The organism is Paenibacillus sp. FSL R10-2788, from assembly GCF_038003885.1.
Taxonomy (GTDB): Bacteria; Bacillota; Bacilli; order Paenibacillales; family Paenibacillaceae; genus Paenibacillus_AQ; species Paenibacillus_AQ odorifer.
The window spans coordinates 1,383,550-1,441,220 of record NZ_JBBOQA010000001.1 but is presented as its reverse complement, the minus strand read 5'-3'; the positions used below and the strand labels follow the sequence as shown (position 1 = coordinate 1,441,220).

Sequence of the window (57,671 nt, the reverse complement as noted above, 5' to 3'; positions counted from 1 at the left end):
GTAGCTCTGCATTACTTGTTTTTTCTTGGAACGGCTCAGTCGAACATTAGACAGTAGATGGGAAAATGTGCAGCCCACAAGAGAGTGACGGGTAAGTTCAAGCATCCCGTACATTTGCTTATTTACAAAACTTATAACTCCCTCTTCATCAAAAAGCATGATTCCGCTGTCAATATTCTCTAGAACATCCTCGTATGTAGTATCCACAGGTCCAGTTTGATAGGTTCTTCCCGGTAATAGAAGACTTTCTTGATATTGGCTAATCACGATACGAAGTTCCCCCTTTTACTGCATTTGACGAAGACGCTTAAGCGACATCAAATTACTATGTATTTGAGTGTATGACGAAGCCGCCAGAACATTCGGTAATCGTTGCACTTTTTCCAACCGGTTCAATTATATTCCAATCATATCCAAGAGAACTAGACAACGCAATCGGAGAAACTGTCGAATGGTAAAAAAATTCATAAAATGATTCCAAAGACATATGAAACATCACATCAAATTATATTTATCGCTATTTATTCGCCTAAATGATTTAAAAAAATCTAAAAAGGATCACGAAAAACTAAAAAGGATTATAAAAAGCTAAAAAGCCCCCGCGATTGCGGAGGCTTACATGGAAAAATGGGGCATGCCCAAAAAATTAGTAATAAACTTATGCCTTTTGTTGCAGGCGTAGACGGCGCTGACTCATCACAGCTAACCTTTTTTTCAATTCCCGTTCCCACTTGGTATCCTCAATCTGTTTGGCTACAGCTAGCAGATCAAGCGCCATATCGATTTGATTGCGTACAACGGCTAGAGGATCTTCACTCTCGACGTTAATGACGTTCTCGAAAATTGCAGTTTCGTCTTCCATGACATAGTCCTGAAAGTCCACGTCGGTAACACCATCTCCATGTGCATATTCCGCTAAGATCTCATATTCATTCTCGACCTTGTAGTGAACCTCCACACGATGACATACCGGACAAAAAAGCAGGGGAACATTATGGACTTGCGTGCGATAATGTTTTAGGGTCCCCTTTGTTCCTACCATACTCGCTCCACAGCAAAAGCTCATATTTGTTCGCCCTCCTTAGAGATAACCCTTTGATTGTTTATTATTGTATTACATTACCCCAATGGAGATTCCTCCACTCGAGGACATAATATAACTTTTCGCGCCTATTTTCAAATCTATTTAGATATACAAGATCTTTTGGTGCAAAAAACCCCCTTACAGAAAATTTTCTGCAAGGAGGTAGAAATCAGAATATCAAAGATCACTATGATAACGGTCTAAAATTTACAGATTCTTATCGCCCGGCTTCCAGTTCATTGGGCATAAACCACCAGATTGCAAGGCTTGCAGAACACGAAGAGTTTCTTCCACACTGCGGCCTACATCATTGTGGTTAACGACTTGATATTTCAATTCGCCTTCAGGATCGATAATGAACAAGCCACGCAATGCGATACCTTCTTCTTCAATCAAAATGCCATAGTCTTTAGAGACTTGTTTCGTAATATCAGCTGCAAGCGGGAAATTCAAACGACCAAGGCCGTTGGAATCCTTAGGGGTATTAATCCAAGCTTTGTGGCTGTGGATCGAATCGATGCTTGCGCCGAGAATCGCTGTATCAAGTGCTTCAAACTGTGCTGCTGCGTCACTGAGAGCTGTGATTTCAGTTGGACATACAAATGTGAAATCAAGCGGATAGAAGAAGAATACAAGCCATTTGCCACGATAATCAGACAAGCTTACTTTACCAAAATCCTTACCATCACCTGATACGGTTTCCATAGTAAAATCGGGAGCCGGTCTACCTACTAAACGTTCCGCCATTGCTAGAATCCTCCCTCTGATTATGTAAGAAAAAATACCATTTGTATCTCTCAATATACTGAAAAATGCTGAAATAGATAATATCTTGTCTACTTAACAAATGGTATCATCGCACAAAATCAAAGTCAAGATTAGATCAATTATTTATTTATAATTATTATAAATAGAAGATTAGGCTTTGCGGATTGCTGCAACAATCAGGTCGCCCATTTCAGTTGTACTGATCGCTTTGCTCTTATCCACGGCGATATCACTTGTACGGTGTCCTGCATCCAATACTGCAGCAACTGCCGCTTCGATTGCAGCAGCAGCATCCTCATAACCAAAGGTTAAGCGGAACATCAGGGCCAGCGACAAGATTGTTGCGATCGGGTTCGCAAGCCCTTGTCCGGCAATATCAGGAGCAGAGCCGTGAACGGGCTCGTAGAGACCATAGTTGCCGTCACCCATCGAAGCTGAAGCAAGCATACCGATAGAACCTGTCAGCATAGCAGCCTCGTCGCTCAAGATATCACCAAACATGTTCTCAGTAACGATAACGTCAAAGCTAGATGGACGGCGCAGCAGCTGCATTGCGCAGTTATCAACCAGTACATGCTCTACCTCTACCTCCGGATATTCTGGAGCGATCTTATTCACAACCTCACGCCACAAACGTGAAGTTTCAAGTACATTCGCTTTATCAACACTCGCCAGTTTATTACGGCGCTTGCCGGCAATCTCAAAAGCTTGGCGGACAATTCGTTCTACTTCCATTACGTTATACACACAGGTGTCCACAGCTTCTTCACCATGTTCTCCTTGACGGCGCAATTTATCTCCGAAGTAAATCCCGCCAGTCAGTTCGCGAACTACCATAAGATCTGTGCCTTCCAGGACTTCAGGCTTCAAAGTCGAAGCATCCTTAAGACAGTCAAATACGACAGCTGGACGCAGGTTGGAGAACAACCCCAGTGCTTTGCGAATTCCAAGTAGTCCGGTTTCGGGACGAAGCTCCTTTGGATTATTATCCCATTTTGGTCCACCAACAGCACCCAATAACACAGCATCTGCGCTACGACAGATTTCAAGGGTATCTTCCGGCAGCGGAGTGCCCTTCTCGTCTATAGCAATACCGCCAAATAATGCATGCTCTGTTTCAAAAGCATAACCGAATACTTCTTCTGTTACTTTCAATACTTTTTCCGCTTCTGCTACAACTTCTGGTCCAATACCGTCCCCTGCGATTACGGCGATTTTTTTAACTTCACTCATCTCAGTCACTCCTCAAGTTTTCTGCTCTAACAGACATAGTTCTTCTTTATATTGTTGTATCATACCCAGTCGTAAAGGACAAAGATATAGATTCTATTGAGCTGATAGGTATAGCCTATAAATAGAGAGGATCAGACCACTACCGTCAATGCTGAGCATATTTGCTCTTAGTTCTGAAGATGTTTACAATTAATATGAAGTCATCTATCAAAGGAGTGAATGCGAAGTGCAATATGCAAAGCTTGGCAAATCCGGCATGAAGGTCAGTCGCCTATGTCTAGGAACGATGAATTTTGGCCCGCAGACGGATGAAAAAGAAGCCTTCCGCATCATGGACGCTGCACTGGATGCAGGTGTTAATTTTTTTGATACCGCTAACATTTACGGCTGGGGCGAAAATTCTGGCCTGACTGAAACCATTATCGGACGCTGGTTTAAACAAGGCGGCGGGCGGCGGGAAAAGGTTGTACTAGCCACCAAAGTTTATGGAGCCATGAATGATAACCTTGATGGTCCTAATGATGAAGAAGGATTATCCTCATATATCATTCGCCGCCATCTTGAAGGGTCCCTGCAGCGTCTTCAGACCGATCATATTGAATTGTACCAGATGCATCATATAGACCGCAGTACGTCCTGGGAAGAGCTCTGGGGGGCTTTCGAGCTGGCTGTGAGTCAAGGCAAGATTGGTTATGTCGGTTCCAGTAACTTTGCAGGCTGGGATATCGCCATAGCTCAACAAGAAGCAAAGGCTCGTGGTTTTCTTGGACTAGTCTCAGAGCAGCATAAATACAGCCTGACCTGTCGGCTTCCTGAACTTGAAGTTTTGCCAGCCGCTCGCCATCTGGGGCTAGGTATTATTCCTTGGAGCCCACTCGATGGAGGTCTGCTCGGAAGAAATGCACTCAAAAAAATAGAGGGCAGCCGGAGTGGCGGAAATGCAGATCGTGTAGAGCAGCACAAGAGCCAGCTTGAGGCTTTTGCCAGCTTATGTATGGAGCTGGGAGAACCACAGGATAATGTCGCTCTTGCTTGGTTACTGGCTAATCCTGCTGTAACTGCTCCAATTATCGGCCCTCGCACCCTGGAGCAATTTGAGAGTGCGCTGCGCAGTCTTGAGATTGTGCTAGATGAAGCTGTGCTTAAACGACTAGATGAAATATTCCCTGGACCCGGCGGTGAAGCCCCTAAAGCGTATGCTTGGTAGGTAAGTTCTATCACAAAGGAGCTGAGGCCTCAGCAGAATCAATACGCTGAAGCCCAGCTCCCTTTTATTCATTCTTATTCAGCTGTGTCCACGGTCACACTTCCATTACTCGTGCTTAAGTCCACAGTATAAGTGGCTTTACCAAGCACAGCGGTACCATAGCTATCGCCGTCCCGATCCCAGGGTACATTCCCCTTCAGCGAGCCATTGCTTGTATCTGCAATAATCTTCGCATCCGACACGGCCGGCAAGCCCACTATAATCTTCCCGTTACTGGATGTACATTTCCAGTTTCCGGTCACTGCTGAGTTTATAGTAATTTTGCCGTTGCTGCTCTTGGCTGACAACGCCCCATCAATGTTATCCAATACTATGGCTCCATTAGAGCTCACGAGTTCAACTTCACCTTGGATATTCTGTACGGATAGTGACCCATTGCTGGTATGCGCATCCACTTCGCCGACAATATCATGAATATTTAATGCACCATTACTTGTCTCAACCTCTATACCTGACTTTAGATTCCAGGCTTCTATAGAGCCATCACTTGTCTCAACCTCAACAGCAAGGTTATTGGGTGCACTTACATTTAGATAAGGACTTTTGGTATTGAATCCAAACTGAATGTTAGAGAACCAATTATGATCGGTATCAAGCTCCATAATCAGTGTATCTCCTTCAGTACTAACCTTCCATTTCTTTTCTAGTGCACTTTCAGCATCACTTTGCGATTTTCCAGGCAGCAGTAAACTTCCCTCATAATCCAAAGAGCTTCCAGCTACACCCTCAACCTTTACTTTTCCACTTGGAAGTACAATTTTGAGCGTCGTAATATTCTCTTTCACTTCCACATTCCCACTAAGCGGAGTTAGATGTGTATTACCGATCAGATTGCTGAGTGAACCTCCGGCCATTACTGTCTGAGCACCACTTGCTCCGATCAGCACAATAATTAACAGGATGGCCCAGCCGCTTACACGGCTTTTGACATCGGATTTGATAAAAAGTCTAATCAACATCTCAAGTCCGAATAAGACCAACAACGCCGGCCATAAAAAACCAAGCACCTCATAGCTGATCATATCATACTGAGCCATCACGATAATGACACCAAGGGCAATGCAGCCCAAGGCTGCTGTGAAACTTCCTATTTTCCATCTCCCCATAGTTAAATCCCCGTTTCTTATGCTCTCGTATTGTTCCTTAACATCTTCAGTCCGTACGCAATCAGACCCACTGATAATAAGATCGTGCCGATGTTGATCTCAGTCAGCATATCCCAAAGGGTAGGGAAAGCTGTGATTACCAACATGAGGAATCCAGCAACAACACAGCCGATTCCCACCCAAGCTGGATTGATCTCTTCATGCGGATATCCAGGCATAGAGGACATCCCCATGGTCCAAGGGGCTCCGAAGCTGTCTGGATGAAACATCATTCGTTCGTGTTCAGCAGCAGTTATTTTCATCCAAGCCGCCTTCTGCAGGGCATCAAACAATTGATAAAACCACAGCGCCGCCAGGGCAAACGGGAAGATCAAGGGCTCGGACGGAATAAACATTATACATAAGGACGCCCCGATCATAAACTGTAAACCCTGCTTTTTAAAGCCTAAGTACAAATGACCTACTCCAGGTACCATAGCCAGCATAAAAGTGAGCCAACGTCTCTTCTTAATCATAATACATCCTCCTAAAATTTGGGTAGCAAAACTTTAGCCAATTTAAACATCTATTAATGATCAATTATTTTATTTCTATCTCCCAAAGCCACCAAACCACTGGGTTACTGAATTCGACATATGGCCGTTTATTTCGGTAATGCCATAGGCCAAATTCTCAAATACCCCAAACTGCAACAATAACAAACTGAGGCAAGCAGCCACTCCATAATGAATCCATGAGGTTTTTGGGGCAGAACGACGTCTTACATTTGTCGCCTTAGTCGCTCGTGATCTGCGCCCTGTTTCGAGCTGCTCAATATGTGTCATAACATCTGCTGCGAGATCCGGGAAGTCCATCTGCGCCTGCAGCTGTTCTCTGTCAGCATCCATTTCCGACCACAGCTCCGACATTGCTTTGGCTTCCTCCAGCCACTCTGCGCAATCAGGACATGACTCTATGTGCAATCGGATACTCAGCTCCATCTCTGGAGACAGTAGGCCGTCTATATAATGTGGCATCCATTCCTTCACTATTGCACAATTCATCGCCATTCCTCCCTTTGTTTACGCATCATCTGTCTGGCTCGATAAAGCTGCGATTCGATTGTTTTCACGGAAACTCCCTTTTGCTCTGCAATCTCTTGGTAGGAATTCCGCTGAAAATAGTACAGCTGGACGACCGACCGGTACGGTTCCGCCAGACTGTTCACATTCTCTCCTAATTCAGCTGATGTTTCCTGCTCAAGTACCTCATGCTCCGGAGTTTGAGACGTTACCCAATCATTTTCTGTGTAATCAGCTGCACTTCGGTACTTCCACTCCCTATCGTTGGCCCGTTTCCAGTCCAGACAGGTGCGGTAGGCAATCCGATACAGCCATGTCGAGAAGGAGGACTGTCCTCTGAAAGAGGGGAGCGCTTTATATGCTTTTATAAAAACCTCCTGGGCCATATCTTTGGCCGATTCGGCTTCCCCTGTGATTTTGACGCATACTCTGTATACCATGCCTTGGTAACGTGTCACCAAATGCCCAAAGGCTTGATGTTGACCGTTCAGCACAGCAGCAATCCATTCTGCCTCTTCCAGCTTTCTCCCCTCCTTCACCTTCATAACGTTAGACGCCAGACAATCCTTCCCCCCTGCAACCTATGCATAAATTTTTTTGAATTTTTTGAAATAGGCCGAAGAGAGGAATATATAGTTTGTTGTCGAATAATGTTTAACTATTATGACTAAAAGAAAACTCTTCTTAATTATCGCATTGTTTCTTATTATACTCACTGGATTTCGTATCCTATGGGTAATGATTTCTCCACACACCACACAACCAACATTGATCAATGGGGTGTTGGATTTACGGGATCAAAATATGAATCCGGACAAACTTCTTATTTTAGATGGGCAGTGGGAGTTCTACCCGGGTATGCTGCTTCCTTCATTCAACGAACAATCTCTAACCTCTGCTCCTACAAAATATATACAAGTCCCGGGGAACTGGAAAGATGCACTTAGCGATAGCGATAGTGATAAATCTGCTTATGGCTACGGCTCCTATCGACTACGTGTGCTTACAGATAATAATAAGAAGCAATCTTATAGTCTTCTCATTTCCGGAGCTCGCTCTTCTTCAGAAGTGTATATCAATGGTGAACGGCTGGGCAGCTCTGGCACTCCTGCTGAGAATAAAGAGCACTATATCCCATACATACTGCCTTATTCAGTATCCTTTACAACCGATAAAAGTGAGATTGAAATTGTGATCCATGTAGCCAACTATTCCTTCTCCCAAACGGGGGGAATTTCTAAAACGATTGTATTTGGCAGCGAAAAAGCTTTAACACAGGAAAGACTGCTATCTATTAGCCTACAGTTGCTATTATGTGTTGTTCTACTGCTGCACGCTGTATATGCTGTTATTTTATATATAATTGGGCTGCGGCAAAAGATGTTGATCTATTTTTTTCTGCTGGTAATATCCGCTATAACTACCGTACTCATAGATGATGACAGGCTTTTATTGCACGTACTTCCCTTGAACTATCAATGGAATTTCAAACTATTTTTTATCTCTTATATTGCTGTATTTATTTTTATCCTGCAGACAAGCAAACATCTTTTGTTCGCGGATTTAAAAATAAAAAGTATTCGTATCCTAACCATCCTGTCCATAGTAGACATCCTGTTCATATTATTTGGACCCGTTGTTCACTATTATGAATTTCACACACTGATTTTCGGCATAAATTTATTAGTTTTAGCATTAGGTGTCGTAATTCTTTTTCTGAGATCTATTGTTAAAAATTACGAAGGCTCTATTTTCCTGTTGTTATCCATGCTTGCCATCGTTAACAGCACACTTTGGGGAATGTTCAAGAATTATAACTGGGTCAACGTTACCTATTATCCTTTTGATCTAATTATCGCCTTTTTGTGCTTTGCGACTTTTGGATTTAAGCGATATCACTGGAATACTAAGGAGACAGAAAAACTGGCGCACAGCCTGCAGAGAAGTGTTACGCAAAAGGATGTTTTTTTGGCTAACACCTCACATGAATTAAAAAATCCGCTGTACAGTATCATTAACATTGCCGAAACTGTTCTGGACAGCGAGCGTGACACTGTAACGCATCAAAATGCTGAGAATTTAAAACTGCTCATTACCGTTGGAAGACGTATGTCCCTTCTGGTAGACGATCTGCTGGATCAATCCCAGCTCCGTGAAAGCAATATACAATTGCAGCTCAGAGAACTTAAGATTCAATCCTTCGCAGTGGGTGTGCTTGATATGTTCAAATTCTTAATTGAAGGGAAATCTTTAACCTTAATCTCAGAAATACCAGATTCATTCCCTTCTATTGTGGCTGATGAAAAAAGACTCATTCAGATCTTGTTCAATCTGCTTCAAAATGCTGTTAAATATACGACTGTAGGCACGATAAGAATCCATGCAGATATTCATAAAAAATCGGCGCAGATTCATATTACGGATACTGGTCTTGGCATGAACGAGGAGACGTTGCTCAGAGCTTTCCAGCCCTATGAACAGGGCGACTCCAGCATGAACGAAGTTAGCGGTGGCATCGGGCTTGGATTAAGCACCAGCAAGCAGTTAGTTGAACTTCACGGCGGGAAAATAAGTGTAGTCTCTACACTTGGAGAAGGTACTACCTTCACATTCACAATGCCGTTATACGATTCAACCAGCCGGGTATTGAATTCAGAACTGCCCTCTATGACTGAATTCTCGGACACGCCATCTATGATCACTTTATCCAAATTAACCGCGCCGGGTATCGTTTCATCAGCCCATGGAAGGAGACCCAAGCTTCTGGCTGTAGATGATGATCCGGTTAATCTAAAAATACTTACCAACGTACTTTCCATCAAGGACTATGAAATCGTTACGGTGACCAGCGGAAACGATGCTTTACTATTGCTGGATACCGCTCAGTGGGATTTAATTATTACAGATGTAATGATGCCACAAATGTCCGGGTATGAACTGGCGCATAGAATTCGTGAACGTTACACCATTGCTGAGCTTCCCATTTTGCTTCTGACGGCACGAAACCAACCAGAAGATATTTATACCGGATTCATTTCAGGTGCAAATGACTATGTAATGAAGCCTATGAATGCAATAGAGCTGAAGGCCCGTGTACGCTCCTTAACAGATCTAAAACAGTCCGTAAACGAACGGCTTCGTGTGGAAGCTGCCTATCTTCAAGCGCAAATACAACCACATTTCTTGTTCAACACATTAAATTCAATATCCGCGTTGGCCTCTTTTGATATTAATAGAATGAGTCACCTTGTGGATGCCTTCAGCTCTTATTTGCGTTTAAGCTTCAATTTCCTGAATGCTGAGCCTATGATACCGATTGAACGAGAGCTTGAGCTTGTTCATGCCTACCTCTACATAGAGAAGGAGCGCTTTGAAGATAGGATGACCATTCATTGGGATTATGAGGAAAGCTTGCATTTTCAGCTGCCGCCTCTGACTATACAGCCACTGGTTGAAAATGCTGTCCGGCACGGTATTTTGAGTCGCTCCCAAGGAGGAACGGTGTCCATAACCATTAAGGAACAAGCTGGCGATATTGAAATCACGATATCAGACAATGGCCAAGGCATGAAAAACGAACAACTCCAGCAGTTGCTCAGCAATCCGTCTAATGATGTACGAGGAATCGGATTTTTAAATACACATAAACGGCTGTTGCGGGTCTACGGAAAAGGGCTGCAGATTAAAAGCTCCGAAGGGAAAGGAACTTCTGTGAGTTTTATTATTCCTTCTGACAAAAAAAATCCGATTCGAAAACTTTCTGATTAACAGACAAACTATTGTGAACCCAAATATCAAGTAAGGATTCGACGTATTTTTGGCTAAAATACTATATCTGAGTGGTGATTAATAATGATTCAGGCAATATTAGTTGACGATGAACGGCTTGCCCTTGTGAAATTAGAGTTTATGTTAAAAAAAATACCATCCATACATATAGCCGCTTCCTATACGGACCCCTCGCAGGCCATTCAAGAGGCTCCGTCTTATCATCCTGACGTTATTTTTATTGATATTGAAATGCCTGAAATTAATGGTCTTCAAGCTGCGGAGATGCTCCAAGAGACCTGTCCAAACGCAAATATTATCTTTGTTACCGCGTATAACCATTATGCTGTGGAAGCCTTTGAGATCAATGCGCTCGATTATATTTTGAAGCCTGTGCGAAATGACCGACTACTGAAGGCCGTCCAACGGTTAGAAGAAAGATTGTCACTTGCCCCAAAACTCATCATTGCAACAGAAGAGGTAACCATTCGTTGTCTTCAATCGCTTCGTTTTGAACGAGGTGGACAATCTCTGAATAATCTGCGTTGGAGAACCTCTAAGGCCCAAGAGTTATTTGCTTTTTTGCTCCATAATCGCAACCGCTTTGTAAGTAAAGACATGCTGATTGAACTGCTGTGGCCTGACTTTAATCTGAAAAAGGCTTCTACCCATCTCTATACAACAATTTATCAAGTCCGGCAATGCTTAAAGCAGAATGAAGTCGACCTGCATATCAGCAACCTTAGCGGGGGGGAAGGCTATACCCTTGAAACCGGATCAATGTTGATCGATGTAGATAAGTGGGAACAGGGGATTCTGGCTCTGGAAACCATTAGTGAAGTTAATTGTGCGGAGCATCAAGTTTTATTCGAGCTTTATTCTGGAGATTACTTTGACGATTATGATTATTTATGGGCCGAAAGTGAGCGGCAACGCCTTCGTACCATTTGGCTGCACCATGCAATGGGCATTGCCCAATTTTATATAGAAAGCAACAGAATTGCCGAGGCCGTTACTGTCTATCAACGAGTAGTGCAGCTGCAGCCTTATTTTGAACAAGGGCATTTAGGATTAATGAAGGTCTACGACAGTATTGGAGAACGTTCCGCTGTGGAAGAGCAGTACAAGCTGCTCAAGGATTTGTTCCAAAAGGAACTTAACCTTGGCCTTCCAGCCAGCGTTGAGCACTGGTACGAGCAATGGGAACAGTTTAACCATAGAGTGCGATGAGCTAAATACCCTATCAAGACATAATAAAGACACCCGGATAAAACCGGGTGTCTTTATTATTACCTTCCTAGTTATTACGTTTGAATCGTCTTGTTAATACAAACCCTAGTAGTACCAGACTTCCACCTACCAAGTAGATCGGAAATGCGCTGTCTTCTCCCGTTTTCGGAAGCTGAGTCGGTTTATTGCTGTTATTTCCTGGCTTAGTAACTGTACCCTTTGGTACTTCCTCCACATCAATTTCTATGAGGATTTCTTCTTCATTTCCATTCTCATCTGTAACAATAATGGTGAACTTATCTTTACCAATATAGCCCGGATCAGGTGTGTAGACCCATTTGCCATCCTTAGTAATAATTACTTTACCATGTCCCGGCTCATCTCCCAGGCTTGGCACTCCCCCAAGTGGAATTTCACCTTCAATAGGAACATCTTCATTGGTAATCTCTTTCTGCACAGGTGGAGTTACCTGCGGAACAACAGGCGTACTAGTTGCCACAGGCTGGCTTGGAGTAGCTGTTGGCGTTGCTGTCGACACTGGCGTTACCATCGGTGTTGGTGAAGGTGTTGCCACCACAACTGGTGTTGGTGTTGGCGTAGAAGTAACGACTACTTCCGGAGTCGGTGATGGTGTCCAGATAGGACCTGTCGGTTCCTCTGGCGTCGACGTTGGTGTTGCTGTTGGTGTCGACGTTGGTGTTGCTGTCGGCGTCGACGTTGGTGTTGCTGTTGGCGTCGACGTTGGTGTTGCTGTCGGCGTCGACGTTGGTGTTGCTGTCGGCGTCGACGTTGGTGTTGCTGTCGGCGTCGACGTTGGTGTTGCTGTTGGTGTCGACGTTGGTGTTGCTGTCGGCGTCGACGTTGGTGTTGCTGTCGGCGTTGGTGTTACTGTTGGCGCTGGCGTTGGTGTTACTGTTGGCGCTGGCGTTGGTGTTACCGTTGGTGCTGGCGTTACGGTCGGTATAGGCGTTGCTGTTGGTGTCGGAACTTTGTTTTTAACCTGAAGGCTTATCCCTGTCGTCGAAGAAATAGTCACTTCATGTGGTGTTTGATCAAGAACATAACCAGCAGGTGCTGTTTTCTCAATTAATACATATTTCCCACCTGTCAGTTTGGTAAATTCAAGTATCCCGTTTGTATCCGTCGTGCCTTCCTTAATCCAGATCTTATCGGCATCAACTACGCGATACAGATCAAAAACGGCCCCACTTAACACCTTGCTGGTATTCCCGTCTTCTACTTTGGTAATCGTCAACGGTCCTCTTACGCCGCTTCCTGTACCGGAGCCGCTAGAGAGCTTAACGATAATTTCCTCGGTGCTTACACCTGGAACTACCTTGATGTTTTTACCATCAAAACTAACCTGATTGGTTACCTTATCATTGTTTTGTGCTGTGATCAGGGAATCATATTTTAAAATATAAGCTTCGGAAATATCCTTCAGGAAACTAAGCTTAAAGCTTTCTTTTCCGTCATTATCCGTTGTGATTTCCAGCTTATAATCTGTACCACTCACCAATTCTTGGTTGGTGGATGTTACATCCCCATTGCTTGCAACTTTCGTTTTGTAGACATGGAATGTATTGGACAGCAGGATTTGATTGTCGCTTGGAATATCCGTAATTACCGCTTCTTTTACAAAAGATTGGTTACGGTTGATGTAAACCGTCCAATGTATTTTATTGCCATCCTGCGCACCTTCTTTGTTAACATATTCCCCGCCCTGAGGGATATTAACAGAAGCTTGCAGTTTAGCGGACTCTACTTTCGTACCATCATATAACGTAGCTGTATTTTTAATTTCATTTGAATCAATCGCTTGATCCGCGAACGTTGTTTTGAAAGTGACGTAGAACGCATAATTAATCGTTTTATTAAATGTCACCTTCAGCTCACTGCCATCCAGCTCCACTTTATAGTCCGCGGAATTCACACTAGCTTGAGGAGAAGGATTTCCATCCTTTCCATACTCCCATTTATTCACTTTCACAGAATCCATATTTACAACTTGGCCAGCTGAAATGGTATCAACCAGTTGAGCTTGGTTTAACGTTTTCTGATTATAATTAGCCCCAATGTTCCAAGTGATTTCCTTAGTTACAGCATTGTAGGAACCACTCTTCTTCCCATTGTTTTTAACCTCATCTCTTGGATTAAAGGTTACGGTCGCTTCTTTATGCTTAGACTCCTGCACCCCATTAACCGTTTCTTTCCAATCGAGTGCACCTGTATTAGTGAATTGAGTTTTGCCCGGAGCCAGCCAATCATAGTTAAAGCTTGTTGTATAAGTAATTGTGTAAGGCTCATTTATCGGCGCATTAAAAGTAATCACAAATCCATCGTTTACTGCAGCCGGATCATGCGCATTGTAAACAACACTATGGACGGTAGCAGTTCCGCCTTTAGTTGGTTGAACCTTTAATGTACCCGGAACAAGCTTTAATCCGGCATTGCCAAAAGTGTCCGTCACCACTAAATTTTCCATAGTCTTGCTGTCGTCGTTAATTTGGATAGTCCAATCAAGGGTCTTAGTCGCATAATTAACGTTGCTATAATATTTATGGAGAATTTGCTGCTTGATATCACTGTAACCCGTTTCTGTTTTTCCATCATAAGTAACTTTGTTCGTAATCTTGCCATCATCAAATACTCTGCCATTTGCCTTTGTCTGATATTCAATACGGTAGGCAGAATTTATATCATTGTTAAATTTCAGATCAAAACCATTTAATCCCGTTGCAGTTGTTGGAGTTATTGTATATTCGCTTGAAGCGATTTCCGCGCTTTTAACCCCGTTGCCATTACTGTCGATCGTTACAGGATAAACTTTAACCGAGCTGAGAATTAGATCTTGGGTGTTATTGAATGTATCCTTCAAAATAGCATTTGCCGCTAAAATTGTTTTTTCATTGTAATTGAAATTAACAGCCCAGGAAATCACCTGATTCGCTGCATCGTAATTGATGGACTCTTTCGATAGTGGTTTGCCACGTCCTACTGTAACTGTAGTGCTAGCCTTTTTAGAAAATCCGTTATCTCCTGTTAAGACTGCCTCATTCAAAAAGGTTTTCGCATCTACACCAGTACCAGTAATATCCGTAGAGAAGCCAATCCGGTAAGCCTTAGTAAGCGGGTTATCCGCAAATTTCAGCTTTAACTCTCCCAAAGTGGATCCTGTCACATCATACTTGCTGCTGTCCACTAGATTGCCAAGACTCACAGTCCCATCGACCTTCACATCAAGTTCATAAACAGCAATAGATACCGTATTCAGTGATAATCCCGCAGGAAGTGTGTCGGTGACAACTGCATTTTTTACGCTTTCCAGTGCCTTATTCACATCAACCGTCCAAGCGATGCTTGTTGGGTTATAATACTGCGGCTTAGGCGAACCGTCTTTTTCTATAGTAGAGCTAACCTTCGGCTTAAAATTAAGCTCAATAGTCTGAGTACCGCCTTGTATCGGGAAAATCAGGGTTTGCTTCGTGGAGCCTGTAATTTTCTTGGAGCTCAAAAGCGACCTTACGGAGAAAGTCCCTCCCACTTTATCGTGAGTTTCGATATAAGCATTAAATGTAAATACAACGCGGTTAGTATTTTTGTCGACGGTATAAGTCCCTACAGGCTCATCGTCAAAAATAAGATCACCATTCAGATCGTTATAAAGTTCAAACTGTGTTGGAAGATCAAAGGTATAGGTGGACCCATCCTTATATCCATGCCCATCTGGAAGTGACCATGTATAGTTCAATTCCGAATAGGAATCAAGTTCATATACGCTTTCTGTAACCGTATTTGTGTATTTATCATCAGTGTATACAGCAAGCGTAACACTAGTAATGAGGTCATCTCCAATTACAGTACCGTTGCCACTCGCATATGCCTGCGAATTGACTCCAAAGCCAAAGCTGTAAGCCCATTGCGTCACAAGCAAGAATACTACGAGCAATGCGCTAATTTTCTTTTTTGATAACATTATTAAAAATGCCTCCTTTATCACTCCGTTTATCGTGCTTTTCCTAAGCTTTATCCTTTGAATCCCGTACTCTACTCCCCCGCATTAACCTCCTTGACTCTTTTTCATGATATAAATTTGCAACCTAACAACTATTGTAAATAGTCCATCTATACATAATCTGAACAGCGTCCTATTGCAGTCTTGGAGATCTTTTTATTGCAAAAAAAAACAGGGATATGCGCAATAACTCGCATATCCCTGTCGTATTTACTACTTAGTGGAAAATAAAAATAACATTGTACATCTTATAGACTAGCGTGATCACGTTTGGTGTAAGTCTTACGCTTCTCCAGAAGCTTGTTCAGCGCATCAATATAAGCGCGGGCACTTGCTTCTAGAATATCGGTGCTAAGTCCACGGCCTTGTGCAGCTACTTCTCCCTGCGAAAGCACCACATGAACCTCACCCTGCGCATCTTTACCACGGGAGACCGATTTAATCGAATAATCTCCAAGGGTAACTTCCTCATTCGTAGCTTTATCAATAGCATTGTAGATGGCATCTACTGAACCATTACCTTCGGCCTCAGCTACAATCGGCTGGTCTTCCGGACCCGCAATGATAACCTTGGCGGTTGGAACAGCTTCATTACCATAAGTAACGAACATCGTTTGCAGCTTAAAGACTTCTGGCGTATCAATTAATTTCTCTTCAATCAAAGCCAAAATGTCTTCATCTGATACTTCTTTTTTCTTATCTGCCAAATCCTTAAATCTAGAAAAAGCGGTGTTCAGCTCTTCTTCGGACAAATCATACCCAAGATCACTCAACTTATCGCGGAAAGCGTGCCGTCCAGAGTGTTTGCCGAGTACCAGCTTGCTCTCTTTAAGTCCAATAGTCTCCGGTGTCATGATCTCGTAGGTAGTTTTCTCTTTTAGCATCCCGTCCTGGTGAATACCCGATTCATGAGCAAATGCGTTAGCTCCTACAATCGCTTTATTCCCTGGAACCACCATACCTGTCAGCTTGCTGACCAGACGGCTTGTGCGAGAGATCTCAGATAACGTAAGCGATGTTTTTGCACCAAAAAATTCAGCCCGTGTCTCAAGCGCTAGCGCAACTTCTTCAATCGCTGTGTTCCCGGCACGTTCACCGATACCGTTGATCGTTCCTTCGATCTGATCTGCACCATTCTGAATCGCAGCCAACGTATTTGCTGTAGCCATACCAAGATCGTTATGACAATGGGCACTAAGCTGTACGCGTTCAATATCAGGCACATTCTCTTTTAGATATTTAAAGATAGCTCCGTACTCCGAAGGATTCAAATAACCTACAGTATCCGGGATATTAACAACATTAGCGCCTTCCCGGATAGCCATGCCGACCATTTCAGCCATGAAATCATACTCCGTACGGCCCGCGTCTTCTAATGAAAACTCGAGCTTAGGGAAATATTTTTTAGCGTATCGGATAGCAGACTGTGCAGTTTCCAGCACCTGAGCCTTATCCATCCGTAGCTTATGCTGGCGGTGAATAGGAGATGTAGCCAGAAAAATATGAATACAAGGGTCCTGCGCTCCCTGTAGTGCTTCTTTTACAGCATCAATATCTGTCTCTCTAGAACGAGAAAGGCCGATTACCGTGACGTTCTTCACAGCTCTTGCCACCGCATTAACAGAAGCTAGATCACCTGGAGAAGCTGCAGGAAAACCCGCTTCCATGCGATCAATTCCCAGCTTCTCTAACTGGTAAGCGATCTCCACTTTCTCACGCGTGTTGAGGTTCACACCTGGTGACTGCTCTCCATCTCGCAGTGTCGTATCGAACACATAAATTTTCCGCATGCTAAGCACCTCCCAAAAATTGTGCTGAAACTCTCAAATGCGGCTCGCAAAGTCACGGCCGCATTTGAAGGTAATACTATTTAATCATAAGTATGATTATGATTATTTCTTAATCCAGTGCATCATTTCACGCAATTGGCTACCTACAACTTCTACTGGGTGAGCAGCTTCGTTGCGGCGAGTAGCGGTAAGGAAAGCACGTCCGGATTGGTTCTCAAGGATAAAGTCACGAGCGAATTTACCTTCTTGAATATCTGTCAGAACAGCTTTCATAGCTTTTTTAGTATCTTCAGTTACAATACGTGGTCCAGTTACATAGTCACCGTACTCAGCAGTGTTACTGATAGAATCGCGCATGCTGGACAATCCGCCTTCGTATACCATGTCAACGATCAGCTTCAATTCGTGCAGACATTCGAAGTAAGCCATCTCAGGAGCATATCCTGCTTCTGTCAATGTTTCGAAGCCAGCTTTGATCAGTGCGGATACACCACCGCAAAGTACAGCTTGTTCACCGAACAAGTCAGTTTCGGTTTCTTCACGGAAGGAAGTTTCGATAACCCCTGCGCGTGTACAGCCGATACCTTTTGCATAAGCAAGACCGATTTCTTTAGCTTTTCCAGTTGCATCTTGTTCGATAGCAATCAAGCCAGGAACGCCAAAGCCTTCAACATAAGTACGACGAACCATGTGACCTGGAGATTTTGGTGCTACAAGCAGCACGTCTGCATCTTTAGGAGCAACGATTTGTCCAAAGTGTACGTTAAAGCCGTGGGAGAACATCAAAGCTGCGCCTTTTTTAAGGTTTGGTTCTACTTCATTTTTATATACCGAAGCCTGTGTTTCATCTGGCATTAGGATTTGCACAACATCTGCACGGGATACTGCTTCAGCTACTGGCAATACTTCAAAACCGTCATTTTTCGCAGTTTCAAAAGATTTACCTTCACGAAGACCGATGACAACTTGAAGACCACTGTCACGCAGGTTTTGTGCTTGGGCATGTCCTTGGCTACCGTACCCGATTACCGCAATTGTCTTTCCTTTTAATACACTAAGTTCTGCATCCTGTTCATAGTACGTTGTAACTGCCATTGTCAATATCCTCCTTTAATTTGAGACCCATCATAAAGAGCGGGTGCTTCAAGAGAACTGGATTCATAGAAGATCTAGCTGCTCCTCAAGCTCCCGCTCTTTAGCGGGAAGTTCATTCATATCATATCAGATTAATGCAATCAAGCAGTAATCCGTTAAAGTCGCAAAATAAAATATTTAAGAGTTACCGCGTACCATAGCCGTAATACCCGTGCGAGACAGCTCTCTGATTCCATAAGGTTTCAAAAGCTCGATCATCGCATCAATCTTCACTGTATCTCCAACTACCTGTACTAACAATGTAGTGCTGCCAATATCAACAACTGAAGCCCGGAAGGTTTCTACAACGCCCATAATTTCCGGACGCTCACTTGGATCAGCATTCACTTTAATCAGAGCCAGCTCACGAGCAACCATTGGCTTAGATCCAAGATCAACGACTTTAATTACATCAATTAACTTGTAGAGCTGCTTCTCGATTTGTTCAAGCGTATGCTGGTCTCCAAGAGTAACGATAACCATCCGGGACAATCCAACCTCTTCAGACTGGCCAACCGTAATACTCTCAATATTAAATCCGCGGCGACCGAACAAACCCGACACCCGTTGAAGCACACCCGGCTGGTCATTTACGAGTACAGAAATCGTATGTCTTGTCACTGTTATTCATCCCCCATCAGCATATGATCGATGGTTGAACCTTGAGTTACCATCGGGTAGACATTCTCGTCTTTTGGAACAACGAATTCTACCAATACTGGACCCGGTGTTTCCAGTGCCTTCTGCCATGCATCACGTGCTTCTTCCTTATTCGTCGCCCGTAGACCTTTTACGCCATAGGCCTCAGCCAGCTTAACGAAGTCCGGACTGCCTGCGAGATCTGTAAAGCTGTAACGTTTATCATAGATAAGATTCTGCCATTGGCGAACCATGCCAAGCACCTGATTGTTAATTACTACAATTTTGACTGGTATATTGTTAATCGCACATATTGCTAGCTCTTGGGAACACATTTGCATGCCGCCATCACCATTAATCGATACTACCAACCGTTCAGGATGTGCCATCTGTGCACCGATAGCTGACGGGAATCCGAAGCCCATCGTTCCAAGACCGCCTGAAGTAATCCATGAACGCGGATGATTAAACTTATAGTATTGTGCAGCCCACATTTGATGCTGACCAACATCCGTTGTGACAATCGCTTCACCTTTAGTGGTGTCATTGATCATTTCAATCACCCATTGTGGTTTAAGCTCTGTTTCTGAATCCTTATACCGAAGCGGCTGATCTAGCTTCCACTGAGCAATCTGTGTTCTCCAAGCATCAGCATTAGATGCGCGTCCAACCTCAGGATTCAGCATTTCCAATACAGTTTTCACATCGCCTACAATCGGAATATCAGGCGATACATTTTTCCCGATTTCTGCAGGGTCTATATCGATATGCACGATTTTGGCTTTTGGCGCGAAGCCGTCCAGTCTGCCAGTAACACGATCATCAAAACGTGCACCGATATTAATGAGCAAATCGCACTGTTGAATCGCATTATTCGCGGTATACGTACCATGCATACCCGGCATTCCCATCCAAAGTTCTTCTGCACTAGGGAAAGCTCCGAGACCCAGCAAGGTTGTAGTAATTGGAATCTCTGTCCGTTTCACGAATTCGAACATAGCTTCATGTGCTCCGGAGTAAATAACTCCACCACCTGCAATGATAATCGGACGTTCAGCAACCGCAATCGCACGAACCAATTTATCAAGCTGCAGTTTGTTTGGAACTGTACAAGGATTGTAGCCCCGAAGATTCACTGTTTTCACTGGTGTGAACAACGTCTTCGCTGCTGACACGTCTTTCGGAATATCGATCAACACTGGACCTTTACGACCGGTATTCGCCACATGGAAAGCTTCATGTATAACACGCGGGAGATCCTCAACATCTCTTACAAAGTAGCTATGCTTAGTGATTGGCATCGTTATCCCGGTAATGTCTGCTTCCTGGAAAGCATCTGTACCGATCAGGCTGGAGAATACGTTACCTGTGATTACAACCAATGGAGTGGAGTCCATATATGCTGTAGCAATACCTGTTACAAGATTCGTTGCTCCGGGACCCGAGGTAGCAATACATACCCCTGGTTTGCCACTTGCTCTAGCGTAACCGTCAGCTGCATGAATAGCACCTTGCTCATGACGTGTTAACACGTGATTGAAATCCGTAAAACCGTACAATGCATCATAGATGTACAATACAGCTCCACCCGGATATCCGAATACAGTGTCTACACCTTCTAATACAAGGCTGCGGAGTAATATCTCGGAACCGGAAATGACCTCCGGCTCCATCCATTTTTCTTTTAACTGCTCAGTAGACCGTAATTCCGGTATTTGCGCGCTCATCAGTATTCCTCCTCCGATATTTAACATTCATTATGCAAATGACGGACCGTCCTTTATACATCAGCAAATGGTTCCTTATAAAACAAAAAAACCTTTCGCCTCCCACGCACAGTATTAGCGCGTGAGGGACGAAAGGTTGATCTTCCGTGGTACCACCCATGTTTGCATTACATCTCGCGATGCAACGCCTTATCAGGTATACAAAAATCCATCGATGTAGGCAAGGGCCCTAATCTCTGTAACCTGAAGTCCCTAACGCGGACTAAACGATTTCCCCTAATAATTCCACCACTCTAGCCAGTGGACCTTTCAGGAAAACAGCTCCGAGGTGAGCTCGTATATAAGGGATTTCGGTGGAGGTTGCAGCAGATCCTCACACTCTCTGAGCAAAAGAGCCCTTAAAACTTCGTCCTCATCATTGCCGATACATGTATGTTCGATAAAATGTTTAGACACATTATATGATTCCTAACATGGATAAGTCAATACCCTTATTTTTAATATTGTCACAACTCCTACTTCTACGTGCTGGGAACCCCCACCCCGCTCCCGACATATGATGTACGACAATGCGTAGAAAGGGGGCGCTCTATGATCCGTTATCGTCGACCCAAGCAGGATGACGTCATTATCCTTGATTTAATCGAGCGACAGCTTGTACCATTATCTCATTTGCCAAAGACTGAAATTGCCAAAATCAAAAAAGATATCCCCCGTCGTCTGGGACACGGTATCACCTTAGTCGCCTGTCCCGACTATGAGAGTGATCCAATGGGGTTTGTCCATTTCCTGCTGCATGGTGATTTACTTTATATCGATATGTTAGCCATAGCACCCGCAGCACGGCGCAAACACTTGGGGAATATGCTCATGGATCGAGCAGAACGATTTGCACTATCACGCGGATGTCATCGGGCTAAGGTATCCGTCGATTTAGGAAATACAGCAGCTCTTGCCTTTTATCAAAAATTGGGCTACAGCGTAGCCCGTTATCAATCCCTAAGCTTCTGTTACGAACTGGAAAAAAGGTTCATCTAATTAAATCAAAACTCAACTGAACTTAAAAGAATCCGAAAGGTGGATAGGGTGTGCCTCCGTACCCATAGCCTCCATAAGGATTGCCATAGCCAGGACCTCCACCATAAGGTACTCCACCGCCATAGCCACTACCAAAAGCATAAGGTGCTGTACCAATGGCAAGCAAATCAAACAACACTAAAGGAATGATTGCTTTGGTTTGTACTTTTTTACCACTTACGCGTTGTAATATCAGACGATTTCCGGATACACGCAGCAGTTTACCTGTCACCTGAGTACCGTCTTTTTTTACTGCAATGATCTGCTTACCTACGAGTCTCATAACTTGCTTCTTCGTAACTGGCTTAGTCATATGATCCCCTCCTAAATGTTTTGTACGCCTCTCATTCGCATCATCTACAAAACAGTCTATTCGTTGGAAAGGACCTTCGCCTGTACACTTGCCCTCCTACCTCAATGTTTATCCTTGCTGATCCTAATAAAAAAGCCGTATTTCCGGGAAAAGACCGGAAATACGGCTTTGAAAAGTTACATTTCTATCGCTTACCAGGATCGTATGGCTGTCCTAATGCCTTAGGAGCAGAGGAACGGCCTACAGCCCCTACCAGTACGATGATAGTCAGTACATAAGGGATCATAAAGATAAACTCTTGAGGAATATTTTGTGACCACTCATACAATTGAACATAGTTGCGAATCGCTTGGGAGAATCCGAAGAATACCGCTGCACCAAAGGCGCCAAGTGGATTCCATTTCCCAAAGATCATCGCTGCAATGGCGATAAAACCTTGACCAGAGATTGTATTATGTCCAAAGGTTCCGGTCGTTGTTAAAGTGATTGTAGCCCCACCAATACCCGCCATCAATCCACTCAACATTACACCGATATATCTCATCCGATTAACTTTTACACCTAGTGTATCTGCAGCACTTGGATGCTCACCTACAGCACGCAAACGCAATCCAAATGGCGTCTTAAACAGAACCAAATAAATAACGATGACCAGTATTATGGCCAAATAAGTTGTAGGATAGGAATTAAAAATCCCTTCACCAATCACTGGGATTTTGGAGAGCCCAGGAATTGCAACCTTGCTGAATCCGTCAATGATCGGAGTTTCAGCAGATCCATCAAACAGGAGCTTAACCATGTAGAGCGTGCTGCCTGCAGCTAAAAAGTTAATAACCGTACCACTAATCGTCTGATCAGATTTAAAGGTTATAGATGCAACCGCATGAATTAGTGAGCCTAGCACACCAACAGCTATAGCACAGAGTACACCAACCCAAGGAGCCCATTCGCCCATTCCAGCGTCCTGAGCATAATAACCGCCTACTGCTGCCGCAAAGGCACCAAACATCATCAAACCTTCAAGTCCAATGTTTACGACACCGGAACGTTCAGAGAAGATGCCGCCAAGTGAGGCAAAAATGAGCGCTGTGGAAAAAACAAGCGTTGTATTAAGCAGTTGACCTAACGTCTGCAGATCCATCTATAACACCTTCTCTTTCTTGCGCTTGAAGTAAAAGGGCTTAAGCACCCAGCGCACAATCCCTTGTGCCGCAATAAAGAATATGATTGAACCAATAACGATACGAATAAGCTCCGGTGGAACATCTGCAGCAAAACTCATACCCGCAGAACCATAAGTCAGCGTACCGTAGAGAATCGCAGCCAGAATAACACCAAGTGGATGTGTTAAACCAAGAAGAGCAACGGCGATACCATCAAATCCATATCCTGGCGATGCCGCGAAAATAGCTTGATAATGGAATACACCAAGCACCTCTCCTGCTCCGGCCAGACCGGCGAATACACCACTTATGAACATTGCCTTCATAACGTTACGTCCAACATTCATCCCTGCATATTCGGCAGCATGTGGATTGTAACCAACTGCACGCATTTCGTAGCCCTGCTTGGTCTTCCATAAGTACACATAGAAGAATACCGCTGCAGCAAGAGCAATAGCTGTACCCCAGTGTAGACGTGCATTATCAAATATCGAATTCAAAAAGGTCATGGAAAGTGAAGCCGGAATATCCTCGGAACGATTTTGTCCTGGAAGCAACAAAAAGTTTCTAACGATATAATTCGACAGGTAAAGAGCGATCCAGTTTAACATGATTGTGGTAATAACTTCATTAATCCCACGTTTTGCTTTCAAATAACCGGCAATCCCTGCCCATAAACCACCGCAGAGACCCGCAATAATTACAGCAAGCGGGACAAGCAGGAAGGACGGCAGACCTGCCATCTTAATACCCACCACTGTTGCCGCTGTCATACCAATCATTACTTGGCCATCTGCCCCGATATTAAACATCCCTGAACGGAATGCGAAAGCTACGGCTAGCCCTGTAAGCATTAATGGTGTCATTTCGCGCACAGCTTCACCAAAGTTATACAAATTACCAAACACCCGTTTGAACAGTGCGGAGTAAGCAGTTATCGGATCATAACCGCCCAGAAGCATAACTATTGCTCCCACAAGAAAACCAAGCACGATGGCAACCAGAGGAACGATGTAGCTGTCAGTTGTGAAGATTTTTTTGAACTTATTCAACTGCCTTACCTCCCCGCTGCAAGCTGCCTGCCATCATAAGACCCAGTTCCTGATCATTCGTATCTTGCGGGAACACTTCACCGACAATTTTCCCTTCATAGATAACAGCGATTCTGTCAGAGACGTTCATAATCTCGTCCAATTCAAAGGAAATAAGTAGAACAGCCTTTCCTTGATCACGCTGAGCTATGAGTTGCTTCTGAACAAATTCGATAGCCCCAACATCTAGACCGCGTGTAGGTTGTGCGGCAATTAACAATGTCGGATTTTTATCTATTTCCCGCGCAATAATCGCTTTCTGTTGATTTCCGCCGGATAAAGAACGGGCTTTGGTCTCTATTGAAGGTGTACGTACATCAAATTGCTCTATAAGCTTCGCTGCGTACTTATCAATGACATCATTTTGCAAAAAGCCATTTTTGTTGTAAGGACTCTTATAATAAGTTTCCAAAACCATATTCTCACTCATGGTGAAATCAAGCACTAACCCATGCTTGTGGCGGTCCTCAGGAATATGAGAGACATTCATCTCTGAAACCTTCCGCGGTGATAAATTAGCAATTTCATTGCCAGACACGGTAATCGAACCCGAATCAATTTTGCGCAGACCTGTAATGGCCTGGATCAACTCACTTTGTCCATTGCCATCTACGCCAGCAATCCCGAGAATTTCCCCTGCTTTAACTTCAAAGCTAAGACCATCCAGTACGGAGACCCCGTCTTTACTCTTACTGCTGACATCCTTCAGTTTGAGTACAGATTGACCAACCTCAGGAGCTTTCTTGTCCACTTTGAAAGTTACGCCACGCCCAACCATTTTTTCAGCTAGCTCATTAGGGTTAGTCTCTGCGGTATTCACAGTATCAATTACTTTCCCACGTCTAATAATGGTGACCCGATCAGATATTTGCATGATTTCTTTAAGCTTATGCGTGATCAAAATAATGGATTTTCCCTCTGCAACAAGCCGCTTCATAATCGCCATGAGTTCCGTAATTTCTTGAGGCGTAAGTACTGCGGTCGGCTCATCAAATATGAGAATATCCGCTCCACGGTACAGGGTCTTCATAATCTCTACCCTTTGCTGCATACCTACCGAAATGTCATGAATAACGGCATTTGGATTCACTTGCAGGCCATATTGCTCCGATAGCTTCCGAACCTGTTCCGCAGCGGATTTATAGTCAATTTTAAGACCTTTTTTCGGCTCCATCCCAAGAACAATATTCTCGGTCACCGTAAAAGGCTCCACAAGCTTGAAATGCTGATGAACCATACCAATACCAAGCTCAATAGCTTTATTGGGGTTATCAATAATAACCGGTTTCCCGTCGATTTCAATACTGCCTTCATCCGGTTGATACAATCCAAATACAATATTCATTAAAGTGGACTTGCCTGCACCATTCTCACCAAGCAATGCAAGAATTTCACCCTTTTTAAGCGTCAAGCTAATGGAATCGTTAGCAACAATACCGGGAAAGCGTTTTGTGATTTGCTTCAACTCTACGACAGGAGCCGCAGCACTCATGGAATCACCCTCATCACAGAATATATAACTACCTTATAGACACGGATGTACCGCCCTTTGTAAGGCGGTATATCTATGTTCCTCATATCATAACCAGTGCTTTAACAAGGAATAAGGCCAGCACAACACCGGCCTTATTCTTTGATCCTTATTGTAATGCAATAAATGGAGACTAACTATTACTCGGAAGGAACAGTGATTGTTCCATCAATGATTTGTTTTTTGTATTCTTCAACTTTAGCCAGGATCTCTTCAGAAACGTTGTCCTTAGTATCAGAAATACCTACACCATTATCTTTCAGACCAAGAACGGTTGTAGTACCACCCTTGAACGTACCGTCAATTACTTCTTTAGAAACTTTAAGAACAGCTTCGTCTACACGTTTGATCATGGAAGTCAAAGTAACGTCAGTACCAAACTCGATGGATTGGTCTTTATCTACACCAATAACCCATACTTTAGAACCGCCTGCTTTGTTACGAGCTTTAGCTTCGTTGAATACGCCATTTCCTGTTTGTCCAGCAGCAGGGAAGATAATGTCGTTTCCGTCGTTATACAATGTAGCTGCAAGAGATTTACCAACGTCTGGTTTGTCATAACCACCAGCATAAGTAGGTGTTACTTTAGCTGAAGGGTTAACTGCTGCTACACCAGCTTTAAAGCCAGCTTCAAAACGTTTGATTACAGGGCTTTCCAGACCACCGATGAATGCAACTTTGTTAGTTTTTGTAGTCAGACCAGCAACCACCCCAACCAAGAAAGAACCTTCATTTTCGGAGAAAGTAACGGAAGCTACGTTAGGAGCTTCAACTACGCTATCAATGATAGCCAAGTTAGCATTTGGGTTCTCAGTAGCTACTTTTTTAATTGCGTCGCCAAGATCAAAACCAATACCCCAAGTCAAGTTGTATCCATCTTTAACGAAGGAGTTAAGGTTTGGCTCATAGTCAGCATTTGATTTACTTTGCAAGTACTTAACGCCACTACCTGTTTCTTTTTCAAGAGCTTGCAATGCTTCCCATGCGGATTGGTTAAACGATTTATCGTTTACGCCACCAATGTCAGTAACCATACCAAATTTGAAATCGGATTTAGGTGCGTTTGTTCCTGCATTGGTTCCTGCATTAGTTTCACCTTTAGCGGCGTTGTTATTGTTGTTTCCACAGCCTGTCAAAACGACTGTAAGAGACAGCAACATTGCAAGAGATAGCTTTAAACCTTTTTTCATTGAATGTAATCCCCCTTAAAATATTGGATGTCTTCTGTGTTCTGCTTGGACATTCCATTAGTTCAAATTATAACTGCAATAAAATCTAAAATCCAGTGCATAAATGACCTCAGGTCAATAATAATTTGCACTTTTTAGCAAGTAACCGCTTTCCATGACATAGCATGTTACAGTTATGTCTGGTTAATGTCAGAAACCCTGATTTTACTCTGTATAGTATTCCAACACATTACAAATATTATTGCACACTTAAGTGTTTTCTATTATTATGATTCCTTAGTAATTGCACTTGAAAGGAAGTTATCAGATCATGACCGAAGAAATAAATCCACAAACATCACCGGCCTTCAAATATTGCCGTGAATCCCGTGTCTTCAAAACCGGACGCGTTTTCCCTAATGATGTCAATAATCACAAAACATTATTCGGCGGCAAGCTTATGAGCGGCATCGATGAAGTAGCCTCCATTTCAGCTATGCGCCATTGTCGAACTAACGTCGTCACAGCCTCTACAGACTCTGTAGACTTCTTGAGACCCATTCGGCCTACTGACTCCGTATGTTTTGAATCCTTCGTCTCCTGGACTGGACGGACAAGCATAGAGGTGTTTGTAAAGATCATTTCAGAAAATCTATATACTGGAGAGCGCGCTGTCGCTGCCACTTCATTTCTAACCTTTGTCGCAGTCGAAGAGGATGGCACACCTACTCCGGTTCCAGCTATTATCCCAGAGACAGACGAAGAGAAGCTGATCAATGAATCCGCTAATGAACGTTCCGAGCTGCGAAAAGTACGCCGCAACATCAGCAAAAAGCTCGCTGCTCAATTAAATACCATAAAGTATTGGGAATAGTTCTGCATCCGCAGAGCTTTTTCTTTTATGTAGGGAAACCCAATGCTGCTTCCTACCTATCTTACCGCACAAAAAAGCACCGCTGCATGGGCAACCCGCAGGCGGTGCTTTTCGGTTATATTACAACACTTACGCGTTGATTTTCTCTTTAGCAATACCAGCCAAGGAGTTGAATGCGTTAAGATCATTCACAGCCAGATCAGCCAGCATCTTACGGTTAACTTCTACACCAGCCAATTTCAGGCCGTATACAAGCTTGCTGTAAGAAAGACCGTTCAAACGAGCTGCTGCATTAATACGAACGATCCACAGTCTGCGGAAGTTACGTTTAGTTTGACGACGGTCGCGGTAAGCGTAAACCATCGATTTCATTACTTGTTCTTTAGCTGTTTTAAAAATACGGTGTTTAGAACCGAAATAACCTTTTGCCAATTTCAACACTTTTTTATGTTTACGACGAACTACAAATCCGCCCTTAACTCTTGCCATATTAATAAACCTCCCAAAAATGTGTAATAAACTATTTCAAGTTAGCCAATCCTTGTTTCAAACGTCTTACATCCCCAGGGGCCATTACTGGATTTCCGTTCAGAACGCGCTTAGCGCGTTTAGATTTGTGGGACAGCAAGTGGTTTTTGTGAGCTTTGTAACGTGTTACTTTACCAGTTCCGGTAATTTTGAAGCGGCCTTTCAGGCTGCTGTGTGTTTTCATCTTAGGCATGGTGTTTCCTCCTTGAATATTATGCGGCGCCAAATTGCAGATAAGCAAGTGACTCCAGATTTATTGAGCTTTAGGAGCCAAAATCATAATCATGCTGCGGCCTTCCAGCTTTGGCTGGCGCTCAACAACAGATATATCAGCCACTTCGTTCTTCACTCGTTCGAGGATTTTTTGGCCGATATTCGCGTGTGTAATCTCACGTCCGCGGAAACGTACGGAGCACTTCACTTTATCGCCCTCACCCAAGAACTTGATCACATTGCGGAACTTAGTTTGATAATCATGTTCCTCAATGTTAGCACGGAACCAGACTTCCTTGATATCAACGACCTTCTGGTTTTTACGCGCTTCCTTCTCTTTCTTCTGCGTTTCATAACGGAACTTGCCGTAATCCATGATGCGGCATACCGGCGGCTTAGCCTGTGGTGCTACATTGACTAGATCCAGATTAAGATCGATCGCCATTTGCAGCGCTTCGCGGATCGGTTTAATTCCGATTTGCTCACCTTCCGCACCAACCAACCGTACCTCTTTGGCCCGAATTTCATCATTGATCATATGTTCCTTACTGATAACTCTCCACCTCCGGATCTTTTTAACAACTATTCTCACGTAACTCCATAAAAAAGGGGTGCCGGTAACACCCGACACCCCGTGTTTGATCAACGTTCATGAACATTAACATTCATAAAGCATTGAGATCAAAACCAGCCGGCGAATATGCCAGTCAGGTGAGAAGCAGGTGCTTCTTCTTGCAATCCCTATGATTTGCGTACTTGAATACTATACACCACACTATTTGGGGTGTCAATCCTTTTATGCAGAAATTTCGTGAACTTTATACCTGCTTACTTTGTACCTCTTCAAGTCGTACTACGCGAGTATGCTTGGTATGGCTCCATTGCTTATTGTTCTGCGTGAAGAACGCATAGAACGTAATCGGATACCACGAGATCAAGTAGATCGGGAAGAATACAAGATAAGCATATACTTTCTTGAACGTAACCTTCTCCAATGCCATCGCAATACCAAAAGTCACCAGATTGGCGCCAATAGCTAGGAAGCTGAGCCAGATCGGCAAGCTGCCGTAAATGTTAGCGATATTCGGTCCGTTAAAGAACGCCATATCCACCCACATTACCGCCGTCATTAAAAAAGTGAGCAATACAATATATACATTCGCTCCATAAAGCGCGAGGTCAAACTTCGTTAAGCTGCGTTCTTTAATACTTTGCCAAAGCAATGGAAAAAAATAACGGCGAGCAACAGTGAAGTGCCCCTGCATCCAACGCAGACGCTGTCTTGAGGAGGCCTTGAAGGTTAACGGCTTCTCATCAAATACCTTTGCATCATAATTGAACTTAGGATATACACCATGTGCTGCACTACGCATCGTAAACTCCAAGTCCTCGACCAAACTTGTAGCTCCCCAGCCCATTTCTTTAAGAAGTGTGGTCTCAAAACACATTCCGGTTCCGCCAAGGAAGTTAGCCATATTTAAATTATGGCGTGAAAGTTGCCACAAACGGTTAATATACCAGTACGAAATACCATAAGCAGCTGTAATCCAGGAATCCTCTGGATTCTTGGTATCGATATAACCTTGGATTACCCGTGCACCTGAACAAAGATCATTATTCATCTCCATCAGGAACTCAGTATGCGCCAAGTTATCGGCATCGAACATGACAACAGCATCATATTGCCGCGGCATAGCCCACAGCTCTTTAAGCATCCATTCTATTGCGTAGCCTTTACCTCTCAGATTTGCATTGGTGCGGACACAAGCGTTCATGCCGTGTTCTCTAACGATGCGAGCTGTACCATCTGTACAATTGTCACAAATTACAAATACATCGTACAGTTCTGATGGATAATTAAGCTGCTTCAGATTCTCCATTAATGCGCCGACAACTTCTTCCTCGTTATGTGCGGCAACAAGTACGGCAAAAGATTTTTCCGGCTTATACTGCGTCTTTTTCTTTTTCCTGTGCAGCCCGAATAATGAAAACGTAAACTGATAGACTGCGATTGCTGCCAAGATCACTTGGAGCGTAACAAACAGTGCGTCTGTCATGACCTTTTGATGCCCCCTTTTTTCACTCTTGGTGTTCTTTTTTTTCTCTCTAGCTTGCTTGACGTTCTTTCTGACCCTTTTGTTGCATCCCTTAACAATAGACCAAGAGTATTCTTATTCTCGGCAGACTTCACAATTTTTATATATGCTGTTTAAAAGAATTCTATGGATTCCTTTTTTTGAATCCTTATTTATCTCTTACCCTTTTAAACAGGCTTAGTCTGCTTGAATCATTGTAAAGCGTAATAGTGCTCTAAGTCAAAACTGGCAAATTTCGAGTAAACCTGAGCTTTTCCTTGAAATGAACTACCTTTAAAAAGTATGATTAAGACAGATCTAAGCTATAGAACGGATTACTGCATTAACATCTGTTAACGGTAACCGGACTAGCGGAGGGAATTAGATATGAGACATTTATTCATGAAACTACATCTCTGGGAGCGGCATCTTTTTAAGTGGATCAACGGACGAATGCATAATCGTTTTTTGAACTTTTGGCTCTTTTACCTTACTCATTTGGGTGGAGCTACAAGCACGATTGTTATCAATATACTGATATGGGTATTAGCTCCTGAGCCTTGGAGAACTACAGGTTTACAAGCCTTGACAGCACTAGCTGTCAGCCATATACCCGTAGCTATCGCCAAAAAGCTGTACCCGCGAATGCGTCCATATCTGGCGTTACCGGAAACCAATACTTTTCGTAATCCATTAAAGGATCATTCTTTTCCATCTGGTCATACTACAGCTATCTTTGCTTCTACGGTCCCTTATATGCTGGCGTTTCCTGCTATGACCGTTATTCTGCTGCCGCTAGCTTGTATTGTCGGATTTTCTCGTATTTATCTTGGATTGCATTATCCATCGGATGTTATAGCTGGCGCAGTGATCGGTTCCTGCGTAGCAGCTGGTACTATAGCCTTATGGATGTGAAGCATTTATTGTTAATAACCGGGAAAACCCTTGAGAATAGGTGAATCAACATTGCGTAAAAAAAGAATCTTAATACTCTCGGAAGGTTTTGGCGCCGGACATACACAAGCAGCTTATGCGTTGTCGAGCAGTCTGCGCCAATTATCGCCTAATTTACAAACGAAGGTGCTAGAACTTGGGAATTTTCTAAACCCCAAGATGGCACCTATTATTCTGTCTGCTTACCGAAAGACGGTAACGACACAGCCAAAATTAATGGGTTATGTCTACCGTCACCAGAAATCATTTAATCGTCTTACCACGCTTGCCTTGCATCGTATATTTTATACGCATGCCAAAAATATTGTGAGACAACTGAAACCTGACGTAATTGTCTGCACTCATTTTATTCCAGGTGCTGTAGTATCCCGCCTAAAGAGACTAGATCCTACCTTAAAAGTGCCGCTCGTCACCGTTATAACAGATTATGATGCGCATGCTACTTGGATTAGCCCAGAGGTAGACCTTTATCTGGTTTCAACACCTGAGGTTAAATCCAAATTGCGCAGCCGAAATATTCCTGCCACGAAAATTCAGGTAACAGGCATACCGATACACCCTAATTTTTGGAAGCATCCCGGAAAGCAGGAGATTCGAGAGCAATTCAATCTGCGGGAGATGCCAACCGTTCTAGTCATGGGCGGCGGCTGGGGAATCATGAACGACCAAGTCGTAAATGCTTGTCTGGCGGAATGGCGTGACAAGATTCAAATTGTTTTCTGTCTCGGCAAAAATGAGCAGCTGCTAAAGGAAATGAAAGAAGACCCGCATTATAATCATCCTAATATTTCCTTAATCGGCTTTACGCGTGAAATCCACAAGCTGATGGAGGTCTCCGATCTGCTGGTTACAAAACCGGGTGGAATGACTTGCAGTGAAGGGCTGGCAAAGGGTATTCCCATGCTCTTCCATCACCCTCTTCCCGGTCAGGAGGAGGAGAATTGCCGCTACTTTACTGCAGCCGGCTTCGGAGAACCCATCGAATCTTTAGAGGTTGTCGAAATGTGGATGGAGCGCCTCTTGAACAACTATGAGGATGTGCAAAACAAGCGCAAACTCCACCTTGAAGAAATCGCTCGCTATCACCCGTTACAATGTGCTCAGAGTATCATCGAATTATTGGAATAGTTAATAAAAAAAGCGGCAGCCTCCAAACCACATGGAGACTTGCCGCTTTTTTATTGAAGCATGCCTTATGGAGCAGTGCTTTGTAACTACAACCGATATTTATCCAATCGGGTAGCCTGATACTGTTTGAGTGCTTCTGCGCCTACAATTGCCTCGCAACGATGGATATTCACGCCACGTCCGACAAATTTCGTCTCATATTCTGTCATGATATGATCCTCGTTGATGATGCCATCTGCATGTAGGTCCAAAGAAATATTTTTCATCTGCAAGCCAAAGTCCGCAAAGGCATTTAATGAGAACTCAAAAAGACTGCGGGAATCTGTTTTCAGATGAATTTCACCTAGATCGCTAAGCAAACCGCGATATTTGTCAAGAAAACGCGGATGTGTCAAACGACGCCGGGCATGCTTGCTTTTAGGCCATGGATCGCTGAAATTAAGATAAATCCGTTCAAGCTCTCCCGGAGCAAATACTTCCTCAGCATAATCGATATTTGCAAGTGCCAATTTCAGGTTAGGCGGTGTTTCATGTCCTGCCGGCTCCCATACTGCTCTAGCCTTATCTCCAGCACGGCGGATCAGCTCATCATACATATCCACTCCGATAAAGTTAATATCAGGATATTTAAAGCTCATTTGGCTGATAAACTGTCCTTTGCCCATTCCGAACTCCACATGGATCGGATGATCGTTACCGAACAGCTTGGACCACTCACCTTTATAACTCCGAGGATCTAGAATGACTAAATCCGTCTGTTCTTCCAAACTTTCACGTATTCCTTTTCTTCCGCGTAAACGCATAGGTATTCCTCCGATTATCTCTTATACGATAACTGTCACTTGCAATATTGTGCCGAAATTGTCCCAAAAAGTAAAGGGATTGCGGTAAAAAAGAAAAAGGAATTCTCTGGTTCAGCTCTTAAATGAGCTGTTCAGAGGAATTCCTTCGTTGTTGTATATTGGAAATAAATTTCGTTCTTGTCTGGCAGATCAGGATTTACTTTGTGTTTGTGGCAAATGTCTTTTTTTCGAATGCGCTACGAATTTTACGCTGCGCATCTGTCTTGATCTTAGGGTTGCCGTTAAATTCCACGCCCGTTAGTGCAAGGGCTTCATCTGGCGTTAAATGGACTTCAATCGAATCTTTACCCTCAGCATATACCGTTTGAGAATTCATTGCTATCACCTCACGGTTATTATTATGGATCGGACGACACGAAATTATGAACTCCTGGATGAATTTCTTTATGCCACAGCAGCTTTTCACACTCTGAATATAACATACTATGTAAGCATTTTCAAGCCGAAAGCGCCTTATTTCCTGCCTATTTTTCATGCCGTTATGGGGAGTCAATGTTACGCCGAGCTCGGTTTTTTGATACAATGTATTGGATTATAAGAAACGGCTGTGCGTTCTCTGGGATAAGGACGCCATCTGTCTCAGAAAAATATAAGGATAAGGGAACTTATCCATAATTATATTTTCAGAAAGGGGCTTCTCGTGTCTAATCTTCAATACACTTCTCCTCCGCAACTTTGGGGAGATAAACGTTTTCATACTTGGAATTACGAAATGCGTGAACACATGAACACCAAGGTATTCAAAGTTATGCTTGATGCAGGCTTTACCTGTCCCAATCGTGACGGCTCCATTGCTAAGGGAGGCTGCACATTTTGCAGTGCCAGAGGTTCTGGTGATTTTGCCGGAAGCCGCCGAGATGACCTAGTCACACAATTCAATAACGTCCGTGACAGACAGCATTTGAAATGGCCAAATGCTAAATATATCGGTTACTTCCAAGCCTATACTAATACGTATGCTCCGGTCGAAGAGCTGAGAGAATATTTCGAAGTTATTTTGCAGCAGCCTGGTGTCGTTGGATTGTCTATTGCTACCCGCCCTGACTGTCTGCCCGATGATGTAGTCGAATATTTAGCAGAGCTCAACAAGCGTACGTATCTTTGGGTAGAGATGGGTCTTCAGACTATACATGACTCCACTTCTGAGCTTATTAATCGGGCGCATGATACGCAGTGTTATGTGGAGGCTGTGGAGAAGCTGCGCCGTCACAATATTCGAATCTGTACCCATATCATTCACGGTCTCCCACAGGAGACGCACGAAATGATGCTTGAAACGGTATCTGCTGTAGCTCGCATGGATGTGCAGGGAATTAAGATTCACCTTCTGCATCTCATGCGCAAAACACCAATGGTGAAGCAGTATGAAGCAGGATTGCTCCGATTCATGGAACAGGACGAGTATGTGAAGCTGATTGCTGATTCACTTGAAATTCTGCCCCCTGAGATGATTGTTCATCGCTTGACTGGAGATGCCCCACGGGATCTCTTAGTTGGACCGATGTGGAGTCTCAAGAAATGGGAAGTGCTAAATGCCATTGACGATGAGCTTGTTGCTCGTGATACTTGGCAGGGTAAGTATTGGAGGAAGGGCTAATGGGCTTTATGTCCGTTCTAAGCTTTGCTCATAAATTAATCTCTGAGCGGCTGACTTTAGGTGACCGTGCGATTGATGCAACTGTAGGTACTGGTGCTGACACGCTTTTTCTAGCCAAAACAACCGGAGCTCGTGGCGAAGTCTACGGCTTTGACATTCAAGCTGCGGCGCTGAAGCTGGCAGAAGAACGTCTCCGGCTTGCGCGGGAGGAAACTTCTTCACTCTCTGGCGTTACCTTACTGGAACGCAGCCATGCCGAAATGGCAGAAGCCGTCCCGGCTAACTGGCCAGGCACCGTTGGTGCTGTAATGTTCAATCTTGGCTATCTGCCTTCAGGCGATGCCGACAAGAATATCATTACTGAGCCGGATAGCTCTATTGCAGCCCTGGAAGCTTCACTCCAGCTGCTGCGTCCGGGGGGAATTATTACGGCTGTACTGTATCCTGGCCATGCAGGCGGAGATCTCGAAGCCGCCGCTGTTGAAGCTTGGGCAACGACTGTTTCCCCTAAGGTAGCGCAGAGCATTGTATACCGTCAGCTGCAGCGCACGGACGCACCTTATGTAATTGCCCTCGAGAAGAAAAAAGGTTCCCCATCTTAAGCTTTGTAAACAATCAAACAATCTTGTAATTGGGAAGGAAGATTACGAATGACACAACCATATCCTTTAAAATTTCAACCGGAGTTTAAAGAACGTGTCTGGGGTGGCCGCGCGCTGGAGAAATTCGGCCTGAATCTACCAGAAGGTCATATTGGTGAAGGCTGGATGATTGCCGATCATGCGAATGGAACATCTTCGGTGGTTAATGGAGAATTAGCTGGACAAGGTCTGGATCAAATTCGTGAGCAATTTGGTCATGAGTGGTTCGGAAGCAAGGGAATATCAGAAGCTGGCGGAAGATTTCCACTCTTGATCAAATTGTTGGATTGCAACGACAACCTTTCCGTTCAAGTCCACCCTACGGATGATTATGTAGGATTGCCTAAAGGTGAACTGGGCAAAACAGAGATGTGGTACGTATTAGACGCTAAGCCAGATGCAAAAATCATCTACGGCCTTAAAGAAGGCGTAGACCGTGAAACATTACGCGAAGCACTGGAAAACGGCACGGTTATGGATAGCCTTCAAGAGGTATCTGTCTCCGCGGGCGATTCCTTCTACATCCCTGCCGGAACGGTACATGCTCTATGCGCTGGTGTCGTTGTAGCGGAAATTCAACAGAATTCCGACACTACATACCGTATTTATGACTACGACCGTCCAGGTCTAGATGGAAAACCACGCGAGCTTCATATCGAGGATTCTCTGAATGTTACAGCTTATGAAGGCGCCGGCGCTACTTCGATGAAGACCGATCATGCAGTGCCTGGAGAGTGGCTGCAGCTTGCCGCTTCACCTTATTTTATTGTCGAAAAAGGGATCGTAAATGGTTCATGGGATCTCACCACTTCAGAAGACAGCTTCACTATTCTGGTTATCTGCGAAGGCAGCGGACATCTGACTTGGGAAGGCGGCTCCCAGCCTTATGCCGCAGGGGAATGTTATCTGATTCCTTCCAACCTAGGCCGTTATACTATCGAGGGTCATTCTACTGTGCTTCGCTCTTATTTACCATAAGTCGAGAACCTTTAGGAGGAATGGACCATGAAGGAAAACAGCTTTACTCTAACGGATCCCATAGGTGTAACCATCCATGTCTATGAATGGTTACCTGAGTCCGATGTTCCAGTTAGAGGAATCGTGCAAATTTCACACGGGATGTGTGAAACTGCTGCCCGCTACGCTCGTTTTGCGGAAGCTTTAACCGGGGTTGGTTATGCAGTATATGCCAATGACCACCGGGGACATGGTAGAACCGCTGGTCAAGTCAATCTGCTTGGTGATGTTGGGGAGGACGGATTTTATTGGATGCGGCGCAATCTTCTGCAGGTAGGTGCCGCAGCACTCTCCAAGCATGAAGGAAAGCCCATCATTTTATTCGCTCACAGTATGGGTTCCTTTCTGGGTCAAAAACTCATGTGCGAAGAAGGCAACGAAATCTATTCAGGGTTTATCCTCAGCGGGACAAATGGTCCACGCAGTATGCTGCGTATTGGAGAATCTCTGGCTAGCGCACAGCTTAAGCTAAAGGGGGAGCATCATCGCAGTGTATTGCTGAACAGTCTGGTATTCGGCAGCTATAACCGTGCTTTTTCCCCGGTCAGAACAACATTTGACTGGCTGAGCAGCGATACTGCGGAAGTAGATAAGTACATTTCCGATCCATTCTGCGGAGCTATTTGTACAACCCGCTTTTTCCGTGGTTTCTTCCACCTCCTAAGAGAGATTCATACTGAGGAATCACTTAGCACATTATGTACAGGTAAGCCCATTTATATATTTGGTGGGGATAAGGACCCTGTCGGGATGAACGGTCAAGGCATTCCCCGTCTTGCGGAGTTGTATAAGAAACGAGGAGTATCAGACGTTGAGTACCGACTCTATCCAGAAGGCAGACACGAAATGCTAAATGAAGTAAATCGAGATCAAGTCACAGCCGATGTACTCAACTGGTTAGAGAGCCACCTTCCTTCAGAGGTTTCTACGATAAGTTAAGAAAAAAACGCGGTTGTTAGTGAATTTATGAGACGAGAAATGAGACAACAAATGTTGCAACATAGAAGCGATGCTCCAATTATTTTGGGGGTCGCTTCTTTGCGGTTTGCGGTTTGCGGTTTGCGGTTTGCGTAGCTTTTCTCAGCAGACTTCTCAATCTAACAATCTCCAGTTCCTCCGCGCATCTGAACTTTAGTAAATAAACTTCTCCCACCGCTAATGGACTCAGTTGACGCTGTCTTCAGCTCATCGCTCTCCCCAACCACTTTCGGACTCAGATGACGCTAACTACATACCATCACCTTCCCCCGCTACTTCCGGACTCAGATGATGCTAACTACACATCATTACTCTCCCCTCCGCTTCCGGACTCAGTTGACACTAACTACATATCATCACCTTCCCCCGCTACTTTCGGACTCAGTTGACACTAACCACACATCATTACTCTCCCCGCTACTTTCGGACTCAGTTGACACTAACCACACATCATTACTCTCCCCGCTACTTCCGGACTCAGTTGACGCTATTTGCTAATTTATAGCCTTTCGCGCTAGGTTTCGGACTCCAGTGCACCTATTCATGCGAAACAGGTTCATATTGGGTGTTTTTCATGCCAATAGCGACTATGCGGTCCGTTAGCATCAAAAAAACAGGATAATTCCACGTATAAGGTCCCCTGGGTCCGCCTGCGATGGGTTACTCACCGCTTACGGACTCATTTGACACTAGCTACACATCTTTACTCTCCCCAGCTACTTTCGGACTCAGTGGACGCTATTTGCTAATTTCCAGGCATTTGAGCTAGGTTTCGGACTCCAGTGCAGCTATTCATGCGAAACAGGTCCATATTGGGTGTTTTTCATGCCAATAGCGACTATGCGGTCCGTTAGCATCCAAAAAACAGGATATTTCCACGTATAAGGTCCCCTGGGTCCGCCTACGACGGGTTACTCATCACTTCCGGACTCATTTGACACTAGCTACACATCTTTACTCTCCCCAGCTACTTTCGGACTCAGTGGACGCTATTTGCTAATTTATAGCCTTTCGAGCTAGGTTTCGGACTCCAGTGCAGCTATTCATGCGAAACAGGTCTATATTGGGTGTTTTTCATGCCAATAGCGACTATGCGGTCCGTTAGCATCCAAAAAACAGGATAATTCCACGTATAAGGTCCGCTGGGTCCGCCTGCGCCGAGTCATTACACTAATTACATTCTCCGCTACTTTCAGACTCAACTAACGCTAACTACACATCACTTTCTCCCGCTACTTTCAGACTCAACTAACGCTAACTACACATCACTTTCTCCCGCTACTTTCAGACTCAGCTAACGCTAACTACACATCACTTTCTCCCGCCACTTCCGGACCCAGATGACGCTAACTACACATCATCACTTCCCACGCCGCTTCCGGACTCAGATGCGCTAGCGCACAAGGCAAAAGAAATAGACCGTCCCATTAAGGAACGGTCTATCCTTCCACCCGCCTATCACAAAGGCAGTGTGTAGTACTGAGCGCGTTGGCTCTCGTTCTGCTGATACATTACGATTAGTAGCGTGCGCCCTTCCCTAATGGAAGCGGGCTCCGCTACTGCTACAGCCGAGCTTGCTGCTTGGGCAGTCTCTTCTAAACTACTATCTGCTGCTCCCTGTAATGGCGAGTCTGCCGAAGGCAAAGCCTCCAGATTAGCCATATCAGCTTCACCATCCTCAAGGCCCTCATCGGCACGCATGCCGCTGATGGAATCCAACACCGCTTCCAGCGAGAATGGCAACACTTCCAGCACAGTATACTTTTGCAGTTCTCTTTCGTTAAGTCCTGCTTCAGCCAATTGGGCAGAAATTTGACCCGGATTAGCCGCGATATCCTTCAAATAGCTCGACCAATCCGATTTATCCAGCACGAAATCCCACCAGATTTTGCGCGGCTTGTACTTGTGTCCAAGGAAATAATCGAGCTTCATCAAGCCAGTTATAACATCCATAGATGGCGTCCCGCGATCTATCAGGAAGGACTGCAAGCGGGTGAAGAGATCTTCCAGCTGATGGCCAATCTTTTGCCAGCCTCTCTCCTCCCAGTAGTCACCGAACTCCTGAAAGAAATCGAATGGCGAATCAAATACATGACGGATCAAGTACTTGGCCGTATGGTCCATCCGGTGGCTGTTCCAGTATTTCTCCAGCACATCCTCAAGCCGCTTCAAACGGATAATGTCTGAGAAAGGCATCATATGACTGCTAAGGATTTCATAAGGTGCGTGTTCCATATACGTGTAATCATATTTAGACGCTTGCGCCCGCAGCCCCGTTCCCCGCAGCATTTTGAGGAATCCTAGCTGTAGCTCTTCCGGCTCCATAACGAATACATCATTAAACGTTTTACGGAAGGTACTGTAATCCTCCATAGGTAGTCCGGCAATCAAATCCAGATGCTGATCGATATTGCCGCTTGCCTTAATCTTCATTACGGTACGGGACAGCTTTTTGAAATTCTGGCGGCGTTTAACAAGCTCATTTGTCTCATCGTTGGTAGATTGCACCCCAATTTCAAATCTAAAAATACCCGGAGGCGCATTCTTAGATAGGAAATCCAGAACTTCCGGCCGCATGATATCTGCGGTAATTTCGAACTGAAACACGCAGCCTTGATGATTATCGATCAGGAATTGAAACATTTCCATCGCATAGTTGCGGTTGATATTGAAGGTACGGTCCAGAAATTTAATGATTTTGGCGCCATTCTGTATTAAATAAAGCAGATCAGATTTCACTCGTTCAATATCATAATAACGTACGCCTACTTCAATACTGGATAAACAGAACTGGCAGTTAAATGGGCATCCGCGGCTCGTCTCAAAATAAACAATACGTTTACTCAAATCTGGAATATCCTCAGGAAAACGATGCGGCGTAGGCAGCGTATTCAGATCGCTTTTGGGACGTGGTGGATTGACAATGATCTCTTCTCCCTTGCGATAAGCGGCTCCATACACAAAGTGAAACTTCCGATCATCCCTTAGCTCCTGCAGCAGATGGTGGAACGTCTCTTCCCCATCTCCGTTAACTATAAAATCAATGCCAGCTTCTCTTTTCATCCAATGAAGCGGCTCATACGAAACTTCAGGTCCCCCGAGAACAATCGTAACTTCAGGCATCACTTGCTTAAGAATACCAATCAGCTTCAGCGTCTCTTCGATGTTCCAGATATAACAGGAGAAGCCAATCACATCTGGCCGTTTCTGAAACAAGTCGGACACGATATTCATCACGGGATCTTTGATGGTGTACTCTGCCAAATGAATATCCTTAAATTCATGCTCACTGTACGCTTTTAGCAAGCGGATTGCGAGTGAGGTATGAATATATTTGGCGTTTAACGTGGTCAGGACGATTTTCATGCTACACGACCTTTTCTACATTTCATTTTGAAAAAACTCTAAGAATGCCTTACCGTACTTCCGGTATTTCACTTCCCCAACACCCTTTACCCTCAGCATTTCCGCTTCGGTCTGCGGGCAAACCACACTCATCTCACGCAGCGTGGCATCATTAAAAATAATGTACGATGGCACATGCTCGCGTCCTGCCAATTCACGCCGGATAAGACGCAGCTGCTCAAAGACAGTCTCATTGACGGCTGATGGCGACAGGTCATGCCCCCGACTACGAACTCTCGTACCGGATGTTGTGCCTGCCCGCGAAGGCCGCGCCACACGCTGCATCACCTCACGCTGTCCGCGCAGGACCTCGGCAGCCAGAGGCTGGAGCCGTACTACAGGGTACTGGCCTTCCGACAAGGCAAGATACCCTTCTGAGATAAGCACATTGATACTCTCTGAGATTTCCTTCTCCGTCCGGCTCGACATCGCCCCATGTGTGGGCAGCTTATCGAAGCCGTACTGCATCACCTTTTGATTGCGAGAGCCTTTCAGCACAGATGCTACCAACGCTACACCATAACGCTCCCGCATGCGGTGAATGCAGGAGAAGATCTTTTGCGCATCGACGGTCATATCCACTAGCTCTCGTTCATCCGTACATGAGCTGCAGATACCACATGGCTTGTCCCCATGTTCTTCCCCGAAATAATCCAGCTGGGCACTGCGCAAGCAGCGAGTAGTATAGCAATAATCAATCATTTGCTGAAGCTTGCGATATTCGTTAGCTTTACGGTCAGTATCCTGTGGATTCTGCTCGATCAGGAACTTTTGCGTCATAATATCCTGCGCACTAAACAGCAAAATACATTCACTCGGCTCCCCGTCACGTCCAGCACGACCCGCTTCCTGAACATAAGCTTCCATATTTTTGGGCATATTGTAGTGAATTACGTATCGGACATTGGATTTATCAATCCCCATCCCAAAGGCATTCGTAGCCACCATGACCCGGATATCGTCATAGAGGAACCCTTCCTGGCTATCTGCCCGCTCCTGATCATTCATACCCGCATGATAGCGACCTGCCGCTATGCCAGAAGCTTGCAGCCTCTGATACAGATCATCTACTTCTTTGCGGGTTGCCGCATATACAATCCCCGGCTGATGAGAATGCGTAGCCGCATAATCCATAACGAACTCCCGCTTGTTCTCTCCCCGCAGCACGGACATTGCCAGATTATCTCTTCCTAGCCCCGTCATGAAAATACCCGGCTCACGCAAGCGCAGCAGCCGGACCATATCCTCCATAACCTCCGGCGTCGCCGTGGCAGTAAATGCAGCCAAGATCGGCCGGTCAGGCAGCTCATCTACAAATGGAGACACAGACAGATAACTTGTCCGAAAATCATGCCCCCACTGGGATACACAGTGCGCTTCATCAACAGCCACGCAGGAAATTGACAGCTCAGCCATTTCCAGACGGAACCAGTCCAGCTCAAGCCTTTCGGGCGCAACATAGAGCAGCTTCAAATCACCCCGCCGGGCAGCCCGAATCCGCTCATTCACTTCTTTTCCGCTTAACGTGCTATTAATAAAGGCTGCCGGAATACCCGCGGTAGTTAACGCATCCACCTGGTCTTTCATCAGCGAGATCAGTGGTGATATCACCAGTGTCAGCCCTGGCAGGAGCAGTGCAGGAACCTGATAACAGATTGATTTCCCGCCACCCGTAGGGAGGATTCCCAATGTGTCGCGTCCTTCCAGCAAGTTCTGAACAATCTTTTTCTGGCCATCCCGAAAGTCTGGATAACCGTAATATTTTTGCAGCTCAGCCTGCGCCTGTTCAATAGTAGGTGCTTGCATCTTCATATCTATCATGACTCCTTAGGCGTTTCTATCTTTAGTTTAGCGGTCAATGGTGTAATGAGCAACACTCTAGAAGTCCTTCTTTCGTTTCTCCTTTTGGAAAAATTACATAAAAGGAGCGCTTTTGAGCCAAGCTTTAAAAATCATCATTCTTTAGGAAAGGGGAATAGCCGTGCAAAACTGGAAGCAAAACTATAGTTCTTTTAAGCAAAAAAAAACGCACGAAGATCCCACCATTCCTGATCAGCGTTCGGAAAAGCCACTAGATCCCGACCTAAAAAATAATATTAAAGCCATTAGCCAAATTTTTGGAGAAGATGCAGATCTCGTTGTGCGTAATTTTCGGGTATACGGTTTATATGATGCGGTAATTATCTTTTTTTCATCTTTGGTGGACCAAAATCAAATTCATGAGCATGTGCTTAAACCGTTAATGAGCCCTCCCGCTGATCTCTCGACAATTCCTGAAGAGCGCAAGGATCTGCCTGATTTCATCTGGAATACGACCATACAAATAGCGGCTGGGAACCGAACGAAGGACTTAAATTCTCTGCCACTCGCTCTATTAGAAGGGAGCGTTGTACTCCTTATAGATGGTATGGATCAAGCACTTCACTTCAATTTGCGTAAAATCGAACATCGCAGCATTGAACAGCCACAGACCGAGCAGGTAATTCGTGGCTCACGCGAAGGTTTTATAGAAAACTTGGAGGCAAACCTTTCCTTACTCCGTTATCGGCTGCAAACGCCAGATTTCCGGGTTATTACTGCTCCGCTTGGTGTGCGGACACGCTCACAGGTTGCTGTGTGCTATATAGAAGGGATAGTAGATCCTGAATTGGTTGAAAAAGTGATGAAGAGATTATCCATGATAAACACAGATAGCATCCTTGATGCAGGGTACATCGAGCAATTCATTGAGGATAACCCATTATCTCCTTTTCCTCAGGTTCAACCAACAGAACGTCCGGATAAATCAGCGGCAGCCTTATTGGAAGGAAGAGTCATCATTCTGGTAGATGGCTCCCCATTCTCGCTCATCGTCCCTGCATTGTTCAATCAATTTTTTCAGACCATAGACGACTATTCGGAACGTTTTATTGTAGGCAGCCTAATCCGGGGGATTCGACTAATTGCCCTGTTGTTCTCTCTTTTTTTCCCTGCTCTATATGTATCCGTCATCTCCTTCAACCCGGAGCTTATGCCTACCGAATTTGCCGTAGCGATTTCAGGGGGTAGAGCAGGCGTTCCTTTTCCAGCGGTCTTGGAAGTTCTGATTATGGAGGTCTTCATGGAGGTGCTCCGCGAAGCAACTATTCGTCTACCACAAATGATTGGGGGCGCCCTTTCTATTGTAGGTGTTCTTGTTATTGGTCAGGCTGCTGTTTCAGCAGGCCTAGCAAGTCCGACAACCGTTGTTATTGTCGCTATAACCACTATCGGTTCTTTTGCCACCCCTGCCTATAATGCCGCTATCTCATCCAGAATGCTAAGATTTCCACTGATTATTCTAGCCGGTTGTTTTGGTCTTTACGGAGTCATGTTAGGTACCATCGTTATCGTGAATCACTTATTATTCTTGGAATCCTTTGGCGTTCCTTACATGACACCATATGTGCCCACGAAATGGAGAGATCTGAAGGACAGTCTGATTCGTGTCCCCTTATGGTGGATGAGAAGACGTCCGAGCTTCTTGAACACTCAAGACCCTACTCGTCTCGCTCATGAGTTACCAACGACGTATTCAGATCAGATTTTTAAGGAGAAGGGTGAACTCGATGAACAACAACCGCCCCATAACAACGATCCAAGTCGTCGCAGTAGTCGTTAGTACGATTATTGGAATAGGTATCTTGAGTATTCCCCGTTATATGGCTGAAGCCGGAGACAGTGGGGCGCCGCTGGTTTCGGCTTCAGGCATCCCTGTTGCATTTCTAGGCTGCTGGTTTACAGCCGCTGTATGTCGGAAATTCCCCAATGAAACTCTGTTTGTATTCAGCCGCCGGTTAGTCGGGAGAAGCATCGCGGATATTTTCAATGTACTTATCTCTTTGTTTTTTGCTTTCTCTGCCGGGATTACCATGCGTCAATTCGGAGAGGTATGTGTTGCGGTCGTGTTTAAAAAAACACCTATCGAAGCGGTCATTCTATTAATGCTTATTTTGGCTGCTTTATCTATCCGCAGAAACATTGTTAAATTCACCTATGTACATATTTTTTATTTGCCTTTCATCTTGTTAACCGTTCTCAGCATTATATTAGTAGCCATGAAAAATGTAGATGCTTTAAACTTACTTCCACTCACTGGAAATTACATCACCTTTTCAAGCTTTTCCAAAGGGACTGTCACTTCAGCTGCCCTTTATCAGGGCACATTTGTCATCACACTGCTGGTTCCTTTAATGAAAAAACCTCAGCAAGTGCTTAAAGCAGGAGCTGCTGCCCTTTTTATTATTGGCTTCATCTATGTAATGATTGTTGCGGCCACTTTAGGAATGTTCGGAGCGCAAGAAACCAAATTACTCGCTTATCCAACCTTAGAAACCGCCCGCTCCATTTCTATTGGTGCAGGACTACTAGAACGATTCGATGCGCTGTTTATTACTGTTTGGGTAATATCTATATTTACTACCATTTTTACGAACTACTACTTAGCAGCATATTCACTTCAGCAAGTATTTCGGTACAAAGATCACCGCCTTGTATCAAGCTTCTCACTTCCACTTATCTTCGTCTTTTCACTTTTGCCAAGAAATATTTACCAGGTTTATACCTTTTCTTCCGTCACAGCGATTATCGGGTTAATTTTTTTGACTCTCTACCCTCTTCTTTTATGGTTAATAGCTCTGATTCGGCAAAAAGGAGGGCTATCGAATGAATAAAGTAATTAACAAGCGTATTAGTCTTCTCCTCCTTCTCTCTCTGGTATTTGTATTCCTTACGGGCTGCTGGGACCAGCTCGAAATTGAAGATCGTGCATTAGTGCTGGGATTGTCTATAGATTCAGTGCCGGCAAATAGTAAAACCGAAGATGATCAAACGACACATCTAAAAAGCGCAAATATTAATTTGCCCAAAATCCGTGTGACCGCCCAAATTGCAGTTCCAGGGAGAGTTCCGTTAGGTCCTAGCAGCGGGGGAGAAGGTAGCGGGGGGAATCAAAATCCGGTTTGGGTTGTACAAGTTTACGGTTACTCACTAGATGATGCCTTAAACAATTTGCAACAACAGATCTCTGACCCACGTTACCTCATCCATCTTCGGGTGATTATCATCAGCGAGGATTTTGCACGCAAAAACCTGTCGGATTTAAATGATTATTTACGCCGCAACCCTGAAGTCCGTCGCCGTACCTGGTTATTAGTGTCCGAAGGCGAGGCTTCTAAATTTATGAATATTAATCCACCACTTCAGCGAGTTCCAACCCTCTATATCCTATCCACCATGGAAAAAGCCGTGAGATCCGGAAAGTTCCCAGCTAACTATATAGGCGTATTCTGGTCAGCTGAATCTAAATGGGGAGAGAGCGGTTATCTGCCTTATGTGTCTTTACATCAAAAAGACAATATGTTGATAAAAGGTCTTGCTTACTTTAGCGGAGGCGTTATGGTTGGTTCGACTACTCCCATTGAGATTGGCGCATATATGTCCATGAAAGGTCTTGATCCTGGGGGATATTCCGTCATGTTCAATTCAGAGGACTTTGGCCCACTGACTCTTAAAGTTAACGACCGATTTACAAGGTCTAAAGTTAAAATCAAAGACGGCAAACCCCATATCACTATAAATATTTATTTAGAAGCAGCGCTAGATGAGCACCTAGGTAATAATATTCGTATTGATTCCAGCCAGGATTTAAAAAAACTTGAGGCCAACTTTCAAAAAGGAGTCCTCACCATCTTCGACCATCTGATTAAACAGACGCAACAGGCTCACTCGGATATCTTTGGCATGGGTGAATATGTTCGTGCATATGCTCCTTCCTACTGGAAAGCTAATGTTCGTGACAAACATGACTGGGAGCAACAGTATTCTGATCTCTCTATAGAACTTAATGTGAAGACGAATATTGAAAGAGTCGGTCTTAAAGAAGACTAGATATGGGGATGTGTTCAAATGATCTATCATCAACTAACTTATTTAACTCTCGTGCTCCTGCTCTCCGGACTATTCCTGCTTACTGTGGATACCAAGATCTATGCTGTAAGCGCCATGCCCCGGGAAAAGAAATATGCCCGCAGGTTAGGCTGGGTATATCTCGGTTTATTCCTGCTTCTTGGATTAGCACAGCTGTTCTATCTTTGAGCAGCAGCAAACCAGTACGCCTGCCTCTCCATAGTATTTCTTAACAGCCCATGGTATATTGAGGAGTACAATATTAAAGGACGGAGAATGCATCCATGAACTCAAGAAGAAATCCTAAAGAAACAGCCAAAAGAGGTACTCGTTCTCACAGCAAGCCTACTGGCAAGCTTAATCATAAAACTAAAGCACCCGCAGCACCCAAAACATTTACTGTAAACGAACCTTCTGAACTATTGCCCTTCTTACTCACCCACGTCACGGGTCGCGGACGAAATGCGATTAAATCCATCCTATCGCGTGGACAAGTGTCGGTGAATAATAAGGTAGTTACACAGCATAATTTCCAACTGCATCCGGGTCAAAACGTTACTATTGATCAAGAGAAGCCTGTACAAACAGCAGAGATGATCGGACTTAAAATCGTTCATGAGGATGAAGACCTGATTATTGTTCAAAAGGATGCTGGACTGCTATCTATCGCCACTGCGGAAGAAAATGAATTGACGGCTTACCGCCAGCTCATGGAGCATGTCCGTGTTAGCAATCCACAAAATCGGATTTTTGTCGTACATCGTTTGGACAGAGATACATCAGGTGTAATGATGTTTGCCAAAAGCGAACGGATTCAGCAAGCGCTACAAACTACTTGGAAAGATACCGTGAAGGAACGTTCTTACGTAGCGCTCGTGGAAGGCGCGGTTAAAAGACCTGAAGGCAAGATAAGCTCGTGGCTCAAAGAAACCTCAACCCTTAAAATGTATTCCAGTCCTCATGAAGGCGATGGACTACATGCAATTACACATTATAAACTCATTCAGGCTAACCGCCATTTTTCCTTGCTAGAGGTTAAGCTCGAAACCGGACGAAAAAATCAGATTCGGGTGCACATGGCAGATATCGGCCACCCTATCGCAGGTGACAAGAAATATGGTGCAGAGACCAAAACGGTAGGAAGACTTGGCCTACATGCTCGAGTGCTCTCTTTTATTCATCCAACCACTGGAGAACTGATGACCTTTGAGAGCCCGATTCCGAAGACGTTCCTGAAATATACTGCGCCTGCGCCTACAAACTAAGAAGTGAACGTATACCCACAACCGAGGAGTATTCCCTCTTATGGGAAGCCGTAACTTCTACACAAGATGCCCGGTCCATTTGGTCCTGGGCGTCTTTTTTTAACTTCCTATCACATCATGTTACAATATAAATAAACAAAGAAGGTGCTCTTATTGTTCCACCCTACAGTTTTCGATAATATTAAGATCGCCTTTGAGAACCAGATTTATGACTACGATAATTTAGACGGAATATTGGTGGTTACGGATCGCTCCGACCTTCTGAATATGGCGCTGATGTCCAGAGAGTTCAGTCTCTCCTTCCAATTAACTGCAGGCAGGAAAGTAACCGCCGAAATCCTGCTCACTTCGTCCACGAAAGATCTCAGCGATGAAATCTTGGAGGTTCCTAATACGGATCCCGGCTGTAATCTTTCACTTCGTTTTTATATGGAAGTCGAAGATATTCCTAGCGAATGTCAGGCGATAGACAGTATTCTAAAAGCGATCTGGGGACCTGATTTCCAGCCTGTGCAATCTTTAAGCTTCATATATGGCCAGGAAAGTGAAACTTACAATAACTGCATCGAGCTGCAATTCAAAAGACAACTCACAGAAGAGCAAATGGAGGACATTCCAAACCTGCTAAGCCACCTGCTGCAAAGTGCGGAAGAACTAGAATCCTTCACGGTATAATCCCTACTTTTTAACGTTCGTACTATGGGAAAAGAGGTGTGCATGAAATGAAATTCCTGCCTGCTGCCAAAAGTAAAAGTTGGTTTCTCTGGATGACCGTTTATGCCATTCTTCTATGGCTTCTCTTCCCTCTACACCGATTCGTGATGCTGGCCCAGGAAATGGATGCCACACTCTTACTGCGCTTTGCTCTTTTTTCCGTTGTAGTGGCTGGGATCGTCAACACATTAGGCTGGCTCGGAGCGCGTCTGCTCTGGGTATTTAGCACGGCGGGAATAATCATAGGTGCGGCATTTATGCTGGGCTACACCTACCAAGAGATGTCCGGTTGGGAGGATCTCGCAGGCTTCCTCGCGTTTTCCTTATTTTCATGCGCCGGATTTGCACTGGGTTTATTAGCCGAAGGTATTCGTCTGCTGTATAAGCGAGCATCGAAGTCTTGAATGGAAGAGGTGAACGCTGTTGTCCAATTCTTTTCTAACCAAAAATGCATTGTCGCATTCTTTAAAAGAGCTAATGGAGCATACACCGCTCAATAAAATTACTGTTAAACAACTAGTGGACCATTGCGGACTAAACAGACAAACGTTCTATTATCATTTCCAGGATATATTTGATTTGCTAGGTTGGATTTATAAGACTGAGGCTGTCGAAAGCCTCGCCCAGTATCGCAGCTACAGCACTTGGACGGACGGGTTTTATAGAATCTTCTGCTACATTGAGCGGAATAAATCCTTTTGCTGTAACACGCTAAATTCATTAGGCAGAAATCATCTGGATGCATATCTGTACGAGGTGACAAACGATCTCATCATGGGGGTTATAAACGAGCTGTCCTCCGGGATGGAGGTTTGCGAAGAAGACAAGCACTTTATAGCCAATTTTTATACGCTAGCCTTCACAGGCCTAATCATTCAGTGGATGAGAGAAGGCATGAAGGAACAGCCGCACCATATGATTGAGAAGCTAAGTGATCTAATTGAAGGAAATTTTCTGAAAGCTTTACACAAATATGAGAACCATCCGTTGTAACCTTTGGTTGCAGCGGTTTTTTTTGTCTAAAAACTAGACAGATCACCCATAATGACAAAAATCCAGACACTCTAAAGAGTTTGATTATACCTTCAAAATAGGAGTTGGTTTACATTAAGAGTGTGATTATTTAAACAACTACTTGGAGGCGACCATTGTGAAAAAAGAGTACGGTAATAGACAGGTTTATTTTGTCGGTGGCGGAATTGCATCCTTAGCGGGCGCTGCTTACCTGGTCAGAGACTGTGATTTTCCGGGACAAAACATTCACATTATTGAAGAGATGAAGATTCTTGGTGGTAGCAATGACGGCGCAGGTGACGCTGAACATGGTTACGTTGTCCGCGGCGGCCGTATGCTCAACGATGAAGCTTATGAGAATCTCTGGGAGCTATTAACAACGATTCCTTCTGTCGACCGTCCGGGGTTGTCTGTGCGGGATGAAATTATTGCTTTTGATACCGCAAATCCAACACACTCAAACGCCAGACTTGTAAACAAAGACGGCAAAGTAGAAGATGTATTGTCCATGGGTTTTGATATGGCTGATCGTCTCGCTATGGGCAAGCTGATTATTACACCAGAAGATAAAATGGGTAAAGCGCGTATCAACGACTGGTTCGCCCCTCACTTTTTCACAACAAACTTCTGGTATATGTGGGCTACTACTTTTGCATTCCAACCTTGGCACAGCGCTGTAGAGTTTAAAAGATATATGCTTCGTTTCTTCCATGAATTCCCAAGAATTCAAACGCTGGAAGGTGTAACTCGCACTCCTTATAACCAATATGATTCCATCATTCTGCCTTTGCACAAATATCTTGAACCATTCGGTGTCGATTTCACACTGAAATGTACAGTTACTGATCTGCAGTTCAAAAAAGGTGACGGAATTACCGTAACCCAAATGAATGTAGTGCGCGAAGGTGTCAAAGATGTGATTGATGTAAAAGAAGATGATCTCGTAATTATCACAAACGGTTCTATGACCGAAGGCTCCAGCCTTGGTTCTATGACTTCTGCTCCACGCCTTAACGGCAAGGGAAGCTCGTGGAAATTATGGGAAAACATCGCTTCCAAGAAACCAAGTCTTGGCAATCCTTCTTCGTTCGATGATCATGTAGACGGTTCGAAATGGGAGTCCTTTACTGTAACTTTCCATGACTCCAAATTCTTCGATCTAATGGAAAATTTCACACGTAACCGTGCCGGCACAGGCGCTTTGGTCACATTTAAGGATTCGAGCTGGTTTATGTCCGTTGTACTAGCTTACCAACCGCATTTCCGCAATCAGCCTGAGCATGTTAAAGTGTTCTGGGGTTACGGACTGTATCCAGACAAAGTTGGGGATTTCGTGAAAAAGAGAATGTGTGATTGTACCGGCGAAGAAATTATGCAAGAATTGATCGGTCATCTTCACTTTGAAGAACATAAGGACGAGATCATGGCTACCGCCAACTGTATTCCTTGCATGATGCCTTATATCACTTCTCAGTTTATGCCTAGACTCAATAGTGACCGACCAAAAGTTGTCCCTGAGGGTTCCACGAACCTGGCCTTTATTGGACAATTCTGTGAAATTCCAGATGACGTTGTATTCACTGAAGAATACTCCGTGAGAGCAGCGAGAATTGCGGTATATACTCTACTTGGTATCGAACGGCCTATCGAGCCAATCAACCAATATCAATACGATGTACGTACACTATTCTCAAGCTTTGTTACATCTTTCAGATAAAACCACAATCAGCGGCGAGCGCTTCCGGATATCGGGAGCGCTTGTTTTTGAGTGTGGGAAGCAACAAAAGAACAGGTTTATCAAAATCGAGTAGGAGGGGGCGGCTAGCCCCCGACCTCTCACACCACCGTACGTACCGTTCGATATACGGCGGTTCATGAAATATTCCGTAAGGAGTTGTATCTGTCCAATACACTCTTTAATCCATTGGCTTCCCAATATTGGTTATTCAATGCATGTTGTAGAATTGGACTCCCTGCAATTCGCCAATACCCTTTTCGGGTATTTCCCCACTCATAGGCTTTATCCTTAGGTACCCCTAAGGATATAAGTCTTTTGACTTTGGTTCTAGGGGTCTTCCACTGCTTCCAGAGGCACATTCGTAGCCTTCTTCGTATCCATTTATCCATATCTCGAAAGGTACTTGGGGTATCCGCCAGCGAGAAATAACCGCACCATCCCATGAGGTAGTGGTTTAGTTCCTTGATTCGCTCTTCCATCTTCATCGATCTCTTTCGAGAGGATATCTCCTGTATTCGAACCTTGACTCTCTGTAAGGACTGCTTCGCAATTCTCACCTTTGGTTCTTTGTCCACACTAAAACTAAATCCTAGAAACTTTCGTTTCCAGGGACGGTCTACCGCGCTCTTTACTTGGTTCACCTTCAGCTTTAGCCTCGTCTCGATGAATCGGGTGACCGTTGTCTTGACTCTCTCTCCTGCTCTTAGCGTTTTCACGTAAATATTGCAATCATCCGCATAACGAACGAAGCGGTGCCCACGTTTCTCGAGTTCTTTGTCGAGCTCATCTAGGACAATGTTAGATAATAACGGACTCAGTGGACCGCCTTGCGGGGCACCTTCCGTTGTCGGGGTTACTAACCCGTTCTCCATCACACCTGACTGAAGATATTTGCGGATAAGCAGGAGAACTTTCTTGTCCTCCACTTTCTCCGAAATCTTCATCATCAGTCGGTCATGGTTGACGCGATCAAAGAATTTCTCCAAGTCTAGGTCGACTACGAATCGATAGCCTTCTTTCATAAAGGTTCGAGCTTTCCTCACCGCATCATGCCCTCGTCTTTTCGGACGGAATCCATAGCTATGGTCGGAAAACTCTGGATCAAACAATGGAGTTAACACCTGCGCGATTGCTTGTTGAATCATTCGATCTGTCACGGTAGGTATTCCTAGTAACCTAACACCTCCGCCACCGGGTTTCGGGATTTCGACTCGGCGCACGGGGCTCGGTTCATAGGTTCCTTCTTCTATGGCATGCCGCAAGGTCTGCCAGTTTTGTACGATGTGTTCTCGTAAGGATTTTACGGACATCCCATCTACGCCATGACTTCCTTTATTCGCTTCAACACGCTTTAAGGCTTGCAGAAGATTTTCCCGTGATAGCAGTTGCTCCAACATTTTTTTTTAACCTCTCTTTACGTGATTTATACCTTCCATTTGTGCCAAAGATGAACTCCGCCCTGCTGAAGACCCCCACGGGATTCACCGTTTCCTTCTTCAGTCAGGTCCTTTCGGATTTTTTTTTTCTGCATTCATCGCTCATCTTGAACGCCTGGATGTATAAATCCTATTCCATGTTCAGCCCTTCCGCAGCTGTTGCAACAGCTTGCGTACTATGGCGTCTGCTGACTTCTGTGCACTCAGCCTACTCTCACAAGTAGGGTTACGAAGTATACTCGCCTATCACACAGATCTCCCCAGGTAAGAACGCTATCTTCCTCTCCATCTATCTGCTTCATTTACTCTCGTACGCCTTTGGCAGTATGGACTTTGGTTTGTTGTGCAACCTCATCCAGCCTACGTTAGCCTTGTATGAAGTTCGTATTCCTCAGACCGGAGATTTGCCGCTGGCTTCCTTCAGATTCCACCTCGCGGTGGACACCCTTGCCTTAAGCTAATGGCTACTACTGCCTTCGCCATTCGGGACTTCAACCCTATAGATAGCGCCCATGCTGGGCGCACACAAAAAAGAGCTGAGGGCTCCCTCAGCTCTTTTATTTTACTAGAATCCAAACTTTAAATATTGCAAGATCCATCTGCGCAACCATCATCGGTAGATACTTCAGAATTCCCCTTACCAACCACTTGCAACGTTGGTCCTGCTTGTTCCTCCGCCCACACAGTATCCAGTACCTCTGTAAATACAGGACCTGGTTGTGCACCAGATAAAGCATATTTATTGTTGAATACAAAGAAAGGTACACCGGTAATATTAAGACGGCTTCCTTCTTCAATATCGCCATTAACCTCATTCGCAAAAGCATCCGTTTCCAGCATTGCCGCAGCTTCCACTTGATCTAAACCAACTTCAGCAGCGAGTGAAGCCAGTACACTGCGATCTCCAAGATTTAATGAATCCGTAAAGTAGGCGCGCAGCAGACGTTCGGACATTTCTGCACCTTTTCCCTTTGTGCTTGCAAAATGACTCAGTCTGTGACTGTCGAAAGTGTTGGTATGCTTTACTGTATCAAAATTAAATTCCAAGCCCACATCTTTAGCTTGCTCCGCTAGTTGTGCGTTCATTGCTTTTGCTTTTTCGACGGTCATCCCGTATTTGGCAGCCAGCAGCTCATGAATACTCTTGTCTGTACTTACCTCTGCATGTGGATCCAGTTGAAAGCTACGGAATACTACCTCTACTTGATCACGGTTCGGGAATTGGCTTAGCGCATTCTCCAAACGTCTTTTGCCAATATAACAAAAAGGACATGCATAATCGGACCAGATATCTATTCTCACGAAAAAACCTCCTAATATTATTGATAATTTGTAGCTGTCATATAAGAGTAATAACTAAATATACGTCGCTTACTATTATATAGTTAAAAACTCAAAATTACAAACTTAACTTTTAATAAAATGACATTTATAGACGTGAATGTTAAAGCAAAAAGTAAACGAAAGTGGTATATACGCTCCCCTTCTGGGCAGATAAAATGAAGTTAACACCAGAAATTCCGAAGGGAGATCCCCATATGCATGATGTATCTATAGTGATACCTACCCGTAACCGTATAAACGACCTTACAGTGTGCATAGAGTCTATAAGCAAGCAGACACAGCTAGAGAATGTCTCCATCGAGCTCTGGATTGTAGATGACGGTGAGATTCCTGTAGAAAGATTAACCTATTATCGTAACATAATGAACAAATTGCCACAGGCTGAGTTTCGATATCATCGTAAGACTAATCCGGGACTCTGGCTTTCCCGTTATGAGTCACTTGGACTAGTAAATGCTGAAATTGTGCTTCATTTAGACGATGATGCAGAATTAGATGATTCCTTATATATTCGACGATTACTTGATACTTATGCAGCGGACGATTCAATTGTCGGTGTAGGCGGTGTGGCAAAAGGAATGCGCAGCAGCAAACCGGGCCGGCTGTTTGGCATGCTGACCGGACAAATGTCTGGATCCCCGGGCAGATTATCCCCAAGCATGTTTGCAGGCTCCCTATTCCTCTGGGGAGAGAAGGAGCAGGTTTTTGAGACGGATTTTTTTCACGGCTGTAATATGTCATTCCGGCGCTCAGCATTACAAGATATGAAACCCTATCCCTGGATGACAAGTTACTCCATTGCCGAGGATATTTACTTGTCCCATTTGGCTAGCCGTTATGGCAAGCTTGTCATTAACCCGGCTATGAAAATCATTCATCATGAGTCGCCGGGATCTCGGGATAAGGCGGGCGTTGTTGCAAGAGCTACTGCCATCAATCATTATTATCTGCTCAACTTACGTAAAGCACCCCCTATGAATTATGCCGCATTGATCTGGACGTTAACCTGTCTTACAGGTAAAGAAACTCTCAAACGAAATTTTAAAGCCGTTAGCGGTTATGCCAAAGGAATCCTTTTCGTAATGAATCCTCGTAAAAACAAATACCGTGAATACATGCTAGATTAGCTTAATAGCTACCTCTATATCCACAGCGTTGCTCCGAATCAGATTGCGGGGCTTTTTTTTCGTGCAGACGGAGTTGTACGTAAATATGCCATGAAATTAATTTCCATCAACTTCTGATCTAGGGTATGATAGTAATAATGTGTTTTAGAAACTAACTTTATGGATGGTGGAATATGTTCAAGAACAAAAAAACGACGTTGATCCTCGTTGTTATCGTCATCGTCGTCATAGCTGTCGGCGCTTGGCTAATTACTAAAAATAAGGATGACAAAGCGACGGAAACACCGGGTGGCGCAACAGCTTCAGGAAAAGGCGAAGCCAAGTCACTCTCACAGACCTTTTATATCTATGACACGGTCGTGAATATCAAAGTGTTCGGAGAAAATGTAGCCCAAAAAAATATGGATGATATCCAGCAAATGCTGGAGCGCATGGATATGGAGCTTAGCCGTACAAAAGAAGGCGGCGAGGTTTACGCAGTCAATCAAGCAGCAGGAAAAGAAGCGGTTGTCGTTTCGGACGAGACCTTAGATGTTGTAAAACAATCCGTGCAATATGCAAAAGAAATGGACGGGCTATTCGATCCCACGATTGGTCCGCTGATCGACCTCTGGAACATCGGTAGTGGCGGAGATAAAGTCCCTGATCCAGCAGCTATCGATGCAGCCAAGAGCCTAACCAATTACAGGGACGTTGAAATTGACGAAGCTGCTAAGACCGTGAAGCTACTGAAGGAAAATATGGTACTGGATCTTGGAGGTATCGGCAAAGGGTATGCTGCTGACCGTATCGCTGATTATTTAAAAGAGCAAGGCCTTAACAGTGCAATGATCAACCTCGGCGGCAGCAGTATTATTGCGTTAGGTACGAAACCAAACGGAACGGATTGGAATATTGGTCTGCAAGACCCTGACCAAAGCCGCGGCACGCAGCTAGGAACGATTAAAATCGCGGATGAGGTCATCGATGCTTCTGGTGTTTACGAACGTTATTTTATGCAAGACAATGTTCGTTATCACCATATTCTTGATCCACGCACAGGTTACCCTTCTCAGAACGGTCTCAAAAGCTTGACCATTATGAGCCCTAATGCAACAGATGCGGATGCTTTGTCCACTGGGGTGTTCTTGATGGGGATCGAAGAAGGTATGAAATATCTGGAGTCGTTACCTGAAGATGTAGAAGCTTTCTTTATTACCGATGACAACAAAATCTACGCCACATCAGGCATTAAAGAAAGAATGAATCTGACTGACCCTACGTACAGCTTTGCTGATTAATTTTAGTTGAAAAGAGCTTGCCCCCATAAAGCCGTTGTTGGCTTTTAGGGGCAAGCTCTTTTGTTGCAGATAATGGTTCTTAGGCATGGCTGAGGGATGTTCATCGCCCATTCATCGCCCAGCAGCCTGATAATTAGGGAATTCCTCCCTAAAATCAATAGATTTTTTCAATGTAAACCTTCGATTAGGGAAAACCTCCCTAAAAATCACCCGAATATGGCTATAACCATGTTTATTTAGGTTTTATTAGGGAGGAATTCCCCAATAACCTCAATTTCGCGCTCTAACCGGTTAATTTCAGGGAGTTTTTCCCTGCTATGAACGAATTAGTCAATTCCCCTGTTTTCCCCTTTAAACTAGAGGGTTTTCAATCCCTTGGGCACAGAGAC

At 44.4% G+C, this 57,671-nt stretch carries 50 protein-coding genes (1 of these 50 running past the window's edge); 22 read left to right on the top strand and 28 right to left on the bottom strand.

The genetic code is table 11. From position 1 onward, the window contains the following. The 4 genes from NSQ50_RS06355 to leuB form a co-directional block, all read right to left on the bottom strand. Window positions 1-267 carry the start of an ATP-binding protein gene (locus NSQ50_RS06355; RefSeq protein WP_038569226.1) on the bottom strand. Its footprint begins 837 nt before the window's first position, so the window shows 267 of its 1,104 coding nt (coding positions 1-267); its start codon is at window positions 265-267; its stop codon lies off the left edge, out of view. Between the two features lie 391 nt (window positions 268-658). Further along, complete coding sequence (locus tag NSQ50_RS06350) at window positions 659-1,066, bottom strand: hypothetical protein (protein WP_036680100.1); 408 nt, start codon at window positions 1,064-1,066, stop codon at window positions 659-661. 225 nt (window positions 1,067-1,291) lie between these two features. Further along, window positions 1,292-1,831 (bottom strand): peroxiredoxin, encoded by a 540-nt coding sequence (locus NSQ50_RS06345; protein WP_036680102.1) that lies wholly within the window; start codon window positions 1,829-1,831, stop codon window positions 1,292-1,294. Window positions 1,832-2,002: 171 nt separating this feature from the next. Then, window positions 2,003-3,085 carry a 3-isopropylmalate dehydrogenase gene (gene leuB / locus NSQ50_RS06340; protein WP_036680106.1) on the bottom strand — a complete coding sequence of 361 codons (1,083 nt, stop codon included), beginning with the start codon at window positions 3,083-3,085 and terminating at the stop codon, window positions 2,003-2,005. Between the two features lie 226 nt (window positions 3,086-3,311). On the opposite strand from leuB, the gene NSQ50_RS06335 reads away from it, so the two are divergent. Continuing rightward, the gene (locus NSQ50_RS06335) at window positions 3,312-4,292 is read left to right on the top strand and encodes an aldo/keto reductase (RefSeq protein ID WP_036680109.1); all 981 of its coding nucleotides are present in this window, start codon (window positions 3,312-3,314) and stop codon (window positions 4,290-4,292) included. 74 nt (window positions 4,293-4,366) lie between these two features. Here NSQ50_RS06335 and NSQ50_RS06330 read toward each other — a convergent pair whose 3' ends face one another. The 4 genes from NSQ50_RS06330 to NSQ50_RS06315 all read right to left on the bottom strand — a co-directional run bounded on the left by NSQ50_RS06330 (window position 4,367) and on the right by NSQ50_RS06315 (window position 7,064). Beyond that, window positions 4,367-5,458, bottom strand: coding sequence for a DUF4097 family beta strand repeat-containing protein (locus NSQ50_RS06330; RefSeq protein WP_036680112.1), 1,092 nt, complete (start codon window positions 5,456-5,458; stop codon window positions 4,367-4,369). 17 nt (window positions 5,459-5,475) lie between these two features. Further along, window positions 5,476-5,973 (bottom strand): hypothetical protein, encoded by a 498-nt coding sequence (locus tag NSQ50_RS06325; RefSeq protein WP_036680114.1) that lies wholly within the window; start codon window positions 5,971-5,973, stop codon window positions 5,476-5,478. 75 nt (window positions 5,974-6,048) lie between these two features. Further along, window positions 6,049-6,501, bottom strand: a complete 453-nt coding sequence (locus NSQ50_RS06320; protein ID WP_038569222.1) for an anti-sigma factor family protein — start codon at window positions 6,499-6,501, stop codon at window positions 6,049-6,051. Further along, entirely contained in the window at window positions 6,498-7,064 is a 567-nt protein-coding gene (locus tag NSQ50_RS06315; RefSeq protein WP_051491104.1) for an RNA polymerase sigma factor, read from the bottom strand. The genes NSQ50_RS06320 and NSQ50_RS06315 overlap by 4 nt, the downstream gene beginning before the upstream one ends. Before the next feature lie 118 nt (window positions 7,065-7,182). Here NSQ50_RS06315 and NSQ50_RS06310 point away from each other — a divergent pair, with 118 nt between their 5' ends. Next, entirely contained in the window at window positions 7,183-10,287 is a 3,105-nt protein-coding gene (locus NSQ50_RS06310; protein ID WP_076225101.1) for a hybrid sensor histidine kinase/response regulator, read from the top strand. A gap of 84 nt (window positions 10,288-10,371) precedes the next feature. Next, entirely contained in the window at window positions 10,372-11,517 is a 1,146-nt protein-coding gene (locus NSQ50_RS06305; protein ID WP_051491105.1) for a response regulator, read from the top strand. 67 nt (window positions 11,518-11,584) lie between these two features. Here NSQ50_RS06305 and NSQ50_RS06300 read toward each other — a convergent pair whose 3' ends face one another. The 5 genes from NSQ50_RS06300 to ilvB form a co-directional block, all read right to left on the bottom strand. Next, the gene (locus NSQ50_RS06300) at window positions 11,585-15,493 is read right to left on the bottom strand and encodes a collagen binding domain-containing protein (RefSeq protein ID WP_340889083.1); all 3,909 of its coding nucleotides are present in this window, start codon (window positions 15,491-15,493) and stop codon (window positions 11,585-11,587) included. Window positions 15,494-15,780: 287 nt separating this feature from the next. Next, complete coding sequence (locus tag NSQ50_RS06295) at window positions 15,781-17,322, bottom strand: 2-isopropylmalate synthase (RefSeq protein ID WP_038569217.1); 1,542 nt, start codon at window positions 17,320-17,322, stop codon at window positions 15,781-15,783. Window positions 17,323-17,424: 102 nt separating this feature from the next. Continuing rightward, window positions 17,425-18,417 (bottom strand): ketol-acid reductoisomerase, encoded by a 993-nt coding sequence (gene ilvC / locus NSQ50_RS06290; protein WP_036679485.1) that lies wholly within the window; start codon window positions 18,415-18,417, stop codon window positions 17,425-17,427. A 177-nt stretch (window positions 18,418-18,594) separates the two neighbouring features. Then, on the bottom strand, window positions 18,595-19,083 hold the full coding sequence (gene ilvN, locus NSQ50_RS06285; RefSeq protein ID WP_170914191.1) for an acetolactate synthase small subunit: 489 nt from the start codon (window positions 19,081-19,083) through the stop codon (window positions 18,595-18,597). Continuing rightward, entirely contained in the window at window positions 19,080-20,822 is a 1,743-nt protein-coding gene (ilvB, locus tag NSQ50_RS06280) for a biosynthetic-type acetolactate synthase large subunit (RefSeq protein WP_036679490.1), read from the bottom strand. The genes ilvN and ilvB overlap by 4 nt, the downstream gene beginning before the upstream one ends. A 591-nt stretch (window positions 20,823-21,413) precedes the next feature. On the opposite strand from ilvB, the gene NSQ50_RS06275 reads away from it, so the two are divergent. After that, window positions 21,414-21,860, top strand: a complete 447-nt coding sequence (locus NSQ50_RS06275; RefSeq protein ID WP_036679492.1) for a GNAT family N-acetyltransferase — start codon at window positions 21,414-21,416, stop codon at window positions 21,858-21,860. Between the two features lie 22 nt (window positions 21,861-21,882). On the opposite strand, the gene NSQ50_RS06270 is transcribed toward NSQ50_RS06275, so the two are convergent. From NSQ50_RS06270 to NSQ50_RS06250, 5 genes are all read right to left on the bottom strand, one after another. After that, window positions 21,883-22,212, bottom strand: coding sequence for a hypothetical protein (locus NSQ50_RS06270; RefSeq protein ID WP_038569211.1), 330 nt, complete (start codon window positions 22,210-22,212; stop codon window positions 21,883-21,885). Window positions 22,213-22,396: 184 nt separating this feature from the next. Then, window positions 22,397-23,353, bottom strand: coding sequence for an ABC transporter permease (locus NSQ50_RS06265; protein ID WP_036679496.1), 957 nt, complete (start codon window positions 23,351-23,353; stop codon window positions 22,397-22,399). Further along, window positions 23,354-24,427 (bottom strand): ABC transporter permease, encoded by a 1,074-nt coding sequence (locus tag NSQ50_RS06260; protein ID WP_036679498.1) that lies wholly within the window; start codon window positions 24,425-24,427, stop codon window positions 23,354-23,356. Next, complete coding sequence (locus NSQ50_RS06255; protein WP_036679500.1) at window positions 24,420-25,958, bottom strand: ABC transporter ATP-binding protein; 1,539 nt, start codon at window positions 25,956-25,958, stop codon at window positions 24,420-24,422. Before NSQ50_RS06255 ends, NSQ50_RS06260 begins: the two co-directional genes overlap by 8 nt. Before the next feature lie 179 nt (window positions 25,959-26,137). Beyond that, window positions 26,138-27,187, bottom strand: coding sequence for a BMP family lipoprotein (locus tag NSQ50_RS06250; RefSeq protein ID WP_036679503.1), 1,050 nt, complete (start codon window positions 27,185-27,187; stop codon window positions 26,138-26,140). A 310-nt stretch (window positions 27,188-27,497) separates the two neighbouring features. Between NSQ50_RS06250 and NSQ50_RS06245 the strand changes: the two genes are divergently transcribed. Further along, complete coding sequence (locus tag NSQ50_RS06245; protein WP_052096840.1) at window positions 27,498-28,040, top strand: acyl-CoA thioesterase; 543 nt, start codon at window positions 27,498-27,500, stop codon at window positions 28,038-28,040. Window positions 28,041-28,169: 129 nt separating this feature from the next. Here the strand turns inward: NSQ50_RS06245 and rplT are convergent, their stop codons facing one another. The 4 genes from rplT to NSQ50_RS06225 all read right to left on the bottom strand — a co-directional run bounded on the left by rplT (window position 28,170) and on the right by NSQ50_RS06225 (window position 30,838). Continuing rightward, entirely contained in the window at window positions 28,170-28,529 is a 360-nt protein-coding gene (gene rplT, locus NSQ50_RS06240; protein WP_036679505.1) for a 50S ribosomal protein L20, read from the bottom strand. A gap of 31 nt (window positions 28,530-28,560) precedes the next feature. Next, window positions 28,561-28,761: a 50S ribosomal protein L35 gene (gene rpmI / locus NSQ50_RS06235; RefSeq protein ID WP_036679507.1), complete on the bottom strand. Its 201-nt coding sequence runs from the start codon at window positions 28,759-28,761 to the stop codon at window positions 28,561-28,563. Window positions 28,762-28,821: 60 nt separating this feature from the next. After that, a complete protein-coding gene (infC, locus tag NSQ50_RS06230) occupies window positions 28,822-29,319 on the bottom strand; it encodes a translation initiation factor IF-3 (protein WP_036679510.1) in 498 nt (165 codons plus the stop codon). A gap of 280 nt (window positions 29,320-29,599) precedes the next feature. Further along, a complete protein-coding gene (locus NSQ50_RS06225) occupies window positions 29,600-30,838 on the bottom strand; it encodes a glycosyltransferase family 2 protein (RefSeq protein WP_036679513.1) in 1,239 nt (412 codons plus the stop codon). Between the two features lie 405 nt (window positions 30,839-31,243). Here NSQ50_RS06225 and NSQ50_RS06220 point away from each other — a divergent pair, with 405 nt between their 5' ends. Both NSQ50_RS06220 and NSQ50_RS06215 read left to right on the top strand, forming a co-directional pair. Beyond that, window positions 31,244-31,771 (top strand): phosphatase PAP2 family protein, encoded by a 528-nt coding sequence (locus NSQ50_RS06220; protein WP_036679516.1) that lies wholly within the window; start codon window positions 31,244-31,246, stop codon window positions 31,769-31,771. 51 nt (window positions 31,772-31,822) lie between these two features. Then, entirely contained in the window at window positions 31,823-32,938 is a 1,116-nt protein-coding gene (locus NSQ50_RS06215) for a UDP-N-acetylglucosamine--LPS N-acetylglucosamine transferase (RefSeq protein ID WP_036679519.1), read from the top strand. Window positions 32,939-33,024: 86 nt separating this feature from the next. On the opposite strand, the gene trmB is transcribed toward NSQ50_RS06215, so the two are convergent. Continuing rightward, window positions 33,025-33,741: a tRNA (guanosine(46)-N7)-methyltransferase TrmB gene (trmB, locus tag NSQ50_RS06210; RefSeq protein WP_036679523.1), complete on the bottom strand. Its 717-nt coding sequence runs from the start codon at window positions 33,739-33,741 to the stop codon at window positions 33,025-33,027. Window positions 33,742-33,937: 196 nt separating this feature from the next. Beyond that, the gene (locus tag NSQ50_RS06205) at window positions 33,938-34,117 is read right to left on the bottom strand and encodes a hypothetical protein (protein WP_036679526.1); all 180 of its coding nucleotides are present in this window, start codon (window positions 34,115-34,117) and stop codon (window positions 33,938-33,940) included. Window positions 34,118-34,441: 324 nt separating this feature from the next. On the opposite strand from NSQ50_RS06205, the gene NSQ50_RS06200 reads away from it, so the two are divergent. The 4 genes from NSQ50_RS06200 to NSQ50_RS06185 are packed head-to-tail and all read left to right on the top strand — an operon-like array spanning window position 34,442 to window position 37,995. Beyond that, window positions 34,442-35,398 carry a TIGR01212 family radical SAM protein gene (locus tag NSQ50_RS06200; RefSeq protein ID WP_076107276.1) on the top strand — a complete coding sequence of 319 codons (957 nt, stop codon included), beginning with the start codon at window positions 34,442-34,444 and terminating at the stop codon, window positions 35,396-35,398. Beyond that, a complete protein-coding gene (locus tag NSQ50_RS06195) occupies window positions 35,398-36,000 on the top strand; it encodes a class I SAM-dependent methyltransferase (RefSeq protein ID WP_036679532.1) in 603 nt (200 codons plus the stop codon). The genes NSQ50_RS06200 and NSQ50_RS06195 overlap by 1 nt, the downstream gene beginning before the upstream one ends. A gap of 48 nt (window positions 36,001-36,048) precedes the next feature. Continuing rightward, window positions 36,049-37,017 carry a type I phosphomannose isomerase catalytic subunit gene (locus tag NSQ50_RS06190; protein WP_038569207.1) on the top strand — a complete coding sequence of 323 codons (969 nt, stop codon included), beginning with the start codon at window positions 36,049-36,051 and terminating at the stop codon, window positions 37,015-37,017. A gap of 27 nt (window positions 37,018-37,044) precedes the next feature. Next, window positions 37,045-37,995: an alpha/beta fold hydrolase gene (locus NSQ50_RS06185; protein ID WP_036679539.1), complete on the top strand. Its 951-nt coding sequence runs from the start codon at window positions 37,045-37,047 to the stop codon at window positions 37,993-37,995. 1,497 nt (window positions 37,996-39,492) lie between these two features. Here NSQ50_RS06185 and NSQ50_RS06180 read toward each other — a convergent pair. Beyond that, window positions 39,493-41,400 carry a B12-binding domain-containing radical SAM protein gene (locus NSQ50_RS06180; RefSeq protein ID WP_036681458.1) on the bottom strand — a complete coding sequence of 636 codons (1,908 nt, stop codon included), beginning with the start codon at window positions 41,398-41,400 and terminating at the stop codon, window positions 39,493-39,495. Window positions 41,401-41,415: 15 nt separating this feature from the next. Continuing rightward, window positions 41,416-43,251: a DNA helicase RecQ gene (gene recQ, locus NSQ50_RS06175; protein WP_038569203.1), complete on the bottom strand. Its 1,836-nt coding sequence runs from the start codon at window positions 43,249-43,251 to the stop codon at window positions 41,416-41,418. Window positions 43,252-43,420: 169 nt separating this feature from the next. Here recQ and NSQ50_RS06170 point away from each other — a divergent pair, with 169 nt between their 5' ends. From NSQ50_RS06170 to NSQ50_RS06130, 9 genes are all read left to right on the top strand, one after another. After that, window positions 43,421-45,079 (top strand): spore germination protein, encoded by a 1,659-nt coding sequence (locus NSQ50_RS06170; RefSeq protein ID WP_076179827.1) that lies wholly within the window; start codon window positions 43,421-43,423, stop codon window positions 45,077-45,079. Next, window positions 45,027-46,130: a GerAB/ArcD/ProY family transporter gene (locus NSQ50_RS06165; RefSeq protein WP_036681452.1), complete on the top strand. Its 1,104-nt coding sequence runs from the start codon at window positions 45,027-45,029 to the stop codon at window positions 46,128-46,130. The genes NSQ50_RS06170 and NSQ50_RS06165 overlap by 53 nt, the downstream gene beginning before the upstream one ends. After that, window positions 46,123-47,346 carry a Ger(x)C family spore germination protein gene (locus tag NSQ50_RS06160; RefSeq protein WP_038569201.1) on the top strand — a complete coding sequence of 408 codons (1,224 nt, stop codon included), beginning with the start codon at window positions 46,123-46,125 and terminating at the stop codon, window positions 47,344-47,346. The genes NSQ50_RS06165 and NSQ50_RS06160 overlap by 8 nt, the downstream gene beginning before the upstream one ends. Before the next feature lie 18 nt (window positions 47,347-47,364). Continuing rightward, window positions 47,365-47,553, top strand: coding sequence for a CLC_0170 family protein (locus NSQ50_RS06155; RefSeq protein ID WP_038569199.1), 189 nt, complete (start codon window positions 47,365-47,367; stop codon window positions 47,551-47,553). A 95-nt stretch (window positions 47,554-47,648) separates the two neighbouring features. Continuing rightward, on the top strand, window positions 47,649-48,629 hold the full coding sequence (locus NSQ50_RS06150; protein WP_076099010.1) for an RluA family pseudouridine synthase: 981 nt from the start codon (window positions 47,649-47,651) through the stop codon (window positions 48,627-48,629). Window positions 48,630-48,782: 153 nt separating this feature from the next. Continuing rightward, window positions 48,783-49,304, top strand: coding sequence for a hypothetical protein (locus tag NSQ50_RS06145; protein WP_036681441.1), 522 nt, complete (start codon window positions 48,783-48,785; stop codon window positions 49,302-49,304). A 47-nt stretch (window positions 49,305-49,351) separates the two neighbouring features. Then, window positions 49,352-49,747 carry a hypothetical protein gene (locus NSQ50_RS06140; protein WP_076099011.1) on the top strand — a complete coding sequence of 132 codons (396 nt, stop codon included), beginning with the start codon at window positions 49,352-49,354 and terminating at the stop codon, window positions 49,745-49,747. A 19-nt stretch (window positions 49,748-49,766) separates the two neighbouring features. Beyond that, window positions 49,767-50,336: a TetR/AcrR family transcriptional regulator gene (locus tag NSQ50_RS06135; protein WP_036681438.1), complete on the top strand. Its 570-nt coding sequence runs from the start codon at window positions 49,767-49,769 to the stop codon at window positions 50,334-50,336. Window positions 50,337-50,493: 157 nt separating this feature from the next. Continuing rightward, window positions 50,494-52,074, top strand: coding sequence for an oleate hydratase (locus NSQ50_RS06130; protein WP_076128088.1), 1,581 nt, complete (start codon window positions 50,494-50,496; stop codon window positions 52,072-52,074). A gap of 155 nt (window positions 52,075-52,229) precedes the next feature. On the opposite strand, the gene ltrA is transcribed toward NSQ50_RS06130, so the two are convergent. After that, complete coding sequence (gene ltrA / locus NSQ50_RS06125) at window positions 52,230-53,492, bottom strand: group II intron reverse transcriptase/maturase (RefSeq protein ID WP_036681916.1); 1,263 nt, start codon at window positions 53,490-53,492, stop codon at window positions 52,230-52,232. 618 nt (window positions 53,493-54,110) lie between these two features. After that, window positions 54,111-54,833: a DsbA family oxidoreductase gene (locus NSQ50_RS06120; RefSeq protein ID WP_076099013.1), complete on the bottom strand. Its 723-nt coding sequence runs from the start codon at window positions 54,831-54,833 to the stop codon at window positions 54,111-54,113. Between the two features lie 197 nt (window positions 54,834-55,030). On the opposite strand from NSQ50_RS06120, the gene NSQ50_RS06115 reads away from it, so the two are divergent. Both NSQ50_RS06115 and NSQ50_RS06110 read left to right on the top strand, forming a co-directional pair. Continuing rightward, the gene (locus NSQ50_RS06115) at window positions 55,031-56,002 is read left to right on the top strand and encodes a glycosyltransferase family 2 protein (RefSeq protein ID WP_340949312.1); all 972 of its coding nucleotides are present in this window, start codon (window positions 55,031-55,033) and stop codon (window positions 56,000-56,002) included. 173 nt (window positions 56,003-56,175) lie between these two features. Next, window positions 56,176-57,282, top strand: a complete 1,107-nt coding sequence (locus NSQ50_RS06110; RefSeq protein ID WP_076225292.1) for an FAD:protein FMN transferase — start codon at window positions 56,176-56,178, stop codon at window positions 57,280-57,282. The last annotated feature ends 389 nt before the right edge of the window (window positions 57,283-57,671 follow it).

Excerpts from the sequence above, each read along its gene's own strand:
- NSQ50_RS06350 (WP_036680100.1), bottom strand. The coding sequence starts at position 1,066 with ATGAGCTTTTGCTGTGGAGCGAGTATGGTAGGAACAAAGGGGACCCTA.
- NSQ50_RS06345 (WP_036680102.1), bottom strand. The coding sequence starts at position 1,831 with ATGGCGGAACGTTTAGTAGGTAGACCGGCTCCCGATTTTACTATGGAA.
- leuB (WP_036680106.1), bottom strand. The coding sequence starts at position 3,085 with ATGAGTGAAGTTAAAAAAATCGCCGTAATCGCAGGGGACGGTATTGGA.
- NSQ50_RS06330 (WP_036680112.1), bottom strand. The coding sequence starts at position 5,458 with ATGGGGAGATGGAAAATAGGAAGTTTCACAGCAGCCTTGGGCTGCATT.
- NSQ50_RS06325 (WP_036680114.1), bottom strand. The coding sequence starts at position 5,973 with ATGATTAAGAAGAGACGTTGGCTCACTTTTATGCTGGCTATGGTACCT.
- NSQ50_RS06320 (WP_038569222.1), bottom strand. The coding sequence starts at position 6,501 with ATGAATTGTGCAATAGTGAAGGAATGGATGCCACATTATATAGACGGC.
- NSQ50_RS06315 (WP_051491104.1), bottom strand. The coding sequence starts at position 7,064 with ATGAAGGTGAAGGAGGGGAGAAAGCTGGAAGAGGCAGAATGGATTGCT.
- NSQ50_RS06310 (WP_076225101.1), top strand. The coding sequence starts at position 7,183 with ATGACTAAAAGAAAACTCTTCTTAATTATCGCATTGTTTCTTATTATA.
- NSQ50_RS06305 (WP_051491105.1), top strand. The coding sequence starts at position 10,372 with ATGATTCAGGCAATATTAGTTGACGATGAACGGCTTGCCCTTGTGAAA.
- NSQ50_RS06300 (WP_340889083.1), bottom strand. The coding sequence starts at position 15,493 with ATGTTATCAAAAAAGAAAATTAGCGCATTGCTCGTAGTATTCTTGCTT.
- NSQ50_RS06295 (WP_038569217.1), bottom strand. The coding sequence starts at position 17,322 with ATGCGGAAAATTTATGTGTTCGATACGACACTGCGAGATGGAGAGCAG.
- ilvC (WP_036679485.1), bottom strand. The coding sequence starts at position 18,417 with ATGGCAGTTACAACGTACTATGAACAGGATGCAGAACTTAGTGTATTA.
- ilvB (WP_036679490.1), bottom strand. The coding sequence starts at position 20,822 with ATGAGCGCGCAAATACCGGAATTACGGTCTACTGAGCAGTTAAAAGAA.
- NSQ50_RS06275 (WP_036679492.1), top strand. The coding sequence starts at position 21,414 with ATGATCCGTTATCGTCGACCCAAGCAGGATGACGTCATTATCCTTGAT.
- NSQ50_RS06270 (WP_038569211.1), bottom strand. The coding sequence starts at position 22,212 with ATGACTAAGCCAGTTACGAAGAAGCAAGTTATGAGACTCGTAGGTAAG.
- NSQ50_RS06265 (WP_036679496.1), bottom strand. The coding sequence starts at position 23,353 with ATGGATCTGCAGACGTTAGGTCAACTGCTTAATACAACGCTTGTTTTT.
- NSQ50_RS06255 (WP_036679500.1), bottom strand. The coding sequence starts at position 25,958 with ATGAGTGCTGCGGCTCCTGTCGTAGAGTTGAAGCAAATCACAAAACGC.
- NSQ50_RS06250 (WP_036679503.1), bottom strand. The coding sequence starts at position 27,187 with ATGAAAAAAGGTTTAAAGCTATCTCTTGCAATGTTGCTGTCTCTTACA.
- NSQ50_RS06245 (WP_052096840.1), top strand. The coding sequence starts at position 27,498 with ATGACCGAAGAAATAAATCCACAAACATCACCGGCCTTCAAATATTGC.
- rplT (WP_036679505.1), bottom strand. The coding sequence starts at position 28,529 with ATGGCAAGAGTTAAGGGCGGATTTGTAGTTCGTCGTAAACATAAAAAA.
- rpmI (WP_036679507.1), bottom strand. The coding sequence starts at position 28,761 with ATGCCTAAGATGAAAACACACAGCAGCCTGAAAGGCCGCTTCAAAATT.
- infC (WP_036679510.1), bottom strand. The coding sequence starts at position 29,319 with ATGATCAATGATGAAATTCGGGCCAAAGAGGTACGGTTGGTTGGTGCG.
- NSQ50_RS06225 (WP_036679513.1), bottom strand. The coding sequence starts at position 30,838 with ATGACAGACGCACTGTTTGTTACGCTCCAAGTGATCTTGGCAGCAATC.
- NSQ50_RS06220 (WP_036679516.1), top strand. The coding sequence starts at position 31,244 with ATGAGACATTTATTCATGAAACTACATCTCTGGGAGCGGCATCTTTTT.
- trmB (WP_036679523.1), bottom strand. The coding sequence starts at position 33,741 with ATGCGTTTACGCGGAAGAAAAGGAATACGTGAAAGTTTGGAAGAACAG.
- NSQ50_RS06205 (WP_036679526.1), bottom strand. The coding sequence starts at position 34,117 with ATGAATTCTCAAACGGTATATGCTGAGGGTAAAGATTCGATTGAAGTC.
- NSQ50_RS06195 (WP_036679532.1), top strand. The coding sequence starts at position 35,398 with ATGGGCTTTATGTCCGTTCTAAGCTTTGCTCATAAATTAATCTCTGAG.
- NSQ50_RS06190 (WP_038569207.1), top strand. The coding sequence starts at position 36,049 with ATGACACAACCATATCCTTTAAAATTTCAACCGGAGTTTAAAGAACGT.
- NSQ50_RS06185 (WP_036679539.1), top strand. The coding sequence starts at position 37,045 with ATGAAGGAAAACAGCTTTACTCTAACGGATCCCATAGGTGTAACCATC.
- NSQ50_RS06180 (WP_036681458.1), bottom strand. The coding sequence starts at position 41,400 with ATGAAAATCGTCCTGACCACGTTAAACGCCAAATATATTCATACCTCA.
- recQ (WP_038569203.1), bottom strand. The coding sequence starts at position 43,251 with ATGAAGATGCAAGCACCTACTATTGAACAGGCGCAGGCTGAGCTGCAA.
- NSQ50_RS06165 (WP_036681452.1), top strand. The coding sequence starts at position 45,027 with ATGAACAACAACCGCCCCATAACAACGATCCAAGTCGTCGCAGTAGTC.
- NSQ50_RS06160 (WP_038569201.1), top strand. The coding sequence starts at position 46,123 with ATGAATAAAGTAATTAACAAGCGTATTAGTCTTCTCCTCCTTCTCTCT.
- NSQ50_RS06155 (WP_038569199.1), top strand. The coding sequence starts at position 47,365 with ATGATCTATCATCAACTAACTTATTTAACTCTCGTGCTCCTGCTCTCC.
- NSQ50_RS06150 (WP_076099010.1), top strand. The coding sequence starts at position 47,649 with ATGAACTCAAGAAGAAATCCTAAAGAAACAGCCAAAAGAGGTACTCGT.
- NSQ50_RS06140 (WP_076099011.1), top strand. The coding sequence starts at position 49,352 with ATGAAATTCCTGCCTGCTGCCAAAAGTAAAAGTTGGTTTCTCTGGATG.
- ltrA (WP_036681916.1), bottom strand. The coding sequence starts at position 53,492 with ATGTTGGAGCAACTGCTATCACGGGAAAATCTTCTGCAAGCCTTAAAG.
- NSQ50_RS06115 (WP_340949312.1), top strand. The coding sequence starts at position 55,031 with ATGAAGTTAACACCAGAAATTCCGAAGGGAGATCCCCATATGCATGAT.
- NSQ50_RS06110 (WP_076225292.1), top strand. The coding sequence starts at position 56,176 with ATGTTCAAGAACAAAAAAACGACGTTGATCCTCGTTGTTATCGTCATC.